We start from the raw sequence: 56,492 nt of genomic DNA on the forward strand, positions 1-56,492 counted from the left end.
GACTGAGGTTGTAGGGCCAGTAACGGATGAAGGAGGCCCAGACTGCGACGCCGTAGGTCCCCACGATGACCCCGGCCACGAGCACCGCGTAGGCGAGCATCAGCCGATCGCGGACCGGGCGTGACTTCGGCTCGTAGGGCACCGAGCGGGCCGAGAGCAGGGACGATTGCCGGCGCTGGATCAGCCGGTCGACGACGAAGGCCAGCACCGCCGGCACCAGCATCAGGAGGCCGACGACGGCCCCCATCGGGAAGTTCTGCTGGCCGACGACCTGTCGATAGGCGTCGGTGGCGAGCACCGCGTACTGACCGCCGATCACCTTCGGAATGCCGAAGTCGGTGACGACGAGGGTGAAGACCACGAAGGCCGCGCTGACGAGACCATAGCGGGCCCCGGGTAGCGTCACGGTCAGGAAGGTTCGCAGGCGGCTCGTTCCCATGGCGGAGGCGGCTTCGTAGAGCCGCCCGTCCGAGAGTCCCAGCGCTGTGACGAGGATGATCACCGCGTGCGGAAACGCGTAGAGGCACTCGGCGATGGAGATGCCGATCGGCCCATAGACGCTCTGGCCGAACAGGATCCCGCGCAGGAACCCCTGGTTGCCTAGGATGTAGGTGAGCGCGATGCCCGACAGCAGGGAGGGCGCGAACAGCGGCAGTAGGGCGAGCGCAAGCAGCAGGCTCTTGAGCCGCATGGCCGTGCGGGTGAGCGCATAGGCGTAGCCAAAGGCCAGCGGCACCACGATCGCGACGACGCTGCCGGCCACGGCGAGGCTGTTGAGTAGCGCATCGACCAGCGTCGGCGTGGCGAAGTAGGTGCGGAAATTGGCCAGGCCAGCCATACCGCCGTCGGGGGCTTCCAAGCTCTTGATCAGCAACGCGCCGAGCGGCAGCGCGATGACGAGCACCAGAACCAGGCACAAGCCCGTGATGAGCGCGATGCCGACCTTGCTTTCGGAAACACCGTGCCGCTTTGCCGGCACGGCCTCCGACAGGGGCATGGCGATGGTCGCGTCGGACATGACCGGCCTCAAGCGCGCGGGGTCGACGGGAAGGGCCGGAGGGCCGCCGGCGGCAGGGAGACGTAAAGGTATTGGCCCTCGCTTAGGGCGAGGTCGCCGTGCAGGTTGGCCGAGAGGTCGGCGACCAGCGTTCCGCCGAGGTCGCGGCTCGGCTCCAGGCGGGCGCGATAGAACGAGCCGAGGAATTCCAGGCTGCGCACCCGCACCTCGATGGCGTTGACGTCGGTGGCGGCGACGTTACCGACACGGATCTCCTCTGGGCGGAAGCCGAGGCGGACGGGGCTGCCGGGAATGAAGCCGCGCCCATCCTCGCATACGAGGTCGACGCTGCCGACGCGGATCTCGCAGACCCCCCCGACCGTGGCGTCGAGGAAGGTCATCGCTCCGATGAAATCGGCCACGAACGCCGAAGCGGGCTGGCGGTAGATGTCCTGGGGCGTGCCGACCTGCTCGATCGCGCCACGGTTCATCACCACGACCCGATCCGCCATGGCGAGCGCCTCCTCCTGGTCGTGCGTGACCATTATGGTCGTGATGCCGAGGCGCTTCTGCAGTTGCCGGATCTCGTCGCGAAGCCGCGTGCGCACCTTGGCATCGAGGGCCGAGAGCGGCTCGTCGAGGAGGAGCAGGGAGGGCGAGGTGGCCAGTGCCCGGGCGAGTGCCACCCGCTGTTGCTGGCCGCCAGAGAGATGGACCGGATACTTGGCTCCCTGTTCGGGCAGGCCGACGAGAGACAGGAGCTCGGCGACCCGCGCGGCGATCCGCGCCTTCGGCATTCGCGTGTTGACGAGGCCGTAGGCGACGTTGGCCGCGACGGTCAGGTTCGGGAACAGCGCATACGATTGGAACACGATACCGAAGTCACGCTCCGAGGGCGGGGCCGACGAGACATCTCGGCAACCGATCTCGATGCGTCCCTCATCCTGCCGGTCGAGCCCGGCGATCATGCGCAGCAAGGTCGTCTTGCCGCAGCCGGAAGGGCCGAGGAAGCAGACGAACTCACCTTTCGCGATCTCCAGGTCGATTCCGTCGAGGGCGGTGAAAGCACCGTAGCGCTTCGACAATCCCGAAACCCTCAGGAACGGCGTCGCATCGCGAAGCGTCATAGCAGCACCCTCGATCTCTTGCGTACTCGTTCGGACGAACCCTACTTCTTGGCGGCCTTGGCCTCGTAGCGACGCGACCATTCGGCAAGCACCCGCTCGCGGTTGTCGGCCATCCAGCCGAGATCGTTCTTGATCATTGCGGCCTCGGCATTGGCGGGGTAGTTCGCGGGCACGTTGGCAACGCTGGGATAGGCGACGACTGCGTAGCTCTTGGCGTAGAGCTCGTTGGCCGCCTTGGTCGCGCCCCAGTCGGCGACCTTGCGGGCGAGTTCCAGATGCCTGGTGGTACCGACGATGGCGTAGGCTTCTTCGTCCCAGCCCGTGCCGTCGGCGGGAACGACGACGGCGAGTGGCGCCCCCTTCGTCTTCTCAGCGGCGCCGCGCATGTCCAGCGACAGACCGGCAGTGCGCTCGCCGCGGGCGGCCTGGACGCAGGGCGCCGAACCCGAATGCAGGTACGCGGCGATGTTCTCGTGGAGCTTGTCCATGAAAGCCCAGCCGGCCTCTTCGCCCATGCCCTGGAGCCAACCGGCGACCAGTAGGTAACCGGTGCCGGAGGAGGCGGGGTGTGGCATCACCACCTTGCCCTTGAGGGACGGCACCAGGAGGTCAGCCCATCGCACGGGGACCTTCGCGCCATCCTTCTCCGCTTCCGCGGTGTTGAAACAGACCACGCCGATCGAGGCGTCGGTGCCGGTCCAGCTGTAGGGGCCGACGGAATCCCGGAAAGCGGGCTTGAGGGCGTCGGCTCCCTTGGGCTCATAGGCGGCAAGCAGACCCTGCTTCTCGAACATGAGGAGGCTGGATGCGGCGAGCCCCATCACCATGTCGGCGCGGGGATTGTCCTTCTCGGCGAGGAACCGGGCGGTGATGACGCCCGTCGAGTCCCGTACCCAGACCACCTCAATCTCGGGCACCGCCCGCTCGATACCAGCCTTGAAGGGGCCAAGCTGGTCGTTTTCCAGGGCTGTGTAGATCGTCAGCTTGGTGCGTTCCGCTGCCGATACTGCGGTTGGAGCCGTCAAAGTCGACGTCATAGCGAGGGTCAGAGCGAGGAGGCCGACGAATTTCATGGACGTTGCTCCGAGGTATTTCGTTCTGACGTTTCTAGCGTCCGATACATGACAGTAGAAAGACAAAACTTTCGACGACCAAGTTCAGGATTTACGCACTCCTTGCCTCTTTAGAAGCCACTACATGGCAAGATTTATATTAATACAGTCAGCCGTGGTTCGTCCACGGCATTTGGCAGCGGATCGATGTCGGAACATTAAAGATTGCGGGTGAAGCCGCGTTCGACCGGGATAAATGGTCCTCCGCCGTCACCCTCAGTAGGCCTGCGGCATGCGTCCGGCGGCCAGGAGCCCGTTGATGTCGTTCACGACGCCTGGCAGGTCGGCGATCGTGTCGATGAGGAAGTGAGGCCTCGAATCGGCAAACAGGGCGGCGATCCGCGTCCTCTCGGAGGCGAGACGATCGGCGGGAAGGGCGCGGAACGCATCGTAGGTCAGCCCGAGCGCGTTGCCGGAGCAGGTGAGCGCCACCGTCCACATCCCGGCCTTGCGCCCTTCGAGGATGCCCGGGACCGTATCGTCGATCTTCACGCAGGCGGCGACATCGTCAATGCCGAGTGCGATCACGTTGGCAAGCGCCTGGGCCGGGAAGGGACGCCCGTTCGGGACCTCATCTGTGGCGACCACGTGGTCGGCGACGTAGCCATTGGTGGCAGCGAGCGCGACCACCCGCTCCATGACGCGGGCGGGGTATCCGGAGCAGGAGCCGATCTTGAGGCCCTTGGCCCGCAGTTCGGCGATGGCGTCCAGCGCACCGGGGATCACGGCTGAATGCTCTGCGATCTTCTCGATCTGCAGCGGCATGAAGCGCTCGTAGATCGCGGTGACGTCGGCATCGGTCGCCTCGCGTCCGCGGGCAGCGGCGTAGCGCGCGGCGATCTCGGGCTGATTGAGAAGCGTGCGGATGTGATCCCACTTGCCCATGCCCATCGGGCCCCGTGCCTCGGGCAGGCTTACGGCGACCCCGAACTCCGCGAACGCCTCGACGAAGATCTGGGTGGGTGCGAAGGAGCCGAAATCGACGACGGTCCCGGCCCAATCGAGGATCGCGGCCTGAAGTTTCTTCGGGTGAGCGTAGGGCATGGGGATGCTTTCCTTTGCGATCAGAGGGTCGTGACGTTCAGTTCGGCGAACACCTCAGCGACGGCCTCGACCGCGCGCTCCATGTCGGCGGATTCAACGTGGCCGATGCAGCCGACCCGGAACGTTTCCAACTGCGTGAGCTTGCCGGGGTAGAGGATGAAGCCCTTCTCACGCACGGCGGCGTAGAAATCGGCGAAGCGGTACTTCGGGTCGCTCGGCGCGTGGAAGGTCACGATGATCGGAGCCTGGATCTCCGACGGCAGGAAAGACTTCAGGCCAAGACGTTCCATGCCACAAATCAGTACCTCGCAGTTGCGGGCGTATTTGGCGTGGCGGGCCGGCAGGCCACCCTCCTCGTCGTATTGCAGCAGCGCCTCGTGGAGCGCCGCGACGACGTGGGTCGGCGGGGTGAAGCGCCACTGCCCAGTGCGCTGCATGTAGAGGTGCTGGTCACTGAGGTTCAGTGCCAACGAAGGCGAGTTGCCCTCGGCCCTGGCCAGGACGTCCGCCCGCGCGATCACGAGACCCATGCCGGGCACGCCTTCCAGGCACTTGCCCGAAGCAGCGATCAGCGCCTCGAACGGTACCACGGCCGCGTCGATTGGGAGTGCGCCGAAGGAACTCATCGCATCGACGATCAGGCCGCGACCGTGACGTGCGACCACGGCGGCGATCTCTGGCAGCGGGTTGAGGATGCCGGTGCTGGTTTCGCAGTGGATCAGCCCGACATGGCTGATGGCGGGATCGGCGGCAAGCAGTCCGTCGACGGCCTCGGGTGTCGTGGGCACGTCGTCGGCGGTTTCGTAGACCGTGTGGTCGCGTCCCAAGGCCTCGCAGATCTTCGCGAGGCGCTTGCCGTAGGCGCCGTTCACGAGGACCAGCACCTTGCCGGAACGCGGGACCAGGGTACCGATCGCGGCCTCGACGGCGAAGGTGCCGCTTCCCTGCAGCGGCACGCAGACATGGCTGCCGGTGCCGTTTGCGATCGCGACGAGTCGCTCGCAGACGTTCGCTGTGAGAGCATTGAAACTTCCGTCCCAGGAGCCCCAGTCGGTCATCATCGCCGCGCGCGTGCGCTCGGACGTCGTCAGCGGACCGGGCGTGAGGAGAATGGGAGCGGCGGCTGTCATGGTGATCCTGCCCGATCTGCCGAGGGATGACCCGGAGCAGCGTGGGCGCTTCGGGGACGGGTCGATCTTGCGTTCAGACAACCCATCAGATCAAATCGTTTCTCGTAATGCTCGTCATAAGTCCCGCCGATAGATCGCCATGAATCTGTTCCAGCTTCGCGCCTTCGACGCCGTCTCGCGGGAAGGCAGCTTCACGCGCGCGGCGCAGCGCCTCTGCATCAGCCAACCCGCGGTGACCGGGCACATCAAGGCGCTGGAGGAGCGGTACGACCTGGTGCTGTTCCGGCGCACGGCGCGGGCCGCGGAACTGACGCCGCAGGGTCAAGCTCTCGCTGAAGTCACCGGCCCGCTCTTCGGGCTCGTGGAGCAAGCCGAGGATCTGCTGGAGGCCAACCGGACGCTCGTTTCGGGGCGGATCGAGATCGCGGTGGATTCGCCCCACATCGTGATGCCGCTCCTCGCGCGCCTCCGAGCGCACCATCCCGGCATCGTCGTCGGATTGATCCTCGGCAACGCTGCCGACACGCGCGAAGCCCTGCTGTCGGAGCGTGCGAGCGTCGCCGTCCTCACGGAGGCCGAGGCGCATCCGGACCTCCACCTCTCGGAAATCGCCGTCTCGCGCATATGCGCCGTTGTCCCGAGGTCCCACCCCCTTGCACATCGCGCGGCGTTGCATACTGCCGAACTCGACGGGGCCGCCATGGTCCTGCGCGAGCCCACCTCCGTGACCCGGCGAACCTTCGACCGGGCCTGTCGGAGCGCTCGCATCGCGCCCACTGTGCTGATGGAACTCGACAGTCGTGAAGCGGTGATCGAGGCTGCCGCCGCCGGCATCGGGATCGGTATCGTCTTGTCATTAGAATGCGGCGAGGACGCCCGGATCGCCGCGATCCCGATCGACGGACCCGATCTTGTCAACCGCCACGCGATCGCCTGCCTGGCGCGGCGGAAGAACCTGCGCCTGATCCGTGCGGTGTTCGGGTTGGCAACGGGGACAGCTTCGGAAGGGGCTCAGCGATGAGCCGGAAGCGCTCGACCCGCGAAACCCGCACCCTCGCGGCTTCCCGCCAGGACGAGATACTCGCGCGACTCGGCCGCGACGGCAGCGTAAGCGTCGAGGGAATGGCGGACCGCTTCGGCGTCTCACGGGAGACAATCCGGCGTGACCTGAAGGCTTTAGCCGAGCGGGGCTATCTTGCCATCGTACATGGCGGCGCGACGCGACGCTCGGACGAGCCCGTCCTGGCCATCCGGGAGCGCGATAACCCGGCGGGCAAGGCGGCGATCGGAAGGGTCGCGGCGGGGCTCGTCGAGGACGGCATGGTGGTGGTGCTCGATTCGGGTGCCACCACCCTGGCGGTGGCCAACGCGCTCGCCGGGCGCGATCCACTCTTCGCGCGTCCCGCGCCGAAGGGCCTGACCATCTGCACCAACAGCCTGCCCGTCGGGCTCCTCCTGTGCCGCGTCGCCGGCGTGCGGGTTCACGTCCTCGGTGGTGAGATCGAGAGCGCCGACGAGGCGGCGTTCGGCACCGACGCCCTGGCGGCGCTGGCGCGCTTTCGTGCCGACGTCGCCTTCGTGGGCGCCGGCGGCATCTCGCCGTCCGGCGAGATCACCGACTTTGCACCACTCCCCACCGAGTTGCGGGTCGGAATGCTGGCGGCGGCCGAGCGCGGCTATATCGTGGCGGACAGCACCAAGTTCGGCCGCCTGACCCCGCTCCGCCTCGCGCCGATCCCAGTAGGGACCGGGCTCATCGTCGATGCGGAGCCCCCACTGCCCATGAGGGATGCCCTCGCGCACCGGGGCCTGACACTGATCGTCGCCCGGTAATGTGGCTTCTTGTGGCTTTTTGATTTTTTTCTCGGCAAGTCCGCCTTAGGAACGGGTGCGGAGCGGTCCGCCCGATGTGGGCCCCGCGCCGGCCGTGCCCAGGATCCGAAACCCCATGATAGCCACCGGCTTGAGCCTGCCCGTGTTCAGCGCCGTACTCGCCGCCGCCTTCATGCATGCAAGCTGGAATGCGGTCGCGAAGCTTCGCCTTGAACCAATCCTCACCATGTCACTCATCTCCGCCTCGGCCGGGCTGTTCGCGCTCCCGGCGTCACTCTGGTTCGGATGGCCGCCCTCGGCCGCCTGGCCATGGCTGGCGGGCTCGATTCTGTTGCATCTCGGCTACTACATCGCCCTGGCCGAAGCCTATCGACACGCGGATATGGGTCAGGTCTACCCGATCGCTCGGGGTAGCGCCCCTCTGCTGACGGCCTGCGCGTCGCTCCTGTTGCTGCAGGAGGCGCTGGCGCCGCTCGCCGCCCTCGGCATCGCGATCCTCTGCGCCGGCGTCGCCCTAATGGCGTTCGCGAAGGCGGGCGGGCAAGGCCTGAGCCGAACCGCCCTGGGCTACGCGCTGCTGACCGGTGCCCTGATCTCCGGCTATACGTTGGTCGACGGGCTCGGCGCGCGGGCGGCGGGAGACCCCCACGCCTATGCGGCCGCGCTCTTCGTGATCGACGCCATTCCGCTGCCGGTTTTCGTCCTCTGGACCCGCGGGCGCGGCATCCTAGGCTCTGTCAGGGGCCTCGCGCTGCCTGGGCTCGGCGGCGGCGGGCTGGCGCTCGGTTCCTACTGGATCGCGATATGGGCCATGACGGTCGCGCCCCTTCCCCTGGTCGCGGCAACGCGCGAGACCAGCGTCTTGTTCGCGATGCTGATCTCCGTCGTTGTCCTAAAAGAGCCGCTCCTCATGTCGCGAACTGCTGCTGTCGTCGTCATTGTGGCAGGCGTGGTGGCAATGCGCCTGGCCTAGCCAATACCGCCGGATTCGACATGCAGCTTATCAATTTAAGCCTTCACCTTCCTCTGCACATCGGGCCGATGAATCCCGGCACTTTGACGTTCAAACATGATTGTATCGATGACCGCATTCTTTCTCACATTGACGTCCACTTCCGGATGTTCGAAAGCGAGCGATGAATGACTAATTCGGGTCATGATCCGCCAGTCTGCCCTTTGCCTGAAATAAATATTTGCCATAGATTTGCCTAACAAATAATTTCTCACAATTAGGGCTTTGACCGATGTCTATGCATTAGCAATAAATTTAGATCATAATATATTTCATCAATAGCATAAGATAACAGCGTTAGTAAGATTTGATAGCAAGCAACGTATCTAAATAGTTATCTATCGAATGCCCGCAAGGTGAACCGAAGCGATGCCAAAGCGCGCTCGGTAGCCTTGATCGCCTGCAGGGCCAATCGAGCAACTCGATGATCGATCTGCCCGCCGGCTACACCGGCGTCAACGAATTCAAGTACGTCCGTCGCATCGATCACAATGCGAGAGGCCTCACGCTGCACAGAAACAACATCCGCGGGAGGCAGCGAATGTATGACGCCTCCTTCGTACCGCGCGACTTGGCGGTGAACAGGGATGAAGTCTGTTGTCTCCAAAAAATACTCGATGAGGCGGATGTCCGGTACCTGCACGATTATTTTCTTGATCTCGTCGGCCGAGAATGATGTCCGATTGATCAAGCGTGCATGGAGGGAGGCGTAGCTCATCCCCATCGCATCGGCGACGTCTTCCACGCGCCTGTGTTTCTCAACGACGAGCAGTGTGTAGACTATATCAGCGAAATCTCGTCCGCGTTCCATGCCCGGTACTTGCAACTGTCAGCGGTGCCCAGCCCCTTCGAGCGTGGGATCGTCAGGAGATACAGCGAACGGCTGCCCTCACCAAACGGGCGGGCATCGGCCGCCCGAAAAGATACCCTTGGCCGGTCGCACATCCAAGTGCGAGCAATTGCCGTCGCTGCTGCTCCGTTTCGACGCCCTCGGCGATTACGTCGACGCCCAGGCTGCTGCCGATGGAGAGAACGGCGCTGACGATGGCCGCGCTACTTGGCATGTCGGCAACGTCGTGAACGAACGACCGGTCGATCTTGAGCCGTGTGACAGGCAACTGCTTCAGTGAAGAAAGGGACGCGAAACCGGTGCCGAAGTCATCAAAGGAGATCTCGACACCCTTTTCGGCTAGTAATTGAAGGTTGGCCTCAGCGTGTCCATCCGAATTAAGGGCAACCTTCTCGGTGATCTCCAGCTCCAGGTCCGTAGGCTCAAGGCCATAGCGAGCCAACGCGTCAAGCACGTCCGTAGCAAGCGATTTCGCGTGGAACTGGACAGTGAAGAGGTTCACGGCAACGCGAGGCACCAGGAACCCGGAGTCGCGCCACGCGCGGAGCTGACGACAGGACTCGTCGAGGATCCAGAGGCCGACACGTTCGGCCCCGAAGTGGCGCTCAAGCACATGTATGAAATCCGCCGGACCGAGGAGACCTCGCTCTGGATGGTTCCACCGAAGCAGCGCTTCCAGGCCTATCAGCAACCCGTCCGTCAGTCGGACTTGCGGCTGATAGTAGAGTTCCCACTCCCGTCCGTGGGTTGCGCGCCGAAGCTGATCGTTTAGCACACGGCGTGCGGCAGCTGTACCCGCAATCTCGGTATCGAAGATCTTGTAACTACTGCCTGCCGGCTTACGGGCTTGCAGAAGCGCCATGTCTGCCCGGGCGAGCAAATGATCCGGTTCCTGATCATCGCTGCTAGCGATGCCAACGCTGACCTCAATGTGCACGCGGTGGACATCTATTTCGTAGGGCAGGGTCAGAACATCAATGACGGATCGTGCTTCCGTTTCCATCTCACGCGGCGACATAGCAGTCGACGCCAGGATCGCGAACTCGTCGTCGGCGTAGCGAGCAATGAAGGTCTGTTTGCTATCGAGACTAGAGAGCCTGAGTGTAATGAGATGTAGCAGGGCGTCGCCGGTATGGGAGCCCATCGTGTCGTTGATCTCTTTCAGGCGACGAATGTCGCAGAGCAGCAGCGTTCCCGGGCATTTCTCTTCCACCTGCTGCTGGAGTTTGGCCTGCAAACTGGACCGGTTGGGTAGCCCGGTGAGCGGGTCAAAGCGGGCCAGGCGGGCTAGGCGACTCTCGCGAACGCGCCTCTCGCTGATATCTTGGATGATTGCGCCGAACTCGACGCCGAGCCGCCTCCGCCATGTGCAGATCGATATTTCCACGGGGAACTCCTCCCCGTTCGCCCGCAATCCGACGAGTTCGACGGTGCGCCCGGCGAGTTTCGACACGCCTCCTGTCCGCATGCGCCGCATACCGGCTTCGTGTTCGGAGCGGAAACGTTCCGGCATGATCGCTTCGATCGAACGCCCTATCATAACTTCGGCGTTGCTCCCGAAAATTCGTGATGCAGCACCGTTCCAGGACGTCACGGTGCCTGCTGCATCGGTGGTCACGATCGCGATTTGGCTGGCGGCAGCAAGGTTGCGCAGACGCGTCGTTTCCACTGTCCAGGCACGTCGTCGTGCCGCCGCTTGCGCTCGACCTTCGCGGGAGCGATGTGAACGGTTTGTCTTAGTTGGATGCACAGCGAGACGTCCGGGCTCAGCAGACGCTCGCGGATGCGGTGTCTTTCTGAACTGTCGTTGTTGCGAACGCTTCGATTTGGCCATCAAAACGAACACGGCATTTTGATCGCAGTCGGTATCCAACGGTGAACCTCGCGAGAGCGAACGGCTGCTTTCAGGCTGGGCATATATTCGGCCCGATGACTACGTTGGGTCGATAGGAGGCCGTCCGCTTTTCCGGCCGACCTACTCCGAAGCGGACCAACTGCTTTTGATGTTGTGGACGGCTCTCCTCCCGCCTGCGGTAGTCATACAGGCTGAGCCGAAGGGAGAGCGTCGATGGCAACGATTGTGACGATTGGGTTGGATATCGCCAAATCCGTGTTCCAGATCCACGGGATCGATGCAGCCGGCGCGGTGGTGGTGCGCCGGAAGCTGTCGCGGGGCCGCGTACTGGCGTACTTCGAGGCTCTGCCGCGCTGCGTGATCGGCTTGGAGGCGTGCAACACTTCGCATCACTGGGCTCGCGAACTGACTGCATTGGGTCATGACGTGCGGCTGATGCCGGCGCAGTACGTGAAGCCCTACGTCAAGCGGGGCAAGACCGACGCTGCCGATGCCGAGGCGATCTGCGAGGCGGTGACGCGGCCGACCATGCGCTTTGTCGCAGTCAAGACGCCCGAGCAGCAGAGCGTGATGATGCTGCATCGGGTGCGGCTGATGCTGAACCGGCAGCGCACTCAGCTCTCGAACGCCCTGCGGGCTCACATGGCGGGGTTCGGCGTGGTAGCTCCGGTCGGGCGCATGGGACTGGAACGCCTGCTTTCGATCGTCGCCGACTGCGCAGATAAGCGCATCCCCACCGACGCGCGAGTGTGCTTGGAGATGCTGGTGCGCCAGCTCGCTGTGGTGAAGACGCAGGTCTTGGAGAATGACCGCCGCATCCGTGAGAGCGCCAGAGCCACTGAGGTCGGCCGCCGGCTGATGGCGATCCCCGGCGTCGGGCCGCTGCTCGCCAGTGCCTTCGTCGCGAGCGTGGCTGATCCGCGTGTGTTCAAGACGGGCCGCGACCTCGCGGCCTGGATCGGGCTCGTGCCGAAGCAGAACTCGAGCGGCGGCAAGGAGCGGCTCGGTGGCATCTCGCGGGCGGGCAACGGCTATCTGCGTCAGATGCTCGTGGTCGGCGCGATGGCGGTCATCCGCCAAGCGCAGCGGCACGGCACCCGGCGCGCGTGGCTGCTTCAGTTGCTGGCCCGGCGCGCCACCAAGGTCGCGGCGGTCGCCTTGGCGAACAAGACCGCGCGGATGGTCTGGGCGCTGATGACGAGCGGAGAAGTCTACCGCGAGCCGGCCGTGGCGGCGGCGTAGAGATCCGGCGGCCGGGGAGCGGCGCCGACGAGGTTGGGAAGGGCGAACAGGAGCTGATGCACGAAGCCGGTCAATACCGCCGGAACAGGAAAACCCAGTCTGGCCGATGCACTTCGAGTGCGTGCTTTTGGTCGGGACCTGATCCGCGCGAAAGGCATCATGGCCAGCGGCGCATGTGAGAGCCGCACCACAGGCCGAACACATGGCCGCACCGACCAGCAGATTGCAGCAGCCTCAAAGAAACCCCTTGCCAACGGAGAGCCGTCCACACACGGCCAGCTCCGGCTGGCCGCTTCGCGCCCATTCTGGTCGTTCTCACAGCTCCGGTCGCGGACCGAAAGCAGATACCCTCTACAACTTGCCGAGCTCTCGCGAGAGCCTGCTCTGGCGAAGCCCAACCTGTGTGGGCGGCCATCGCGCAACCGTCGGCGATGCCGTCTCGGGCGTCCTCCGAGCGCATCTCCGCGCCGTGACCATGTCAGGCCGCACCGAGATAGGCCGCTTCCAGCCCCTTGTCCGCCGACAACTCCACGGCTGTTCCCCGCGCGACGACCCGGCCCTGCTCCAGCACGTAGCCGCGATCGGCGACCGTGAGGGCCAGGGCTGCCATCTGGTCGACGATGAGGATGGTGACGCCATCGTCGCGCAGTTCCGCCACCGTCGCGTAGAGGGCGTTGATCATCGCCGGGGCGAGGCCGAGCGACGGCTCGTCGAGGAGCAGGATGCGCGGGTGCGCCATCAATCCGCGGGCGATCGCCAGCATCTGCTGCTCGCCCCCGGAGAGCAGGCCCGCCCGGCTCCCGGCCCGGTCGCGCAGCCGCGGGAACCGGTCGAGCAGGCGCTCCACCTCGGCCGGGTCGATCGGCGTCCCGCGCCCGAAAGCGCCGAGGCGGATATTCTCCACGACGCTCAGCTCCGGGAAGACCTGGCGGCCCTCCGGCACCAGGACGAGGCCGCTGCGCGCCATCCGGTGCGCCGGCAGAGCCTCGACGCGCCGGTCGTCAAACACGATTGCGCCCGAGACCGGGCGCAGCAGCCCCGCCAGCGCCCGCATGGCTGTGGACTTACCGGCGCCGTTCGCGCCCAGCAGGGCGACAGTCTCGCCCGGCCGCACGTCGAGATGGACGCCGTCGAGGATGGGCGCGGCGCCGTAACCGGCCGTCAGGTCGAGGACGGAGAGGATGGCATCCGCCGGCCCCTGCCACGGTGCGCTCCGCGGCCGGGCCGGCGTGTCGGCGCCGCCGAGATAGGCGCGCAGGACCGCCGGGTCGTGTCGGATCTCGGCGGGTGTGCCCCGCGCGATCGGGCGCCCGGCATCCATGACGAGGATATGGTCGGAGATGCCCATCACCAGCTGCATGTCGTGCTCGACCAGGACCACCGCCACGCCGCTGTCGGCGATCCGACGGATCAGCCCGGCCAGCCGGTCGGTGTCGACCCGAGACAGGCCGGCGGCGGGCTCGTCGAGGAGAAGCACCGCGGGTCCGCCGGCGAGCGCCCGGGCGATCTCCACCAGCCGCCGGTCGACATGGGGTAGCTCGGCGGCCGGGCGGTCGAGGGCGCCCCGGTAGCCGACGAAGGCGAGGAGCGCGGCGGCCATCTCGCGGTCTTGGGCCCGCGCGCGGCGCCATAGTTTGCCCGGCGCGAAGCCGAGGGCGACGTTGTTGACCACCGGGAGCGAGCCGAACAGGCGCGTGGTCTGGTAGGTGCGCGCGATGCCGGCGCGGGCGACGACATGCGCCGGCCGCCCTGCGAGGTCGTGTCCACCCAGCCGGATCGTCCCGGCGCTCGGGCGATAGAAGCCCGAGACCATGTTGAGCACGGTGGTTTTGCCGGCCCCGTTCGGGCCGATCACGCTGGTGACGGCCGTCGGCTGGGCGTTGAGGTCCACCCCCTCCGCCGCCGTGATGCCACCGAAGCGGATGCCGATCCCATCGAGGACGAGGGCCTCACGCGCTGCCGTGCCGGGCAGCGATGCCGCACCGCCATCCGCGGCGACCGGCGCGCCGCGGCCCCGGGGCAGCAGCCGGGCGAGGCTGCCGACCAGACCCGAGGGCACCAGCCACAGCACCGCCAGGGTCGCGATCCCGAAGAACAGCAGGCGGTACTCGGCGAGGCTGGACAGCGCCTCCGGCAGCAGCACGGTGACGAGGGCCCCAAAGAGCGGACCGAGCACCGTGCCGGCGCCGCCGACGATCACCGACAGGACGAACAGGATCGACTGCGAGAACGGAAACGAGCTCGGCGCGATGAACATCATCAGCGACGGCAGGACTGCTCCCGCGAGGCCGGTCAGGGCGGCCGAGATCGCGAAGGCCATGGTCTTCACCCGGACCGGGTCGAAGCCCAGCGCCGCGGCGGCGACGTCGGCGTCGCGCACGGCGCGCATCGCCTGGCCGAAGCGGCTGCGGGCCAAGAGGTCGAACCCGGCGAGGCTCGCCCCGGCCGCGACCACCGCCAGCACCGCGAGCCCGGCCGCACTTACCGGTTCTCCGAGGAGTGTCGGCGCGTCGGTCACGACAAGGCCGTTCTGGCCGCCGGTCAGCTCGCCGCCCTCGATCAGGCCGTGCTCGACGATGAAGCCGAAGGCGATCGTCAGCATGGCGAGGTAAGGGCCCTTCACCCGCATCGCCGGCACCGCCACGAGGCCGCCGACGAGGGCGGCGATCAGGGCCGCCGCCGGGAGCGCCAGCCAGAAGCTGAAGCCGTGGAGCGTCAGGATCGCGCTCGCGTAGGCCCCGATCGCGTAGAAGCCGGCATGGCCGAAGGAGATCAGCCCGGTGAGGCCGAGGAGCACGTTGAGGCCGACCCCCGCCACCGTGGTCAGCGCCACGAGGGCGATGACGAAGTGGCTGTAGCCGGCGGTCAGCGCGACGAGGCCGAGCGCGGCGGCGGTGAGGCCGGCGATGCCGAGCCGCATCGCCGGGGCCGAGCGCAGACTGTGCATCGCGTCAGACCTTGTTGACCGCGGCGCGGCCGAGCAGGCCGTCGGGGCGCAGGGTGAGGGCGAGGATGATCACCGAGAACACCACGAGCTGCGTGTATGTCGAGCCGAGAGTCGCGGTGATGCCGGCCTCGACGAGTCCGTAGAGCAGCCCAGCCAGGATCACCCCGGTGGCGGAGCCGATGCCGCCGAGGATCGCCACCGCGAACGCCTTGATGCCGAACAGCGTGCCGAGCTCGGCCGAGACCGAGAAGAGCGGCGCGATCAGGAGGCCCGCGATGCCGGCCAGCACCGCCGAGAGCGCGAAGGCGCAGGCCACGGTGCGGCGCACGTCGATCCCCATCAGGCGGGCGGCGTCGGCGTTCTGCGCCACGGCCAGCAGAACGCGGCCGAGATCGGTCCGGCGGAACACCGTGCGGATCGCGAAGGCCAGGGCGATCCCGACGACCGGGATCACGAGCTGCAGGGGGTAGATGCCGGTCCCGAGGATCTCCACCGGCTTCGTGGCCAGCGGCGAGGGCAGGCTGCGCGGCTCCTTGCCGAATGTGAACAGCACGGTGTTGTCGAGGACGATGCCGCCCGCAACCGTCGCCAAGAGCCACGCGTCCGAGCCGCGCGCCACGAACGGGCGAACCAGCGCTAGCTCGACCACGAGGCCGAACAAGGCGCAGCCGACGAGCACTAGGACGATCGCGGCCGGCATCGGCCAGCCGAGGGTGACGCCGAGCGCGTAGGCTAGGACCGCGCCGAGGGTGACGACGCTCCCCTGCGCGAAGTTTACGGTCCCCGACAACGCGTAGGTCACGTGGAAGCCCAGGGCCACGAGGCCGTACATGCTGCCGAGGCCGAGGCCGCTGACGAGGATGGAGGTCAGCATCGCCGAGCTCAGTTGGTCACCGCGACGATCTCACCGTCCTTGAAGCGGGTGAACACGTAGTCCGCCGGGCCCAATGCGTCGTGCTGGCCGGGGACGAAGGGCTTGTCGTAGGTTTTGATCAGGCCCGGATAGGCGCCGATCTTGTAGAAGCCGTCGCGGACCTTCGGGCCCTCGGTGGAGCCGGCGGCCTGGATGGCGAGCGCCAGTAGATGCGTCGCGTCGTAGGCGTTGGCGATGCCGACGGCGGGGGTGACGTCGGCCATCGACTTGATCGCCGGGTACTTGGCCTTCAGCGCGTCGAGCACCGCGCCCGCCTTCGGCGAGGTATTGCCCGCGAAGGTGAAGGTCTGGATGAAGTGCACCTTGCCGGCGCTCGGGCCGGCGAGCTCGTCGAAGCGACCGCCCGCCGGGCCCCAGTGCGACACGACCGGCACCGACCAGCCCATCCGGTCGAGGGACTTCACCACCTGGGCCGAGGGGCCGACATTGCCGACGAGGAACAGCGCGTCGGCGCCGGCCTCCTTCAGCCGGGACAGCTGGGGCACCATGTCGACGTCGTTGGCCTCGTACTTCTCGATGCCCGCCGCCGGGAGGTTGGCCGCCTGCAGGGCGTCCTTGAGACCCTTCTGGTTCGACTCGCCCCAGGCATTGTTGACGAGGATCATGCCGGGCTTCTTCGCCCCATAGGTCTTCACCGCGTAGGCGACCAGCGCCTCGTCGACGAGGGCATCGACCGCGGAGACCCGGAAGGCGTAATTGTCGGCGGCGCCGTTGCGGGTGATGCCGGTGCCGGCCGCCCAGGGACCGATGAACGGCACCTTCATCTGGTTGGCGATGGGCACGATCGCCATCGAGACCGGCGTGTCGAGGCCGCCGACGACCGCGACGACGCCGACCCGCTGGATCAGCTCGCGGCTCGCTAGCACGCCCTTGGACGGGTTGGCCTCGTCGTCGCGGGCCACGAGTTCGAGGGGGCGCCCGAGGACGCCGCCCTTGGCGTTGATCTCGTCGATGGCAAGACCGATCCCGCGGGAGATCGCCTCGCCGGATTTCGCGGACTGACCGCTCAGGGCCGTCACGAGGCCAATCTTGACGGTGTCGGCCGCCTGCACGGTCGAGACCGCGAGGCCGAGCAGCGCGCTCGTCGTCACCGCGAAGCGGCGCAGGATCGGGGGCAGGAAGGAGGCCATGGCGTGTCTCCGGAAGCGGGGCGCGCCACCCAACCGCAACCTCCATGCCATCGCGGATCCGGCGCATCGGCGCGCGCTGGCCCGTGCGTGCAGCTGGGGAGGCGTTCTGTGCTCAATCTGGTGCCAAAGTGCATACACTTCCTGCATGCACGGACCGGGCTTTTGCGGCACGTTAGGGTCACAGGAGAGCTGCAATGACCAACGTGAACCACGGCCCGGAGACTGCCCGCGACGCCGCCAGCGTCACCATCTACCTCGAGGCCTCGATGGTCCCGGATCCCGAGACGGCCGCTCGCTACATGGCACCGGGCACCCGCATCGTGTTCACCGGCGCGCGGGTCTTCAATCACCCGTCCGAGGTCACGGCCTTCAATGCCGGGCGCTACGCCTGGGTGAAGAAGCGGATGGAGCGGCTGGACGTGGTGCCGGGCGACGGCGTCACCACGGTCTACAGCCTCGGCACCCTGTACGGCGCGTGGCCGGACGGCACGCCGTTCGAGGGCAATCGCTACGTCGACCGCTTCACCGTGCGGGACGGGCTGATCGTCGGCATGGAAGTCTGGAACGACAGCGCCGAGCGCCTGCTGACCAAGCACGGCCTCACGGCCTGATGCCGAGGCTCAGGCGCCCGCCACGTAGGGGGCCAGCAGGCGTCTGAGGTCGCGCTCGCGGGGGGCTGGGGGCACGATGCGCGCCCGCTCGGCAACTGCGTCGAGGTGGTGGTCCATGAGCGTGGCGGCGCGCTCGGCATCACCCGCGACCAGGGCCGCGACGATGTCGCGGTGCTCGCTCACGGCGCAGTCCGAGGAATGCGGGCGGCTGTAGAGGGACAGGATCAGGGCGCAGCGGTAGCCGAGTTCCGCAACGTAGCGGGTCAGCACGGCGCTGCCGGTCATCTCGGCGAGCATCAGGTGGAATTCCGTGGCGAGCCGGATCGACAGCGCCTCCGGCCCGTTCCGGGCGGCCTCCTCGCGCGCGATCTGGTCCAGCAGCGCCTGACTCTGCGCCGGGCTGAGCTGCCCGGCGAGGCGGCGTATCACGAGCCGCTCCAGGCCGAGGCGCACGTCGAAGGTGTCCTGCGCCTCCTCCCAGCTCGGCGTCGCCACGACGGCGATGCGGTTGCGGCGCAGGTCGATCAAGCCTTCCCCGGCCAGCCGCAGCAGGGCCTGCCGGGCGATCGTGCGGCTCACTCCGAACCGCTCACCGAGGGCGTCCTCCGGCAGGCGGTCGCCAGGGGTGAGTGCCCGCTCCACGATGGCCTGGCGCAGGGTCTGGCAGATCGTACCCACGCGATCACCCTCGTCCGCCGCCTTCATCGACGTCGCAGACCTGGGGCCACCGCCCCTGCGGACTGGTCCGTCATGATCCTCTCCCGTTCGCGATCCGCTCCGTCAGCGCGGACAGATGTCCAGTGCGCTGTCTGCCGAAGCGGACATCCCGGTGCAACGGTCACGCCACCGGTTTCAGATAAGCTCGAAGCCCGTCCCCTCTCCTGGTGGACCGATCCGGAGCTGATCTACTGGAGCAGACTTACTGCTTTGGGTCGACAGTGTTGAAAAACACGGGATCGATTCGAAGCAATGCCGCAAAGGGCGTCGGCCGGAGAAGGCTCCACTACTGCTTTGCTCGGAATACGCCGCGACAGTGGGGTTGCATCGGCGGCGAGAAACAATTTTTCTCCCGGGCTTCGCCTCAGATAACGCTTGAGGCGCTGCCACCGGGTTTTCAACCAAATCGACCCTATCCGGTCGGTCGCTGGACGCCCTTTGCTGCTGTTAAGCGCGACCGCCACCGATGGCCGGAGCAATCACCGCTTGGTAAGGGACGCATCGTGGCCCAGCCCTCAAGAGCGGTCTAGGGAAGCGCATGACGTTTCTTCGCAAGATGCTGCCCTCAACAGGGGCGCTGTTCGTCTTCGAGGCCGCCGCGCGCCATGGCAGTTTCACACACGCGGCGGCGGAACTGAACGTCACCCAGCCGGCCGTCAGCAAGACACTGGCGCAACTCGAGCGCCATCTCGGCGTCAAGCTCTTCGAGCGCGTAGCAGACGGCGTGGTGCTCAGCGAGGCGGGCGTTCTGCTCTATCGGCGCATCAAGGGCGGATTTCGCGGCATCGAGGATGCCCTGCGTGAGATCGACGTCCGGCGCACCGGACGCGAGACGATCACACTGTCGCTCTCCACGGCGTTCACGACGCACTGGCTGATGCCACGGATCGACAAACTACAGGAGGCCTTTCCCGCCGTCGACTTTCGGTTTCAGCTCATTCCCGGTGCGATCCGCGGCCCCGTGGACGAGGTCGATCTCGGCATGCGGTTCGTCGACGGACCAGATCTCGACCACGAGGCGGTCTTCCTGATGCGCGAGCTGATGCTGCCGGTCTGCAGCACGGGTTACCAGACGAAACGCGACCGCACGCACGACGACATCTTCATCAATCTGAGCGAGTCCTCGCCGAGCTGGGTCGAGCGGATGGACGCGCCTGCGGCGGATTGGCCGGGACGGCGCGCCTTCCTGCACTTCTCCGACTACGCCATCGTCCTTCAGGCGGCTCTGCTCGGCCAAGGGGTGGCCCTAGGGTGGATCACCGTCGCTTCCCATTGGCTGCGCGTCGGCGACCTCATCCCGGCCTCCCGCCATCTGATCCGCACGGAGCGGCGCTGTCAGCTGGTCTGGCTGCGCGCTCGTCCCCTGCGCGCATCGGCGGCGGCGGTTAGGGATTGGATCGTCACAGAACTCCGGGGCGATCTGGCGACGATCGACGCGCTCTACCCCGATCTGGGTCTCGCCGAAGCCAGCGGCGTCTCCGGCCTCATAACCTGAAGGAATGGTGCGGCAGAGAATTTGTCGTTTGCAGCCTCTCCCGTCGCGTGGTCCGATGAATTGCAGCTGCCGCTGAACGGTCGGATCATCCAGAGCGGCTGTCATCCGCTCACACGCTCCGGAAAGGCATGTGTCGCGCGTCATGGCCGAAGCGAAGTCCATAATGCAATCGGGTCGTCCCCGAGACATGTCAGATGGCAGCGTCGGCGTCTCGATCCGCAACGCGAGCCGGCGCTACGGCACCTTCCTGGCGCTCGACGACGTATCCCTTGACATCAACCCGGGTGAATTCGTCTCTCTTCTCGGGCCGTCGGGCTCGGGCAAGACGACGTTGCTCGGGGTGCTCGGCGGCTTCGTCATGCCGTCCTCTGGCAGCATTCGTTTCGGCGCGCGCGACGTCACGTACCTGCCGCCTCACAAACGCGACATCGGCGTCGTCTTCCAGAACTACGCTCTCTTCCCGCATCTGACCGTCGGCGAGAACGTCGCCTTCCCGCTTCGCGCCCGTCACGAGCCGAAATCAACGTGGCCGGAACGGGTGGCGCGGGCGCTCGAGATGGTCGAACTCGGCGGCTATCAGGACCGCTCGATCGCTCAGCTGTCGGGCGGCCAGCGCCAGCGCGTCGCCCTGGCCCGCGCCTTCGTGTTCCGCCCCAAGTTGATCCTCATGGACGAGCCGCTTTCGGCCCTCGACAAGCAGCTTCGGGAGTCGATGCAGATCGAGTTGCGGCACCTGCATCGCCGACTCGAGGCAACGATCGTCTACGTTACGCACGATCAGCGTGAGGCGCTCACCATGAGCGACCGGATCGCGATCTTGCGCGGCGGTCGCCTCGTCCAGGTCGATACGCCCGAGGGTATGCACGACCGGCCTGCCACTGCTTTCGTCGCGAGCTTCATCGGAGAGGCGACTCTCCTGCCCGCACTGCGGGCCGGCGGCGACGGCGTCTCCGTCGGGGGGACGACCCTACGATGCGCCAAGCCGCTGCCGGCTGCCGCGCGCCTCCTCTTGGCGGTCCAGACCGAGAAGCTGATGGTCGCGGGCCCGGCCGAGGGACCGCAGGACCCCGCCCTGAACCGCCTCTCGGGGCGCGTCGCCGACGTCATCTACCAGGGTGAGAGCTTACGCGTCTTCGTGACCCTCGACGGCGGCGCGCGCGTCAGCCTGCGACAGCCAGCCCATTACCTCGGTCGCCTCGCGATTCCGGCGATCGGTGACCCAATCACCGTGCTCCTCCACCCCCGGGACACGATTGTCGTGGCCGAAGACGAGGCTTGATCCCTTTCTCCCGCACACAGAAGGACCAACCGATGTCCCTAACCGACTTCAAGCTCCTGACGTTCGACGTGGTCGGCACCCTGATTGACTTCGAGACGGGCGTGCTGAATGCGATGCGCACCCTCTCCGGCAAGAACGCCGACGAGGTGAGCGACGATCAGATCTTCCAATCCTACCTGCGCGGCCGCGAGCTGAACTACGAGCGGTCGAGCGTCGTCTTCGCCGACGTCTACCGTCACGTCGCCCACGACCTCGGCTTCCCGGTCACCGATCAGGCTGCTGACGCCTTCCAACTGTCCGTCCTGCGGTGGCCGGCGTTCAAGGATTCCGCTGCCGCGCTGAAGCGCTTGCGGCGCCACTACCGCCTCGTCGCCATGACGAATGCCGATCGGGTCGCTTTCTCCTTCTACGCGCACACGCTCGGCAATCCGTTCGACGACAGTGCGACCTACGACGATACCGGTGTCGCCAAGCCCAATCCGCAATTCTTCGCCTACAATCGCGGCCGTCAATCGGCATTTGGCTACAAGCAGGCCGACATCCTGCATGTCGCCCAGAGCCAGTATCACGACATCGGCGTCGCGCGAGAGCTCGGCTACACGACTTGCTGGATCGAGCGGCGGCAGGGCCTGTCGGGCTGGGGGGCAACGCCGGAGCCGCCTGTCGTCACCCAGCCAGACTATCATTTCGCGACCCTGGGGGCGTTGGCCGATGCGGTCGACGTCGCTTTCGGCGGGGCACAGGCCACCACCGCAAAGGCGGCCTGACCGTGCAGCCCTTCCCCAGGCCTGGGGTCGATTCGCTCTGGGCCGCGACCGCCGCTCCGATGGCTGGCTTCGGCCCTCTCGACCGGGACACAAGCGCGGACGTGGCGGTGATCGGAGCCGGGTACACCGGTCTCTCGGCCGCGCTCCGTCTCGCCGCCGCGGGCGAACAGCCGGTCGTCATCGATGCGAACGCGGTCGGATGGGGGGCGAGCGGCCGCAACGGCGGGGTCGTGTCGGCCAAGTTTCGGGTCTCCTACCGAGACATGGCAACCGCTCACGGCCGGGACGTAGCGCGCAGCATGCACAGACTGGCCGACGAGGCGGTCGACCTCGTGGAGGAGTTGCTGGAAGCACACGGCATCGAGGCCGGATACAGTCGTGTCGGGCAGCTGAAATGCGCCCATAATCCGCACACGCTCGCAGCAGCCGCGGCCGATATGGAATGGATGCAGCGGGAGATGGGCGATTGCTCGGCCAGCGTGCTCTCGCGTGACGCGATCCGCGCCGAGACCGGCTCCGAGGATTTCGTCGGAGGCATCCTGTCCACGAAAGGGGGCGGGATCCAGCCGCTCGACTACGTGCGCGGCCTCGCGCGAGCGGCTGCCGGCTCGGGTATCGCGATTCACGGGGAAACCCCGGCGCTGCGGCTCGGTCACGACCGCAGCGGCATCCTAGTCGAGACCCCCGGCGGCGTTATCCGCGCCCGTCAGGCGATCATCGCCACCAACGCCTACTCGGACCTGACGCCGGCAACGGCCCGCCTCCGCTCACGGCTCATCCCCTTCCGCAGCGCGATGGTGGCGACTGAACGACTCACGGGCAATCTGCTGGCCTCCATTGTCCCCGGGCGCCGGATCTGCGCCGAGACTCGCCGGATGATGCGCTGGTTCCGGGTCACGGATGACAGGCTGATCTTCGGAGGCCGCGGCGCCTTCGGGAAGACCGATTCTGAAGTGGCGTTTACCACTCTGCGCGCCGCGATGGTCCGGGTGTTCCCGTCGCTCGCCGCGACGCCGATCGCCTATCGCTGGTCCGGCCTCGTGGGCATGACCCTCGACGCGCTGCCCCATGTCGGGCGTCTCGACGATCGCGTCAGCTTCGCCGTGGGCTACAACGGCGCGGGCGTAGCGATGTCGACCCTGCTCGGCCGGTACGCCGCCGACTTCGCCCGGGGGGAGACACCGGACGTGGCGCTGCTCGGTGCGCATCACTTTCGTCCGGTGCCGTTCTACGCGCTGCGCGAGCCCGCCGTGCGTGTCGTTGCGGGCTGGTATCAGTTCCTCGACACCATCGGACGCTGATTCGATCGACCGGAGAGAAGGGGAAGCTCGACGATGACTTCGCTACGCAAAGCCATGCTGCGACCGGGATTGCTGGCCGCGGCCGCGCTCGCCCCCTTCGCGACCGCGCGAGCACAGGACCAAATCACTTTCGTGTCGCAGGGGGGCGCCTACCAGCAGGCGCAAACCGTCGCCATCCTCGACCCAGCGGCTAAGACTCTCGGGATCCGTATCAATCAGGACAGCGCACCCGACGCGTGGCCGCTGGTCCGGACCCAGGCGGGGACCGGCAAGCCGACCTGGGACGTGATCGACACACCCACACAGGACTGTTTGCGCGGCGGCAAAGCCGGCTTTATCGAACCCCTCGATTTCAGCAAGATCCCGAACGCGGCCACGATCCCGTCCGCGTACAAGACGCCCTACTCTGTGCCCTACGAGTTTTACTCAAGCGTCCTGGCCTATTCGACGGAGAGATACGGCAAGAACCCGCCACGGAGCTGGGTAGATTTCTGGGATGTGAAACGATTTCCCGGCGCTCGCGCCCTACGGAACCATCCATTCGCGACGCTGGAGGCGGCGCTGATGGCCGACGGGGTCGCACCTGACAAGCTCTACCCGCTCGATGTCGATCGCGCCTTCAAGAAGCTCGAGGAAATCAAGCCCGCCATCGTGGTGTGGTGGACGTCGGGAGGGCAGTCGGCCCAGTTGCTGCAGAGCGGCGAGGTCGACATGGAGATGGCCTGGAATGGGCGTGTCACGGCGGTTGTGGAGGCCGGGGCGCCGGTGGACTACACTTTCAACCAGGGAATCCTGCAGTCAACCTCGCTGTGCATTCTGAAGAACGCGCCGAATGCCGCGACGGCCATTAGGTTCGTGAACGAGGCAATATCGCCCAAGCTCCAAGCCGCGCTTCCGCTGCAGATCCCCTACGGTCCGGGCAACCCCACCGCCTTCGACACGGGCGTCATCACGGCGAGCCTCGCGGCCAAACTGCCGAGCGCACCTGACAACGCCGCGAAGCAGGCCCTGCTCTCGGCCGAGTGGTGGACCTCGGAGGCCGGCGATGCCACGCTGCGGCGCTGGGCCGACTTCGTGCAGAGGAAGTGAGTGCGCCCGTACCGATTGATCACGGTCGCCGTGCAGTCCAGCGTTTCCACTTGCGCTACGCGGCCTGAGACCGGTGCGGCGTCTCCTGAGTGTCCCCCATCCTGGCGGGTAGCCGCCCACCGGTCCCACGTGGGCATGTCTTGAGAGATACCCACAGAGGGGCGACCATGGCCGATCAGGCAGCATTCCTTCGATATGAGCGCGGCGAACAACGGCTCGTTCTTCTGCTGCTCGCCCCGGCGCTACTCCTGGTCAGCCTTCTGCTGCTTGTGCCCCTGGCATGGCTCATCTTCCAGTCGGTCTGGCACGACGGGCTGACGCTGGAGAACTATCGGCGGATCTTCACCGAGGAGATCTATGCCCGCTCGTTCCTTCTGACCTTCCGCATCGCCGCGACTGTGACCGCGCTCACGCTGCTGCTCGGCTACCCGGTCGCCTACGCGGCGGCCATCATGCACCCGCGCTGGCGCCCGCTGGTGCTTGCCCTCGTGGTCCTGCCGTTCTGGGTCAGCGTGCTCGTGCGGGCCTATGCCTGGATGGTGCTGCTGCAGCGCCGCGGACTGGTGAACGCCCTGCTGCAAGGGAGCGGACTGATCGACACGCCGCTGACGCTGATCAACAATGAGTTCGGCACGGTGTTGGCCACGGTGCACATCCTGCTGCCATTCATGGTGCTGCCACTCTACGCCACGATGCAGCGCATCCCGCCCGAGCTGATGCTCGCGGGGGCCACCCTCGGCGGCAGCCCCGCGCACGTCTTCAGGCACGTGTTTCTACCGTTGTCGATGCCGGGCGTCGTCGCGGGCGGAGTCCTCGTCTTCGTGCTCGCGCTCGGTTTCTACATCACGCCGGAGTTGCTGGGTGGCGGGCGGACCTTCATGATTTCGATGCTGGTCGGCCGCAACGTCGAACTCTACGATCAGTGGGGTGCGGCGAGCTCGATTAGTGTTATCCTCCTCGCCTGCGTCGGCCTGCTGTTCTGGGTCGCCTCACGCCTCGTCCCGCTCGAGCGGATCATGGGTGCGCGATGAAGACCGCGCTCCTTCCCCGCATCCTGCTCGGTACGGCCGTCGTACTAATTCTCGCCTTCCTGGTCGTGCCGGTCCTGATCGTCGTGCCGATGTCCTTCTCGGACTCGCGCTTTTTGACCTTTCCGCCCCCAGCCTACTCGCTGCGCTGGTACCAGGCGTTCTTCGGCAACCCCGGCTGGATCCAGGCCGCGCAGGTGAGCCTGATCCTGGCAGTCTCGACCGCGCTCGGTTCCACCGTGATCGGCACGGCGGCCGCCTACGCGCTCAACGCAACGCGATCAAAGCTCCTGAGGCGTCTCTCGGTCCTGCTGCTGCTGCCGCTCGTCGTGCCGGTGATCATCGTCGCGGTCGGCGTCTTCTTCGTGTTCGCCAAGATTGGGCTCGTGGCTTCGATGCCGGGGTTGATCCTGGCCAACATCATGCTCGGGACGCCCTACGTCGTCACCTCGGTGCTGGCAGGTCTGCGCGGTTTTGACCCGGCCCAGGAGATGGCTGCGCGCAGCCTCGGGATGAACCGGCTCCGCGCCTTCCTGACGGTTACTCTCCCGCAGATCCGCCCAAGCGTCATCTCAGGGGCGCTTTTTGCCTTCATCTCAGCGCTCGACGAGACGGTGGTGGCCATTTTTATCTCGGGTGGCGAGAACCAAACATTGACTAAGCGAATGTTTACTTCGCTGCGTGACGAAATTGATCCGACCATCGCGGCCATCTCGACTCTCCTAACCGCCGCCTCGTTCCTGCTCCTCCTGCTCGCCAGTGCCAGCCGTCGCTCGGTATCTTGAAGGGGGTTACTACCGCACAGAGGACATAGTGGCCTGCAAATCCCGCAGGCTGCCGACGACAGGGCCGCCGGACGTTCGTGCAGGCGGCCCTGCAGCCAACCCGCGAGGAGAATCGTGGGTTGGCCGCATCGAAGATGACGAAGTTCAATCCCGAACTCACTCTACTCAGGTGTTCCGCGACGTTCTCACCGAGCACCTGAAGGCGTAGGGCTAACTGAAATGATCCGTATTGTGCTGATTACGCTGCTGCTGACTGCCGCAGCTCCCGTATCCCTCGCTCAGGCTCAGCAGGATATCCCGATCCAACGCGATCTCCAGCGCATGGATCGCCTCGACCAGCGCCTCGGCCGTGACGACGCCGGCCAGAGGATCGATCCGAACGTGACGCCTGACAACCCAGATGGCGTCGTCGGCTTCGACGGACCTCCCTTCAACTACGGCGATCCTGGTGTGATCGGTGATGGACCTCTGCCGCCCGGGTCGCCGGCCGATGACGACGACTGGTACTGATCGACCTTCACGAGCCTCCGTGGAAAGGAGGGCCCTTCGGACTGGCTCGCCGACCAGGGGTTATATCTGGCACCGCAAGGATCCTGAGGGAGCGCGATGATACGAATTACGACCGCGACCGAAGGCTTTGCCCTCCAGAACAGAGAAGCTGGCACACCGATGGCAAATGACGACACGCTCGCGAAGGCTCTGGCCAGCGTGAGGCATCAGCGCGCAACCCTTGAGGCTGAGTACGAGCGGGTCAGCGCCGAGTTGACGAAGCTCCGCCAAGCCGAGCGATCGCTCGCATCGATCGTTGAGGGCACGCCGCTGGAGGAGCCGGCCGACGACCAACCAAAGCGCCGCCGCGCTGCCGCGGGCGAGGATCAACCGCGTGCGAGCCGCGGACCGCGAGGACCGCGGGCCAACTCAGCCAAGGGGCGGCTGAAGGCGCTGCTTGAGGAGGCTGGCTCTGAGGGCCTGACGCACGCCCAGATCGCCGAGCACCTGACAGATGTGGCCGCCAACACCCTGAACACGTATCTCAGCGTGATGTCCAACAGCGGCGAGTTGGAGCGACACGGAGATAAGTACCGCGCTGGTGCTCCGGCGGGCGCGTCGGACGAAGTCGCCACAGAGGATGATCAGGACGACCGCGAAAAGGCTGAGGCAGCCGAGTAGGACGGCCTAACCCTATGAGCCTGCCGCCGATGGATGACGACCGCGACTTCGAGCATTCTTCGTTATCCGGCTCCTTCAGCCGCGGTGGCGAGACCGTCGATGTCGAGATCTACCGCTATGCCGGCACACAGGATCCCTGGCAGCTCGTCGTGGTCGACCTGTCGTCTGGTCGCCCCACAGCCTGGGCTCAAACCTTCGCGACGGACCAAGAGGCCTATGCGGCCTTCACCGCGATGGTCGAAGCGGACGGCATGGCGCCCTTCACAGGCGTCGCGCCGCCTCTGCGGCACTGATCCCGATCTGCCGACTTATGGAAGAGGCGCCGAAGGCGGGAAGATCACGAAGAGTGTGGGACTTCGATGTCGCCTAAGCTGACGAAGAGTGTGGGGCTTCGATGTCGCCTAAGCTGACGAAGACGATCATCGGCGCGGTCGTCGCCATCGCGCTCGCGGCAGCCGTCTCCTACGGCCTCGTCAGCCAGCAAACGGCCGACCAGATCCAGAGCAAGGCGAACCAGACCCTGCAGAACGATCAAGGATCGCTGGGCCCGGGGCAGAGCCAGCCTCCGGTTGCTCCGTCGAACTCGATCCCGCAAGCGCCTGGCCAGCCGGGGGCATCGCCGCAGCCGCCTGCCCCTGCTCCTAAGCAGTAGTGCTCTCTATCGATGACCTGACCGGCTGGCTTTGGACCGGGCTGATTGCGAGGATCAGCCAGGACTAGAGGACTCGGACATGCGGCGAGGTCACAAGCCGAGTGCAGAGCAGGTCGTGCTGAAGCTGCGCCAGAGTGAGATGCAGACGGCCCAGGGCAAGAATTTGGCGCTAGCCTGTAAGAAGGGCGTATGTCTCCGAGCAAAGCTACCGACGAGTACCTGCGCCAGGAGATCTCTACTCGCTGAAAGAAGCGCAAATCGTGATCGGTCTTTGGTAGACCACGTACAACCGCGTCCGACCGCATTCGGCGGTGGGTGACCTCCCGCCCGCGCCTGTCAGCTCCCCGAATCTGGCCTTCCGGCTACCCATAGCCGCTACCATGCAGTAACCTCGCAATTGGCTCGCCCCAAAATACCGAACAGGTCACTCTTGTGGCACTGTCCCCCCAGGCGCCGAACCTCGACCGGTGGCAACTTCAACGATGACGCCGCGGCGCGCGCCACAGCCAGGGCCGCGCGAAAGGTCGAAAAGCTGCGCGCGTCGACCGTGCAGGCCGGCGCGTGACTGCGCTGCAGGGTGAGTTCGGCGGGCTTGTCGAGATCGGTGAGCGTCATGAGAGCGCTTCGGCTGTTGGCTTGGAGCAACGCTATGCCGACGGGCTGTTGCAGCCGATGGACAGCGGCGCGTCTGGCTCATGGCTGGGCCATGCAAGCTCGCCTCTTGCTGGAATTGGGGTTGGGCCCAGCCCAGGCTCAGGCGAGCCGGGGGTTTGGCCGCGGCACACGCACGTCCACCATTTGTCCGGTGAGAGGGTGAAGATCAGCATGGCGGCCGTTTCCAGTGAATGCGCCAGTAGAACGCCGGCCGATAGCGGCGGGATCACAGCAATCCGTGCACTTGTGCACAGTTAGCGAACAGTTTGCTTACCCTGGTCTTCACTGAAATCAGCGTCTGAGCGCCTCAATCTACGCCTTTACCGGATCGAACACGAGGCCACGTACGCCGCCCAGGTCCGCGCCCAGCCGTGCACGGGCATGTCGGGATCGCAGGCCGCGCCGCCATCAAAGCCGCCCCGTAGGCGTCCTCGCGAAGCTTACACTCCCCCGCCTGGGCAGTTCGATCAACCATATGCCCTTCGCTCATAGAACGCTGGCAGCAGCGTCGACTGTGAGGGCAGCCCCATTCACGTGCGCGGCTTCGTCGGACAGGAGGAACGCGACGACGTTCGCGACATCGGCGGGCTTGCCGTAGGTCGGCTGTCCCGCCCTCCTGATCGCCACACCGGAGCCGTGAGCCTGCGCATCGAGCGAGTGGATCATGCGAGTGTCAATCGGGCCGGGTAAGACAGCGTTCACCCGGACCCCCGTTCCCTCGGCGTCAAGTGCCGCCACACGGGTCAGCCCGAGGATAGCATGCTTGGCCGCCACGTATCCCGATAGACCGGCCCGGCCCCGGATCGCGGAGGTGGAGGCGATGGTGACGATCGACCCGGTGCCACGCTGGCGCATCCGGCCGAGAACATGCTTCAGGCCCAAGAACGTACCCTTGGCGTTGACGGCGAGGACCCGGTCGAAGACGTCGTCCGGATATTCATCAATCGGTAAGACGACGCCCTCGATGCCCGCATTGCTGACAAAGGCTGTGATCGGTCCGAGATCGCGTTCGACGACAGCGACGCAGGCGGCGACTCCGGCGCCGTCAGATACGTCCGTTCGAACGAATAGAGCGCGCCGACCCGTGGCCTCGACCAGCCGTGCGGTCTCCGCGCCCGAGCTGGGATCATGGTCGGCCAGCCCAATATCGGCGCCCCCTTGAGCGAGCCGAAGGGCGATGGCACGGCCGAGGCCGCCCCCGCCGCCGGTGATGAGCGCGACGCTCACGCCTTGACCAGCGAGCAGCCGCCGTCACTGAGCGGACGCCACACGACGTCGGCCGGGATCGATTGCACCACCTTGTAGTAGTCCCACGGGTACCTCGAATCGGCCGGGCCCTTCACTTCGAACAGATACATCGGATGGAGCTTCCGGCCGTCGGCTCGAATCGAGCCGTTGCCAAACAGCGGATCCTCGGTCGGCATCTCCTTCATCCGAGTGACGACAGCTCGGCCGTCGAGCGCACTGCCGAGTGACTGAACGGCGCGCAGGTAGTGGAGGACCGAGGCATAGGCGCCGGCATGCAGCGCGCTCGGGTAGCGATCGCGGTTTTTCGGGACGAAGCGCTTCGTCCAGCCACGGGTCCCCTCGTTCAGGTCCCAGTAGAAGGCCTCGGTGAATTGCAGCCCCTTCGCAGTCTCAAGGCCGAGGGAGTGGACGTCGGTGATGTAGAGGACCGTCGCCACGAGTTTCTGACCGCCCGCCGGGATGCCGAACTCGACGGCCTGCTTGATCGAGTTGATCGTATCACCCCCGGCATTGATGAGGCCGACAACCTGAGCCCCCGATCCTTGCGCCTGGAGCAGGAAGGAGGAGAAATCGGGCGTATTGATCGGCGTCCGCACGCCGCCGATGACCTTGCCTCCGCTCCGCTCGACCACGCGCCTGACATCGCCCTCCATCGCGTGGCCGAAGGCGTAGTCGGCCGTCAAGGTGAACCACGAACGCGCGCCGGACGCGACCACCGCCGTCGCGGCGCCGGTCGCGAGTGCGTAGGTGTCGTAGGTCCAGTGGATCGTGTTCGGCGAGCAGGCTTTGCCGGTCAAGTCAGAGGAGGAGGGGCCCGAGGCCAGCATCACCTTGTTCTTGTCGCGCACCACGCTGCCGACCGCCAGGGCGACGGCCGAGTTCGGGACATCGGTAATGACGTCGACCCCGTCCTGATCGATCCACTTGCGAGCGATCGCCGCGGCAACGTCGGCCTTGTTCTGGTGATCGGCGCTGAGGATTTCGATGGGAAGCGAACGGTCGGCACCGAGATCTTCCGCGGCCATCTGCGTGGCGAGGACCGAGCCTTGGCCCGTGCAATCCGCGTAGAGGCTGGACATGTCGGTCAGGACGCCGATCCTCACTGGTCTCACCGGGTCAGCCCTGAGGCGGGTCGGTCCCAGGACTGCGGCGCCGACGCCACCGGCCAGGAATGTCCGGCGGCCAATCAGGCGCGCGCTAAAGGCCGTCGATGGCATCGTATCCTCTACCGTGATGATCGATTCCGGTGCGGGGGACGGCGCGGGCGCTACGGAATCAGCCGCTTGAGCAGGCGCCTGTCCTCGACCGCGAAGCCGCCGCCATAGACGTCGGACACCATAAACTGCGCCGACAGGATCTCGGGCTCCAGCGCCGCGATCGGATCGAACGCGGATGGGATCAGCGTCATGGTGGCCCGCCCGGGGCGCGGCTCGGAATAGGCGAGGGGCGTGCGCCGATAGACGATGTCGGCATAGGCCGTCTCGAGGCGCTCCGGATGCGGGAGGCGGCGGACGTGGATCTCGCCGCCCGGCTGCTCGTCGGCGTCGACGAGGCGCACCACCGGTGCATCCGGGTCGGGTGTAAATTGGAACTGCGCGAGCGGACCGCCACGGCGGTCGACCCGGCCAGAGATCGATCCGTCCTGCGGCTCGTCGAACGCGTAGGTGCAATCCTTCTTGGTATAGCCGAAGAGTTCGCGCCCGGCCGCGATCCCCATCGGATCGCTGCAATACATGTAGAGATGCGTCTGGGTAAACAATCCTTCGTAGTGGACCGCGACCGTCACCATGAGGTCGAACATGCGCCCTTGATGAAGCGATAAGGTATGTCCTGGCGAGGCCATGAAGCGGAAGGCGACCCGGTCATTGATGAGTTCGAACGGGGTGTCGGCGAGCAGGGCAGTAACCTTCGCCTGATCGACCCGGGTCATGACCTCGACGGTCCGCAACGCGCACTCCCATTCGACTGGATAGGCCGGCGCGTATTGCGGATTGACCCCGCTGTTCGGATGCATCTCGTAATCGCCGAACATCTTCTTGACGTCGTACACGGTGATCTCCTGGATGACGCTGCGGCCTCGGCAGCGATGCTCATCGGGCTCCGCTGCGCAAAGGAACAATGGAGATGGCAGTCGCGCCGCTGATCGGCCCGTTGTTTCACGTCGCCGGCCGGCAAACGACGGCATCGACAGCACTCACCGGCCCGTGTGGTGAGTCATGCTTGGGAGCATCCCATGCCTCGTCGGACCAGTCTCCGACGACGAGCAGCCCCGACGTTTCGCCCCTCTCTAGCTGGTTCAAGTCGGGAGGCCAGCAGGACAGCATCACCGATCGCCCTTGTTGGAACGTACACTGCATCCAGTGTACATCAGTGTCAATCGCCGGTACCGGGTGCAGATTCCATCCCGCCGCCCCACGGCCGTTCCCGGGAGAAGGGTATGACGATGGACCGGAGGCCGCCGCGGGGCGGCGGGGTAGGGGACGAGGCCGACCGGCGAGTGCCGCTCGCCTCATCGCCCGCGGTCTCGCTGCAGGACCGGATCTATGCCCACCTCAAGGCGGGGATTGCGGAGGGGCGCATCGAGCCGGGTACCCGGCTACTCGAGTCGCAGCTTGCCCGAACGTTTAGCGTCAGCCGCTCACCGGCCCGCGGCGCCCTGAATGCCCTGGCGGCGGAGCGACTCGTCTTCGAGGACGGGGCGCGTGGCTACAAGGTTGCCGGCACTGCTGCAGCCGGGCAGGGGAATGCGGCACCGCTGCTCGATCCGGCGCCGATGCCCCATCAGCGCCGATGGGAAACCCTGTACGGGGTGGTGGAGCAGGAACTCTACGCGCAGATTCTGTTTCACTCGCTCCGCATCAATGACTTGCGGCTCGCGCAGCACTACGGCGTGAGCCGGACGGTGACGCGCGACCTTCTTGCCCGCATGGACGGCGTGGGCCTCGTCACCAAGGACGTCGGTGGGCACTGGGTGGCCCGCCGGGTGACGCCGCAGCGGATCCGCAATCTCTACGAGCTACGGCGGCTGCTCGAACCGGCCTTGCTGGCCGAGGCCGCGCCGCGCGTTCCGACGGCCCTGCTCCGGCAGGCGAGGGCGCATATCCAGGCGACGCTGGCCCGGCCCGCGATCGACGGGGGGGATTTCGATCGGGCTGAGACCGACCTGCATCGCGATCTTCTCGGCTATTCGGGGAACGAGGAGTTGATTCAAGCCCTCAAACCCACGCATTTCCTGTTCGGCCCGACGCGGCACCTGATCGACCCGATCCTCGGGATCCCGATGCACAAGATCGAGCGTGCCCTGCAGGAGCACCTCGCCGTCCTAAATCATGTGCTCGACGGCGATGCGCGTGGGGCGGCCTCGCTTCTGGAGGAGCATCTCGCCGAGGCTGTCGGTCGGTGGCTCGGCCGGTTCGAGATCGCAGAAAACCTCGGCAGCGTCGCCTGCCCGAATTACCTGACCCCGTTCGATTAGGGCCGAAATCGCCTTTGAAGCCGCGAGGCTTCCCGCCGAATCACACGCCTTGATCCCGGCGCTTACCGACGTCGGGCAAGGCCATCGCGATTGGATGACGAGGCAGCCGTACTCCTCCGCCGTCTCGAAGCCCAGGGCTCTTAACGGATGAGCGCTTCGGGTGCTGGTGACGGCGATGGCGACGACTCGAAATGGGCGGTTGTCACGGCGGGGCTGAGCTGCAGCTCGCTGATCTTGGATTAGGCCGCTTTTGTGTAGAACCGAGACGGCGACAACTCTCAAGTTTCAAATACTTGCACCGCTCACGAACCGCGCAGAACCAGAGATGTGCCTGCGTGGGCAGGCTGACGTCACCCAAGCATGCGCGACGGCGCGAGTGTGCGTCAGAACAGGGTCGAGCCGGTAGCATATAATTGCCGCCGGCTCGGATCGTGGCTTGTATATTGTCCTGTCAAGCAGCGGTGAGGGTCCGGGTCGCGGGCCGAGTGCGCTGCGGTCGTGAACGGTTGAACGGCTTGGTCGCGCTGGTGGTGTCAACGGTCGGCAGGCGCGCGGGCGCTGCCAATGCCTCAGCAGCGGGGGCGTCTGCGGCGGCCCCGGCCGCGAGTTCGAGCTCACCGTCGAGGAGCCACCAGTCGGTGTAGCGGCGATGAAGCGCGGCCGCGTGCGCGGGTAGGCCGGTAGCTGCCAGCGCGGTGAACGCGTGCTCCAGTGTGAGCGGGACGAACGGGATCGGGCCGGCGGCCGGGTCCGTTAGCTGGCAGTTGTAAGTTGCGGCGGCCGCGTGTGCGAGTTGGTTGTGCGCGGGGGCGATGAACGCGAGCGTGACTGTGTCGGCGAGGCCGGTGGCGAGCATCGCACTCGCGAGGCAGTGCTGGCGGTAGAGTTGCTGGCAGGCCGGGCCGGTCATCGTGGGGTCGTCTGGATCCACGAACAGGGCGGGCGTCGTGCGCGCGATCTCGGCGTAGCGCGGGTGGGGTGGCGGCGCGGGCTCGTGGCCGGCTTCGCTGTACTTCATCTCGATGCAGATCAACGCCCGGGCGCCGGTCGCGGTGGTGCCCCGAATGACGACGTCGAAGGCGGTGCGGTCGGCGGTGAAGCGCGGGTCACCGCGGCCGGGGCTGTGTTCGAACAAGATGTTGGTGACCTGGGCCAGCGTGCCGGGCAGCAATTCGGCGACGAAACGGGTGGCGAGCGTGGAGTCGGCGACGAGCGGGCCGAACAGGTTGAAGGCCAGCGGCTGGGAGGACAGTAGGTTGGTGCGCAGGCGGCCGACGTCGTAGGCGGCGCCGGGCTCGCGGTAGGCCAGCGCGCGAGCGGCCACCGCGGCGATGTCGGGCGTCATGAAGTTGGCCCCAGTGCGGCCGGCAGCGATCGAGATGCGCGAGCCGAGGCGGCGGACCCGGTGTGGGTTGGCTTGGTCGATTTGCGTGCCGATCGGCAGGTCGCGGTCTTCGCGCCACAGGCCTTGAAGGAAGCGGGCGGCGGCCTTGAAGCGGTGATCGGCAGGGACGAACACGTGCCGGCGGCGGCGGGCGGCCTCGGGGATCAGCGGCAAATGGGGCGGGGGTGCGCCGAGGCCGGACGGGTCGAGGATCACGCGGGCGGTGGGGCTAAGCGCGGCGGGGATGCCGTAGGCATCATTGAGGTTGGTGGTGTCGGTGCGCGATGGCGGAAGGGGAATAGTGACGTGCATGTTCGGGGTACCCTGTGGCGGTCGCGGGGGTGCGGCCGGGACGGGGTTCCCGGAACGAGCGAAGGGATGAACGGCGGCCGGCGCGGAGCGGGGGGCCGGCTACTGGACGGCGATTCGCCACTGGGGAGGCCGGCGGAGGCGTACGGCCGGGGGCGAAAGGGAGCGGCGGTGCGGATGGTAGGTGCGCCTGGGGCAGGCACAGGTAGAGGGGGGTGGTTGAGATGTAGCTGGCGTCACACCTGTGGGACTGTCAGGAATTCCGTGTGCGGGCGGCGGGTTGAACATCAGGCCGCCATGGCCCGGGTGAAGCGCTCGCCGAAGATGACGGCGAACTGCGCTTTGGCCATGACCCATTCACGCGGGCCCATCTTCCACGCCTTCTCGGAGCGGTTCAAGACCAGGTAGAGCAGCTTCAGCGCGGCCTCGTCGCTCGGGAAGTGCCCGCGGGCGCGCACAGCCCGGCGCAGCGTGGCGTTCAGAGCCTCGATGGCGTTCGTCGTGTACAGGATCCGGCGCACCTCGCCGGGGAAGCCGTAGAACGGGATCACCTCGCCCCAGGCCCGTCGCCAGCTCTGGGCGATGGCCGGGTAGCGCCGACCCCATTCGCCCGCCTCGAAGGCCGCCAAAGCTGCCTCGCCAGCCGCGGCATCGAGTGCGCGGTAGATGTCCTTCAGCGCCCCCGCCACGGCCTTGCGATCCTTGTAGGAGACGAAGTCGAGGCTGTGGCGAAGCAGATGGACGATGCAGGTCTGGACCAGCGCCTCGGGGAACACCGCCCGGATCGCATCGGGGAAGCCCTTCAGGCCATCGACCACGGCCAGCAGCACGTCCTCGACGCCGCGGTTCCGGAGCTCGTTCATGACCCGCAACCAGAACTTGGCGCCCTCGTTCTGCTCCAGCCACAGGCCGAGGATCTCCTTGGAGCCGTCGGCGCGCACGCCCAGCGCGATGTGCACGGCCTTGTTGCGGACCACGCCCTCGTCACGCACCTTGATCCGCAGGGCGTCGAAGAACACGATCGGATAGACCGGCTCCAGCGGCCGGGCTTGCCAGGCGGCGACCTCCTCCAGCACCGCGTCGGTCACGGCGCTGATCAAGTCGGGTGAGACCTCGATGCCGTAGAGCTCGCGCAGGTGCCCGACGATCTCTCGGGTGCTCATGCCGCGCGCGTACATCGACACAATCTTGTCGTCGAAGCCGGGAAAACGGCGCTGATACCGGGCGATCAGTTGCGGGTCGAACGTCGCCTGCCGGTCGCGGGGGATCGCCAGCTCGATCCGGCCAGTCTCGGTCGTGACCGTCTTGCGACCGTAGCCGTTGCGCGTGTTACCAGCGTCCTCGCCCGCCAGATGGTGGTCCATCTCGGCGTTGAGCGCCCGCTCGGCCAGGGCCTTCTTCAACTCGTCCAGCAGGCCATCGGCCTCGAACGCCGTCTTCGGATCAGCCCCGGCCAGCAGCTGGTCCAGGAGCGCATCAGGGATACGGGGTGCTTTGCGTCGTGCCATCGGAACCTCCGTCGGGTCCACTATGGCCGCCCGCACACGAAATTCCTGACAGTCCCCACACCTGTTCGACACACCCGGCCGTGCGTCAAAGCGCCGTCCCGTCGCCCAGGTCCGAAACGCGCCACCAGCCGATCGCAGATTGCTGCCGGACTCCGGAAATTCCTGAATGTAATGAGAGGGGCCCCAACTTATTCCATGCCGCCATAGGACGCCTGAACCAAATACTTCCGTGATATTCGCCCCCACGTATGCTATTGTCCCTTAAATGTCATGTATCGATGACACAATCCTGCAGGCGTTCTAGTGAGGCGCTCATGGCCACTGGATTTCGTGTGACCGGCGGCAAAGAAGCTGCGCCCTTCTCTCTCACCATTCACCGCGGCGACGGCATGGTCCTGCTCGGCATGGACTGGAAGGCGCGCAAGCCGCCCGCCGATTTCGTCGGCTTCGCCATCCAATACCGCGAACCTGGCTCCCAGCTCTTTAAGACCGTACACAATCGGATCGGATTTCCGGGACAGCCGGTTCCCGACGACGGCATCCGCTCGACCGAAGCCCCCATCCAGAAGTTTCGCTGGGTCCACTTCCCTTTCGACGCGGCACTCGAAGGGTCGTTCCTCTATCGTGTCATACCGATGTTCATGGATGCCGCTGGCGCCCTGCGGCGCGGCGAGGCGCAGGAAGCAGAGCTGGCGCTGATGCGCCAGACAATTCCGGGCAAGATCAATGTCGCCTTCACGCGCGGCTTCGTCTCCTCGCAAGCCTTTGTCCGTAATTTCTCAGCCGGCGGGCCGATGACGACGCTGGTGCCGCCCGACGGCGATCAGGGGTTGGACTTCGTTCCGACCCATGCCGAAGCCGAGCGGGCGCTCGCCTGGATGGGCTTCGAGGCGCGGTCCGAAACCCTCGCCCTGCTCGATCGAGCTCGCGAGGCGGGCGCCGAGGTCCGTGTCATCGCCTACGACCTGAACCTGCCGGAGGTGGTCGAGCGGCTTGAGGCACTCGGCTCCAACCTGAAGATCATCATCGACGATAGCGCTCGGACCAAGGGCCACGGCCGCCCGAACTCGCCGGAGACAAGAGCCGCCGAGCGGCTGATCGCATCGGCCGGCGCAAAGAACGTCAAACGCCAGCATATGGCCAATCTGCAGCATCAGAAATCCATCGCGGTGCGAGGCGACGGCATCGAAACCGTCCTCTACGGTTCGACCAACCTGTCCTGGCGCGGCCTCTACGTTCAGTCGAACAACAGCCTCGCCGTTCATAGTGCACGCGCGATCGAGGACTACTTTTCGGCGTTCGACGCCTACTTTAACGCGACGAACGCCGACGGTTTCCGCTCCTCGGCAAGCTCGGCGGGATGGATCGACCTCGGGCTAACGGGCGTCGATGCGAAGGTCGCCTTCTCCCCTCATAGCGAGGAGAACGGCCTGCTCGACGAGATCGGCGCTGATATCGACCGAGCCGAATCGAGCGTGCTCTTCTCACTTGCCTTTCTCGGCCAGACGACCAAGGGCGCCATCGGCCCAGCCTTGGGACGAGCCTTGAAACGCCGAGATGTCCACGTCATGGGCATCGCCGACGCGCCTGTTAGAGCAGGCAATCTGGGCCTGACGGTGCTCACCCCGAACAATCGTCGCAAGTTGGTGCGTGCCGCCGCCCTCACCGGCAACGTGCCCCCGCCGTTTCTGACCGAGCCGTCGGGACTTTCTGGCGTCGATGGCAAACAGCGCGGAACGCGAATGCACCACAAGTTCGTGGTGCTCGATTTCGACAAGCCGACGGCCCGCGTCTATCTCGGCTCCTACAATTTCTCTGAACCTGCCGATGACGAGAACGGCGAGAACCTCGTGCTTGTGCGCGACCGGACGGTGGCGACGAGCTATATGATTGAGGCCGTACGGATCTACGACCACTATGTGTTCCGCGTGGCGAACGAGGAAAGGAGCGGCGACGCCGATTTGCTGGAACTTAAGCGGCTCCCTGGAGATGGTGAGCATGCCTGGTTCGAGCGCGATTGGACAGATCCCGTTCGCGCTCGGGACCGAGAGCTCTTCTCGCGCGCCAGATAAGAGTGGTGGTTGCTGTCGACCGTCGGCGTGTTCGGCAGGTGCGCTTAGCGTTCGGGGCTGGAGCAGTCCGTTCTTGGGATACGCCAAATTTACAATATTTTGATAAGGAAGCGGCATGCCTCAAATTGAGACAGGCCTGCTCGTCGCCGATATTCAATTTAACCACAACCTGTCTGAATATCCCAATATCGGCTTGAAATTCCTGGAATAGAATTTGGAACTACGCACCTGACCCCGGCCACTTGTATCAAGCCGGGAGAGAGGTGCGTGGTCATGAGTTCGGCTGTTGGGGTCCTGATCCTGGATGAACCTCAAGATTTGAGCGGGACCGTTCGCGCCATACTAGAGCACGGGCCCGAGCTCCACACGATTGGCGAGGCCGACCTGAAGGGGGCTGACGCCGGCCCCCCCGTTGCACTGATCTTCCTCGACGAGACTCGGCTAGCAGACGGGATTGCCCGCATAGTCGACCTCAAGGAACGTCAGCCGAACCTGCGCACCCTGATCGCCTTTGGCGCGCTGACTGCCGACGATCTCCGTACTCTCCTAGCCGCGGGTGCCGACGCTTTCGTGGCTCGATCGAGTTCGCCGCGGGAACTCGGCGGCGCCCTGCTCGCCGTCGCGGAGGGGCCGGATCGCCTCGTGTTTCTTGACCGGACGATCGCCGAGACACCAGACAAGAGCGACAGCCCGGCGCTCACGGCGCGCGAGGCAGAGATCCTTCGCTACTTGAGCTCCGGCTTCAGCAACAAGGATGTGGCTCGCTGCCTGGCTCTGAGCGTGCGCACGGTCGAGACCCACAGGCTCAACTTGCGCCGCAAGACGCAGACCGGCCGCCTGAAGGATCTGGTCTCCCTGGCCCGGCAGCTCAGCCTTCCTCCGGTAACCGATGCAGAGATTAAGCGCGGCATCCATCAGCACAGGCACTGATTGATGCCCCTCGCACCGCGACGATCCGACTTGCTTCGATGCAGGATTCAGCGCGAGGCAGCGGCGCGAGGCTTAGTACCTCACGTGTAATTTGTTTGCCGGAACAGACGCATGCCGTTCTACGATTTTACGTTGGGCCAACTCAGTGGCCCAACCTCGTTCAAGCGCTTCCACGTCGATGCCTCTGATCTGGAGAGCGCCATTCGCGAGGCGACAACGTGGGCGAAGCACACGCGCCGCCATTCGGGTCGCCCCAACGACATGTCAGATTGGCCATTGGTCATCCTGGCCGGCGAGGGATCAAGTGATTTGAGGCCTGGCACGATGCTGTTCGAGTTGAAGGACGTGCTTCCGGATTGACCGCCCGGCTTCTACGCAGCCCGCTGAGGGGTAGATTCAGGGCTACGGTACGGTCGAGCTGCATACGAGAGCGCCGTCCCTACATGGCTCGTTGAAGGCTCGATCATTTTGGGAAGCGGCATCCAGAGCCATTATCTGGATCAAAATGCTCAACGATGAACACGTTCCTGATGCAGGGGCGGCCCTGTGGTGGCGAACCTTGTCGAGAGTGCAGGCCTCCTAACTGGATGCGTAAATCCAGTCAGAAGGGAAGGCTTCTGCAATGCGACTTCAACATACAGTTGCAGCTTGGCGGATTTGAAACGGCGCAGGCAACCTCATCGTCGGTCGGCTGTAGCCGGTGGAAACGAAGCGTGGTGAAACCGTCGCTCAGATTTAGCACGGCGACCGGTCGCGATAGATGCTTCGAGCGTGATGGCGGTCAGCGAAGAGCCAACACTTGGTCCTTCGGGTAGAGGCCTCCTACCCGAGATCCATGCCGCTGCAATCCCAACTCGGATTCTAAGTCTTATCCCTGGAGAGCGGCTGGTCCTCACTGGCGTCGACAGTGACAGCATCGTTGCCGCGCTACGAGCCCAGGACGATGCCGCTGGCAGCGCGCTGATGATGGTGACCGAAGGCTTGGGCACCCTCGACGCCATCCTCGATCATCTGCTGGACGATCTGGCGCAGCTCGCCCTCGCGCGTTGGCCGCATTGGTTGGCAGCCGCCGAGTCGCCCCCGGATGGGCAGGAAGCCGAGGGACGCGGCCTGTCCGATCCGTGGCGGAAGGCGGCCGGCAAGCATGCCGCGGCCGGACGGACGCCGCGGTTCAGGCGCATGGTTCGATCGGTGGAATTCGTTCAGCTGGCACGTGCGGTCGATCCCTCCGGCCTGATGCTGATCGCCGAGGTGGATCCGGCGTCCCCAGCTCGGGCAGCGCCGGTGATCCAAGCGATCGAGTGGTGCGCCAGCCGGGGTGCCGCCGTGGTGACGATCCTGCCGGTGGTTCCGGCTTACACGCCGCCATTCGACCGGATCCTCTTTGGAGCTCACCGGATCGTGCGGGAACCGACGCCGGTCCGGGCGCGCTTCATCGCACCCCGCTCTCGGGCGCATCATGCCAGCGCCGTCGAACAGCGGCTGGAGACCGCGCTTCGGAATGACGACGAACTTGGCCCCCTGTTCACGTGCAACGTCCTCGTACCCCTGGGACTGGAGCGCACCGCGCCGCGCGTTGACTTCCTGTGGCTGGAAGGACGAGTCGTCGTCGAGCTTGACGGGCCCGAGCATCGCGGCGAGCCAAAATTTGGCGCCGACCGCCACCGCGACTACGAGCTTCTGATCGCCGGCTACCTCGTCCTGCGCATCACCAACGAGCAGGCCGAGACCGACCTGCCGCGCGCCGTCGAGAAGATCCGGGACGTTGTGCGGCTGCGCAGGGGCCGAGAAGGGAAGCCGATCGGATGAGCGTGACGCCGACGCAGACCTTGATCGTCTGGGCCCTCCTGGCCCGGCATGGCCATGCCTCGCAGGCGGACCTCGTGCCGGCCGTGAAGAAGGCCGACCGCGAGGCCCTGGCGGCGCAGGGTCTGGTCGCTGTGGAGAAGCGCGGCCGGTCCTTTGTCCTCACCGTCACCGACAAAGGTTGGCACTGGGCGAGCGGTCATATGCGCGAGCCACTGCCACCAGGCCACCGAGCGTTCCAGGACTGGTTGGAACGGACCGAGCAGTACATCGCGCGGACCGGGGCAACGCTCGCGGACTTCATCGGACCCGCCCCCGAATTGGCAGCACCGGAGGCTGCGCCGAAACTGCAGGCAAAGCGGGCCTCCAAGACCTCGACAGCTACCCGGCCGCCCGGCCCGCGTCAGCTCCGTGCCCGTATCGAGGTGGCCTACCTCACCCTGACCGGCGGCGCCCGGGCCCAGGGCGTGCGCCTGAGCCAGTTGCGAGCCGAGCTCGCCGATATCGACCGCGCCACCCTCGATGCCGGCCTCGCTCGCATCCTGAAGGGCGACCGGTCGGCGATCCTGAGCCAGCTGAGCGATCCGAAGGCCCTGACGCCGGCGGAGCGAGAGGCCGCCTACAGCCCCGCCGGCGAGCCGTTCCACCTGATCTGGATCCAGTCATGACTGATGCCCTCGACGCCCTGCGCCGGGTCGATTTCGACTGGGTCCGCACCCTCGACAGCATCTGGACCGACGCGGAGCCAACCGGCGGGCCCAACGAGGCCCTGGTCCCGAAGATCGTCGCCGAACTGCACGCGAAAGCCCGCGCCCCGGCCGATCGGGCGCCTGGCCGGGTGCTCGTCGGCCAATCCGGGGTTGGCAAGACCCACCTCGTGGGCCAGTTCCGGCGGGAGGTCTGGCGCAGCGGCGGCTGGTTCGTGCCCCTCGATGTGCTGGGCCTCACCGATTTCTGGCGTAGCGCGGCGCTGAGCTTCGTCACGGCGCTGCTGCAGGCGATGCCGGACGGGCGGCGCCAGTCCGACGCGGTGCTGGCCGGGGTCGCCCGACGGTTCAAGGTCGAAGCGCAGGTGGAAGCGGCGTTCAACACCCCGAACGTCGACGCGCGCCGGATCGTGGACCTGCTGGTCATGGCGCTGATGAAGGTCGATCCAGGGCGCGCCCTCAAGCACCAGGACGTGTTCCGTGCACTGTGCCTGCTGCGCTCGCAAGACCTCGCCACGATCGGCCTAGCCCATGCGTGGCTGCAGGGCTACGAGGCCGATCCGGCCGAGCGCGCGGCCCTGGGCTTCCGCACCCCGCCGCCCGCACCGGTCGAACTCGTGCGCGGCATGTCGTGGATCATGGCGCTGAGCGGGCCGACCCTCGTGGCGCTGGACCAGATCGACGGCGTGATCGACGCGAGTCGGCTCCCGGGCGCTGACGAGTTCGAGCCAGGCCCAGGCCTCGCCGAGGTGTTGTCCGCGGGGCTTCTAGAGTTTCACACCGTCTGCGACCGCAGCATGACCCTGATCACCTGCCTTCAGGATTCCTGGGAGCGCCTCCAGGGGCGGGCGCTGACGCCGCTGCTGCAGCGCTTCGAGCAGCCGGTCGGCCTCGTGGGCGTGAGCGACCGCGCCGCCGCCGCAGCCCTGATCGCAGGACGCCTCACGCCGGCCTACGCAGCGGCCGGCTTCAAGCCGCCGAGCCGCACGTGGCCGTTCAGCGAGACCGCGATCGCCGGGGCGGCCGAGCACGGCATGATGCCGCGGACCATCCTGATGCGCTGCGACGCGTTCCGCCGAGCCTGCTTGGCGGACGAAGCCGTGGCACTCTGCGAAGATCTCACCGGATCGGGGATTGCCGCCCAGCCCGAGCCGATCCGGGGAACGGAATTCGACCTCGATGCCGCCCGTCAGGACGCCGATATCGCCGCCGTGCTCGACGACGAGGATGGCGGCCTCGGCGAGCTGCTGCGCGCGACTTTCGACCTCTTCGCCCTGGAGGATGACCCTGAGGACGCCCTCGACGTGGCCAGTAAGGGTGAGCCGGAGCAGAGGATCCCGCCGCTCCACGGCCGCCTGATCTTCATCCACCGCGATCAGAACGACCGCGAGCGGCACGTCTGCTACCGAGGGCTCCAGCACCAGAACGCCATCGCGTTCCAGGCGCGCTTGCGAGCCGCGCTGACGGCCTCGGGCATCTCGTCCCGCATCGCCGATCGGACTCTGCTGATCGTGCGCCGGGGTGCCTTGCCGGGCGGCGCGAAGACCCGGCAGCTGTTCGACGCCTTCCTGGCGGCCGGCGGCACGCTGATCGACCCGTCGGATGCGGACTTGCGCACCTTCGCGGCCCTGCACGACCTCCGGGCCCGCGCCGTCGCCGCGGGGCGGCAGGACCGATTCGAGGCGTGGCTGCGCGCCGGCAAGCCGACCCGGACAACCGCCTTCTTCGCGCAGGCGGGACTCATCCACCCCGAGCCTCCGCCCGCAGCCGAATCCCCTCCTGCGTCCGATCCACCCCCCACAGCTCCCGCCAGGCCGGTGGCGCCTCCCGCCGAGCCGCCCGCCGCAAAGCCTGTCCGGCCGCCGCTGGATCTTGCCGCCGCCGAGGCGATCCCGGTGGGTCGGCGCATCGGCGCCGACGTCACGCCGGTGACCCTGCCGATCCGGCTGCTTCCGAGGCACACCGCCATCATCGCGGGGTCTGGGTCCGGCAAGACGGTCCTGCTCCGACGTCTCGTCGAGGAGGCGGCGCTGGCCGGCGTCCCGGCCGTGGTGATCGATCCGAACAACGACCTGTCTCGGCTGGGCGACTCATGGCCGGAGCGTCCCGAGCGGTTCACGGACGACGATGCCGCTAAAGCGCAGGCTTACCTGGACCGCGTTGAAGTCGTCATCTGGACACCTGGGGTGCATGCCGGCAATCCGCTGTTCCTGGCCGCGATGCCGGACTTCTCCGGCCTAGGCACCGACCGCGACGAGCGCCAGCAGGCGGTCGAGATGGCAGCCGAGACCCTTGGTCCCCTGGCGGGTGCGAAGAAGGATCTCCAACGCGGCGTCTTGGCCGACGCCCTGCGGCTGTTCGCGTCGCGCGGCGGCGGCGATCTCGCGGATTTCACCGCGCTGTTGTCCGACCTTCCGGAGGATGTCAGCCGGATCCGCGAGGCCGGCAAGCTTGCCGCCGGCATGGCCGACCAGCTCCACGCCGCGGTGGCGACAAACCCGCTTTTGAAAGCCGAGGGGCCGGTACTAGACCCGGCGCTCCTGTTCTTCGGGCGGGAGCCCGGCCGCACCCGTATCTCGGTAATCAACCTCTCAGGCCTCGCCTCCGATGCCGCTCGGGAGGATTTCGTGAACCGCCTGCAGATGGCCCTGTTCGGCTGGATCAAGCGGAACCCGTCCCCGCACGGCCTGCTCTACGTGATCGACGAGGCGCAGAACTTCCTGCCGGCTCAGAAGCAGGCGCTCAGCCTCGGCAGCGGGCTCAAGCTGGTGGCTCAGGCGCGCAAGTACGGTCTCGGCATGGTGGTGGCGACGCAGGTGCCCCGCGGCATCCACAATCAGGTCGTGTCGAACTGCACGACCCAGTTCTTCGGGCGTCAGAGCGCGCCGGCGACCATCGCGGCGGCTCAGGAGATCATCGCGGCGGGCGGCGGGGCGGCGGCCGACATCGGCAAGCTCGGCGCGGGCGAATTCTACTTCGCCACCGAGGGCTCGGGCCGGCCGGCGAAGCTGCGCACACCCCTCTGCCTGAGCTACCATCCGGCGAACCCGCCCACGCCAGATGAAGTCATCACGATGGCAAGGCGCTCTGCGACATGAGGCTTTCAGCCGGGAAGCTTACCGTCGAGAGGCCACCGTCAATACCTCTCGACGGCCGCTACCGCTTCCACACGAGCCGATCCCGAGCGGGCCTCGAAGCAGACTCGCTGCAGCCGGCCAACGCATGACCGCCCTCGCCGCCAATCAAAGGTCGCGCAATTGTTCTGCCGTTATGGCTTGGCTTGGATGGCAGCCGATCAGTCGCTTGATTGCAATAGGCACGATCGCTGTATAATTTACAGCACCGCAATACTGAATGGCCCAGACGAAACATTGCCGAGAGCCAGTTGACACGCTCTCACCTATCTGACCTCAGCCGAGGCATTCGCTGCGTGAATATGTACATGTAAACTTTAAATTTGGGCGTTGCACCGCGGGCTGCTTCCCTACACGGCAAGAAGAACCGGCTCGAGGAACGTCCATGTCTCTCAACTTAGCAGTCGCACGCCGCGACCTCCTGCGCTCCGCGCTCGCGGCCCCGGCGATCCTGACCCTAGGCATCGCGCCAGCACGCTCAGCCACCGTGCTCAAGCTGTCGCATCAGTTCCCAAGTAGCAACGGTGAGCAGGGCGATTTTCGGGATCGGATGTGCCGACGGTTCGCCAAGAAGGTGGGCGAGCGGACGAACGGCGCACTGGAGGTGCAGGTCTACGCCGGATCATCGCTTATGAAGACGAATGCGCAGTTCGGCGCAATGCGGAAGGGGGCGCTCGACATGAGTCTCTGGCCGCTCGCCTACGCCAGCGGGGAACTCGCCGAGACTAGTATAGGATTGATGCCAGCCTTGGTCGGATCTTATGAGCAGGCCTCCGCCTGGAAGAATGCGCCAATCGGACGCAAACTCACCGAACTGTTGGCGGCGAAGGGGCTGATCTTCGTCAGCTGGGTCTGGCAGTCGGGCAACGCTGCGAGCCGCGACCGGCCGTTGTACCTACCGGCAGACGCGAAGGGCCTCAAGATCCGCGGAGGCTCGCGCGAGGTCGACCTGCTCATGAAGGCAGCCGGCGCTGCAACTCTAAATCTGCCGTCTAATGAAATTTACGTGGCGATGCAGACAGGTGCCTGCGACGCAACGATAACCTCCTCGACGAGCATGATCTCGTTCCGCGTCGAGGAGCTCGCTCGCAACCTGACCTCCGGTCGCGGCCGCTTCTACTGGTTCATGCTTGAGCCGATCATGATGTCGAAGACGATCTTCGACGCACTGCCAAATGACCAGCGCGAAGCGATCATGTCGATCGGTGCCGAAATGGAGCCGTTCGGGCTCGCGGGGGCCAAGGCCGACGACGAAGACGTCGAGAAAATCTTCGCCAAGGCTGGCGCCAAGGTTCAGCCCTTAGACGACGCCGGCCTCGCAAAGTGGCGGGATCTCGCGCGCGATCATGTCTGGAAGGAATTTGGCAACCGCTCGGAAACCTGTGCCGAACTTCTTAGACTCGCTGAGGCAGTAACCTGATGCCCAAGCACCATTGGCCTTGACGAGCGCTGAAGTCGGCCGAGGCAGATGAGTCGCTCGATGTCCTGCTCAAGGCGGATGGAAGTGATAGGCTCGTTACGTCCAGACCGACTTCAACCACTTCCTTCTGGCTTGCGGAGGAGCTTCCACGTCGCCGTAGCGTACGCCGCGAGCGTACCGTCTGAACAATACGCTCGCGCTTCCAGGAACGAGACGCTGCGTCCACGTCGGAGGAAACCGGCCTCGCACCGCACGCCTCCGGATTGTACGGGCGCCATATACTGCACCTTCATCTCCAACGTAGTGCCAGGCCCGTCCACGTGCCGGAGAAGGTGGCCCATCGAGATGTCGAGCGCAGTGGCGATGACGCCGCCGTGCAAGGTTCCCTGCGGGTTGAACAGCGGCGGGATGGCCTCGAAGCGCACGATGCAGCGCTCGTCCTCGTAAGTAATCTCGAAGCCGAGCAGCCGCGAGAGAAAGAACGAACCGAATTCCTGTCGTGCATCGCCGGTCGCACGCGACAGCATGGCCGCGCCATCTGCGGCAAAATCAGGAGAGCGCTGACTCATCCGCGCGTAGCCTCCAGCTTCGGGTGAGCTCCGAACGCACCGCGTTCGGCAAATTCCTCGATCTCACCGTCGGCAAGCCCCAGCCATCTCCCGAGGACGTCGCGCGTGTGCTCGCCGAGAAGAGGAGCCGGTCGAACGTTTGGGGGGGCGTGATCGTCGAACCGGATGGCGCTCGCAAGATAGCGCACGTCGCCGGCCGCCGGATGGGCGACGGTGCGCGAAACCCCGCGCTCGGCAAGTTGCGGTGCCTCACAGACCTCGCCCACCGTGCGGATCGCGCCGCACGGAATGCCTGCGTCACCGAGCAGCGTGATCCAGGAGTCTCGATCCTTGTCCAGAAAGATCGGGACCAGGATCGCGTGGAGATCCGCGCGACGAGCCGCACGCTGGGATGCGCTCGCAAAACGCCCGTCTTCGAGCAGATCGGGCCTAGCGATCGCACCGCAGAAGGAAGCCCAGAACTTGTCGTTGGCCACCCCGATGTTGATCCAACCGTCTGCGGCCTGAAAGGTCTCGTAGGGCGAGATGGTCGGATGGGCGTTGCCGCGCCTGGGAGGACTCATACCGGTAGCGAAGTACATCCCGGCATTGAACGTCAGCAGCGAGGCCATGGCGTCCAGCATCGACACGTCGACGCGCCCGCCCTCGCCAGTGCGGTCACGCTGGGCAAGGGCCGCCAGCACTGCCTGTGCCGCATACAGTCCAGTCACGAGGTCGGCGATCGAGGTGCCGACCTTGGTCGGCGGCCCATCGGGATCACCGGTGATGTCCATGATCCCGGCCTCGCCCTGCAAGATCAGGTCGTAGCCCGGCCGCCCAGCGCCCGACCCAGTTCGGCCGAAACCTGAGATCCCGCAATAGATCAGCCGCACGTTCTCGCGGCGCAACTCGTCGAACCCCAGTCCGAGCCGCTCCATGGTCCCGGGCCGGAAATTCTCGATGATGACGTCGGCGTGGGTCGCGAGGCGTCGCAGAACGTCCCGCCCGCCCTCGCTTTTCAAGTCGAGGGCGCAACTGAGTTTGTTGCGATTGACCGAGAGGAAATACGCGCTCTCCCCTCCGACGAAGGGCGGCCCGTAGGTTCGCGCTTCGTCACCGAGGCGTGGCTCCTCGACCTTCACGACGTCGGCGCCGAGATCGCCCAGCTGCATGGTAGCGAACGGCCCGGACACGACCCGGCATAGATCGAGGATGCGCAACCCGTCGAGCGGGGCCGCGTCAGACCATGGCATCGGCCAAGTCCTGCATCGTGCGAACGCGGATGTCGGGCTGGTGTGGCGTTTGGCCGAAGGGTCGCTGCCGCCGGTCGATGAACGCGGTGTGCATCCCCGCCGCCTTTGCGCCGATGCAGTCGAAGGCGTGGTTTGCGACGAACAGAACCTCGTCCATCGCGACGCCCACAAGCTCGGCCGCTTTGGTGTAGGTTGCCACGTGCGGCTTGAACGCGTTCGCCTCCGCGACTGAGATGACCTGATCGAAGGGGATGCCATGGTAGCGCTTGGCCGCCTCCAGCATATCGGGGTCGCCGTTCGAGAGCACGACGAGCTTGTAGCGGGTGTGTAGCTTCTCGAGTGCCGCAGGGACCTCGGGAAAACAGCGCAACTTCTCGATCTCAGCGACGAGGCCGCGGACCTCCTCGGCCGTGTAAGTGATCCCGCATCGATCCATGACGAAGGACACTGCGCGCTGTCCGATCTCGCGATAAGGCGTGTGCTCTCTGTGCAGGAGTGCATCGATCATCGAGTTCTCAAAATGGGTGCGCCGCCACCACGTGACGAAGGAGTTGGGATTGCCACCCCAGCCCTTCTCCTTGAGGAACGGCGTCGCGATCGTGACTAGACCGCCTTGCATGTCGACGACCGTCCCGTACTGGTCGAACATGCATACTTTGATCTTGCGCTTGAGCGCGTCGTGTTCGGACATCATTGCCTCTCGTCGGTGCCGAACCGTCAGGGGGATGGGTCGACGACGCTATGAAGCGGTGCTAGCGCCATTTGTGAAATGGATTTCTCTACTTGCTGCATTCGCCACATGAATGCCGCTGGCGGTGCGGCACGGCGATGAACCTGCGGACAGTCGATCTCAACCTGCTCGTTGCCCTCGACGCGCTGTTGAGCGAGTTGCATGTAACTCGCGCCGCTGATCGCGTCGGCGTAAGCCAGCCGGCGATGAGCAACGCCCTGTCCCGGCTGCGTCACGTGTTCAAGGACGAACTGCTCGTCCGCACCGCCGCAGGCATGCAGGCGACACCGCGCGCTCTGGAGCTCGCTGGCCCGACGAAGCTAATCCTTCGGCAGATCGAGCGCGTGCTCGAGAGCGAGACCGAATTTGATCCCACCCGCGCTGAGCGATCCTTCACGCTGCGACTGTCCGATCTCCTGAGTTTACTGCTCCTGCCCGAGTTGCTCCGTCGGCTCGGCGAACGCGCGCCGGGCATCACCCTCGACGTCCTCCATCTGTCGCCGGTCCGGACCGTCGAGGCACTCGAGAACGACGAGATCGATCTGGCGGTCAGCATGGGCCTGAAGCCGTCGAACGCGATCCGGACGCAGGTCGTCCTACCGGACCGAATGGTGAGCGTGATGCGCGCTGGCCATCCCCTGGCCGGCGCGCCGCTGACGCTGGAGGCGTTCCTCAGAGCGCGGCATCTGAAAGTCTCCATGTCGCCCACCGACCTTCGCTTCATCGACGATGTGCTCGCGGGCGATCAGCTCAAGCGCGATGTCGCGCTCAACGTGCCGCACTGGCTGACCGTCCCGCATGTGCTGGCGAGTACGGATCTCCTGTCGGTCATGCCGGGCAGGCTGGCCGCAGCCCTATCGACGCACGGCCTAACCGTGCGCGAACTGCCCTTCGTGTCAGCCCCATTCGATTGGACGCTGTACTGGCACCGGCGCCACGAGGGAAACCGGGCCATTCGTTGGCTGAGGGAGCTCATCACTGAGACCTTTCAAGCAGTTCACGACGGATAGACCCGATCTAAGCCTCAGCCTGGTGCGTTAATATTCGCTCTCCGCCAAAATAATTCCCGTTAGATCCGGGCATTGGTTGCAAAATTGGCATGCGCAAAGGGGCCAGAATAAACGAGCGATGTAGAGGCCCCTGCAGGTTGAGGCGTCGGCGCGAAGGGCGTCTGTCGCCTCGAGGTCGAGCTACAGCTCGCCGGTCCCGGATGAGCCCGCTTGTTGGTAGAACTGCGGTGGCGGGAGCACTCTAGTTTCAAATATTTGGGAAAGTCCTGAACAGGGCAGAACTGTTGGATGGCTGGTCGTGGGTGGGTCGGCGCCGCAGCGTGTCAGCAATCACGCAGATGAACAGAAGAATTGGTCCGGGCCGGCGGCATGAGGTTGCCACGAGAACGAATTCTTGCCGGCGGCGGTGGGCGAACTCGGGGATGATAGGCAAGTGAGGCGGGGGTGCGCCGAGGCCGGACGAGTCGAGGATCACGCGGGCGGTGGGGCTAAGCGCGGCGGGGAAGTGTGGGGGCTTGACGAGGTCCGTAGGCGGCAGTGCGCGGCGGCAGGGGGCTGGCGGCGTTCATGGGCTCGGGGTGGCGCCTCATAGCGGCCGCGGAGGTGCGGCCGGAACCACCCGAGACAGGCCGGGGGCTGAAGGGCAGCTGGGTCGGTCGTGAGCGCACCACCTTAGGGGACGGCGGTGGCTGGCGTACGGACGGGAAAACAGGGGTGCTGGGGGCGCCGCTGGTGCGGTCGGTGGATGCACTTGGGGCAGGCGCAGGTAGAAAGGGGTTGGATGCGATGTAGCCGGTGGGACACGCGCTCGACACGCGCACTCGTGCGTCAAAGCGCCGTCCGTTCATCTGGGTCGGTGTCAGGCGGCGAAGCGCGCGGCGTCGAACAGGTCGCCGGCCATCCGTTCGATCCGTCCGCGCCATGCAAGTTGGTCGAGCCATTCGGCCGGGATACCCGCAGCGCCGTACAGGGCGCCGGCGATCTGTCCGGCAACCGCCGCCGTCGTGTCGGCGTCCTCACCGAGATTGGCGGCCAGCAGCACGGCGTCCCGGAAAGTCGAGGTGCGCGAGACCGCCCAGAGCGCGGCTTGCAGCGAGGCGACCACGTGACCGGTACCGCGCACCTCGCCGCGGAACTGGCCGGTCCGGAAGCCCCGGATCCGGCGCGCGGCGTCCGAGACGACGAGATCGGGCAGTGTGGCACCACCGATGGCCGCCGCGAGGAGGTCAGCGAGGAGTTCGCAACCCTCGACAGCCTCAAGGGCAGCGTGGGTGGTTCGGGACTGGTCTCGAGCGACTCGCAGCATCGTCGTCCGGTCGCTCCAGTGCCGGACGGCGACCGGGGCGAGCCGCATGATCGAGCCATTGCCCGCCGTGCCCGGGTCAGCCGAGCCGGCCATCGGGTCGCCGGTCCGCTCATACCGGCGCAGGGCCGCCGCGGTGGTCATGCCGATGTCGAAGCAGGCGCCCGTGCAGGAATAGAGCCCCTCCCGGTACCAGGACACGAACCTGCGGGCGAGGTCGTCGCAGTTGAGGTCGGGGTGAGCGAGCAGGCTGTCAGCGAGGGCGACGGCCATGGCGGTGTCGTCGGTCCACTGTCCCGGCTTCAAGCGAAACGGGCCGCCGCCGACCATGTCGGATAGGACCGCTCGGCGGGGCTTGGCCGAGAACTCGATGGTGGTGCCGACGGCGTCGCCGACGGCGAGGCCGAGCATGGCGCCGACGGCCCGGTCGCGGGCGCCGCCCGCCTCGGGACGGCCGACCGGCTGCGGGCGGCCCGTCCGAACCCAATCCTCCTGAGCGCGGGTCTCGATGGCCCGGGGGTCGCGGGCGCGGCGGACGGCGGCGATGGCCTCGGCTGAAGCCGCGCCCATCTCGACGAGAAGGCGAGCGGCGACCATGCCGGCCCGGCCCAGGCCGCCCCGGCAGTGGATGAGGACGCGATTGCCGGCGGCCACCAGCGAACGCAGACGGGCCGAGTGCTGGGGCCAAGCCGCCTCGAACGCGGCGGCCGGGACGTCGACGTCGCGGATGGGCAGGTGGTGCCACTCCATGAAGCGGGCGCGCACCTCGGCGCCGATCTCGGGGATGCGGTAGCGCTCGAGCTCGGCGGCCTCCATCAGGGTGACGACCGCGGCGGCGCCCCACGCCGCCACCGCGTCGAGGTCGGCGGCGAGGTCGCGCTCGTGGCGGCCCGTCAGTCCACCCATCTGCTGCTTGCCGGGGGCGAAGGTGACGCCGACCAGACCGCCAAGGGCCCCGGCGGGCAGTTCGGCGATGCGGATGGCGGCGGCGGTTTCACGGTGGCTCGTCATGGCGCGCTCCTGTTTGGCTGATGACGAGGTCACGGTACTATCGCCTGGACGGCCGGACGGGTCGCGTCGGAATTTTCCGGGTCGGGTGGACAGGGAAACGGTATGGGTTCGTTCGTCGGTTTCTACTGGACGTTCCCGGTGCGGTGGGCAGGCTTCCTCGACCTGCCGGACGACGTAGCCCGAGCAACGCAGGCGAGCCGCACGGTGGCCTACCAGCGCGCGCTGGTCCGTCGCTTCGTCGACTGGGAGAACGGCAGGCTCGCGCACGAAGTGGTGGCCATGGAGGTCAGCCCGGACCGGGGCACGGCAGCCATCGCGGGCGACACCGCGCGGGCCGGCCACCTCTGCCGCGAGGCGGGGGCCACGCTAGTGCACGTCGATTTCCACCGAAATGGCGGCTGGCGCCCCCACCCGGTCCTCGCCGATGCGCTGGCGACGCTGCGGCGGTCGGGGGTGCCGACCGTGGGCCTCGACGCCGAGGAGATCGTGCTGGACGGGCAGCGCTTCGACCCGGCCGCGCACTTCTCGATGTGGCGGGTGCGGGACGCGGAGGAGCGGGCTCGCAGGCGGCAGGACGTGCCGGCTGCGTTGGCCGCAGCGCTCGCCGAGGTGCCGGAGGGGCGCGGCCGTTGGAAGGCCGTGGCGGAGCTGCTGAATGCGCGGAAGGTGCCGACGTTCGGGGGCGGTGCGACTTGGACGCCCGACAACGTGCGCAAGGCGGCCCGCGATGTGACGTCAGGGGCAGTCGAGCGCGGTTCGGCCGAAACCGTGCGGACATCCCTGGGGCTATCAGAGGCCGGTTAGCCTTACCCGCCGCGTGCCCCGAACGGTCGAGCGGTCAGCGCATAGACGGTGACCTCGATCGCCCGGTCCTCGGAGACGGTCGACGGCGAGGCCGGCCAGCGGTCCGGGGATCGGCGGTCGGCGGCGACTGTTTCTTTCCCTGTCACCCCGTTCGATAGCATCGGCCAAGCGACGGTCCGCACCGGGTCGATCCACGGCCAGGCCCGCAGCCGATCCTGGATGGCGCCGGGTGAGCGTAGACGGTCCGTGGCAGCGCCGCGACGGGGCAAACGAAGGCTCTCGATAGGGGCAGCGCGCTCCTGAGCCGGGCCGGAGATTACCGGCGTAGCCCCGGGGAGGCACTTCGGCATCACTGGGTGAGGGGAGGGGCCGCCGTAGGGGCGGACACGGGCCGCCGCACCACTGGAGCTGGGGACGGCCTACGGGTCCTGCCGGCCCCGGGGTGTGTTTAGATGGATGTAGTCGGTTGACCACGCTGCGCGCAGTCGGTCGGTCGCTCGGCCTCCGCGGCGAGTCCGCCGCACCTCTCCACCCGGTCAGTCCCCCTCCGCCTCGTCGCGGTCATCGCGGACTCGCCGCCAGATCGGCCTGTGAAACGGATCGAGCCGGGCACGCCGCTCCGCCATGTACCGACTAAACGAGGACATCGTTGACAGGACCGCGTCCCCGATCGCCAGCCGCCGCCGCCTCTGGCCAGCCTCTTCGACGTCGTCCGTCTCGCGCAGAAGGTCCTGTACGCGATAGAGGTCGACGGTACCTCCCGCGATCAGCGCGGACGCGTCAGCTGGCTGCTCGACGCCGTCCGAGTGGCACCAGAGCCAAAGCAGGTGCTCCGCGCTGGCCAGTCGCGTTGGCACATCGAACCATGGGCGGGTGATCGTCTCCGCCAGAAGTCCCGCCTCGGTCGCGCAAATGCAGGGTCTCAGCATCAGTTCGATGGGCCGCCGACACAGCCTCGGGTCCATGTGCGCCGCGAACCGCCCGCGCGTCGCCTGCACGAGGCCCGCGGCACACTCGCGCCCGTCCGCGCTGAGATCGGCGACGATCTCGATCGCGCCGACGTACCGGGCCTGATCGTGCAGGGTCAGGGCGATGCGCCCGACCACGGCGTAGGCATAGCCCTCGGCCTCGAGCCCCCCGACGATGTCGCGAAAGTTCGCCGGCAGCATCCCCGGGGTCGGGTTGGCCAGATCGTTGACGTCGACCAAAAGCGCCTCGATGTCGGTCGAGCTGCCGCCCACGCTGCGGGACCTCCGGATCAGGTGCGGGTGCGATAGTGCGCGTCCGAGCGCACTGCGTGGCGCTCTCCAGCGAGGCCGAACAACTGCACGAGTTCGGCGATCGTCTCCGGCCTCTGCAGGCGCCGGTCGGCGTACAGCGTGAACAGTGCGGGCTCACGCATGTAGACCACCCGCCCGCGTGGGAACGCCTCATACTCGTGGCCCGCGATCGCCGGCGGCAGGCCGCGGCGGCGCAGCGCGGTGGCGCCGAGCCTGCGCCAAGCCTCCCAGACCTCGTGGTGGCCACGTGGATGGGTGAGGCAGTCGCCGTAAACCTCCGCTTCTGCCAAGACCGTGCGGTCCGTGACCAGCACGGTGCGGCCGCCCTCCGGCACGCTCCAGAAGATGCCGACGCTCGGCAAAGGCTTTGGGATTTGAGGATGACTGTGGCTCGGGCCGGCGGTGTCGCCCGTGGTCATGGCGCGCCCAGCCCATGGACGGACCAAGCTGAAGTCGGGGTGGCGTCGACGACGATTGCGGTGAGCATGGAACCCGGTTTCGGAGGCTCACGCCGAGCCGATGGAAGGGTTTCCCGCGAGGTGCGCGAAAATTTACGGCTGTAAGCTGATTTAAGCGCGGCGGACCGACGCACGACCCGCGAAGACCGGGGGTGAAAGGCTAAGACGCAGCGGTCGCAAAGGCCCCACATTGGCCAGGCAGTGTCTCAGCTGCGCCCGCAGGGCGATAAGGCCAGAACCTGAACAGCGACCGATGCCACCTTTGCCTCGTACCCGGCGTGCGTAGAGACAGAGGACGTCGTCGCCTGATGCCGGGACGTTTAGCCGAGGCGGCGCGCGCCGAACTTCAACAGGTCGCGTCGGTCGGCATCGAAGCCCGGCAGAGAGGGAGGTTGAATTCAGCAGGCGTGGCAGACGGTCGGCCGCAACCCGGGCGATCAGCAATGGCCGGGCGTGGGCGGGGCTAAAGAACCGTGGGTTCTCGACGGCCGACATACAGAGGCTGAGACGGCCACGGATCTCCACGAACAGTCACGGATGCCGGCAGATTTTCCGTATATTTTCCGTACGCGCGGACGATGCGTCAACAAGTTCGATGCTAAGTGGTTGATTTTGCTGGCGCGCCCTACGGGAATCGAACCCGTGTTTTCGCCGTGAAAGGGCGACGTCCTGGACCGCTAGACGAAGGGCGCTTTGGCTAGGCTGGGGTTCTATAGTCGGAGCGGGGGCGGCCGGCAACCGTCGAAGCGTCGCGGAATCGAGGTTTGACCGCGGGCCGGCTTGCGGCGATGGAGGAGGCATGCCTCAGCCCCCCCCACGCATGACCCTCGTCCTCGGCGGGGCGCGGTCCGGCAAGAGCGCCTACGCCGAGGGGCTGATCGAGGCCTGCCCCGGCCCCTGGCTCTACCTCGCCACCGCGCAGGCCTTCGATGACGAGATGGTCGCTCGCATCGCACAGCACCGCGCCCGGCGGAGCGAAGCGTGGCGCACCCGGGACGTGCCGCGCGCCCTGCCGGAGGCGATCACCGCGTCCGAAGGACCCGTCCTGGTCGATTGCCTGACGCTCTGGCTCACCAACCTGATCCTGGCGGAGTCCGACGTGGCGGCTGCCGCGGAGCAACTGCTCGCCGCCTGCGCGGGCGCCCCGGGGCCGCTGGTGCTGGTGGGCAACGAGGTCGGGCTCGGGATCGTGCCCGACAACGCCCTCGCCCGCCGCTTCCGCGACGCGGCCGGCCGCCTGCACCAGCAGCTCGCCGCCCAGGCCGACCGGGTCGTGCTCACCGTGGCCGGCCTGCCGCTGATCGTCAAACCCGGAGCCTCCGCGTGAGCGACGACAGGAGC

50 protein-coding genes, 1 tRNA gene and 1 pseudogene (1 of these 52 cut by a window edge) are annotated in these 56,492 nt (G+C 66.5%); 28 read left to right on the plus strand and 24 right to left on the minus strand.

The features are described from left to right. The 5 genes from MKK82_RS30090 to MKK82_RS30110 form a co-directional block, all read right to left on the minus strand. Nucleotides 1-1,018 carry the 5' portion of a putative 2-aminoethylphosphonate ABC transporter permease subunit gene (locus MKK82_RS30090; protein WP_243987757.1) on the minus strand. It extends 707 nt beyond the left edge of the window, so only the first 1,018 of its 1,725 coding nucleotides appear in the window; its start codon is at nt 1,016-1,018; the stop codon falls past the left edge of the window. Nucleotides 1,019-1,026: 8 nt separating this feature from the next. Further along, nucleotides 1,027-2,124 (minus strand): putative 2-aminoethylphosphonate ABC transporter ATP-binding protein, encoded by a 1,098-nt coding sequence (locus MKK82_RS30095; protein WP_243987758.1) that lies wholly within the window; start codon nt 2,122-2,124, stop codon nt 1,027-1,029. Between the two features lie 41 nt (nt 2,125-2,165). Next, nucleotides 2,166-3,197, minus strand: coding sequence for a putative 2-aminoethylphosphonate ABC transporter substrate-binding protein (locus tag MKK82_RS30100; RefSeq protein WP_243987759.1), 1,032 nt, complete (start codon nt 3,195-3,197; stop codon nt 2,166-2,168). Between the two features lie 255 nt (nt 3,198-3,452). Further along, nucleotides 3,453-4,280, minus strand: a complete 828-nt coding sequence (phnX, locus tag MKK82_RS30105) for a phosphonoacetaldehyde hydrolase (RefSeq protein ID WP_243987760.1) — start codon at nt 4,278-4,280, stop codon at nt 3,453-3,455. 20 nt (nt 4,281-4,300) lie between these two features. Continuing rightward, complete coding sequence (locus tag MKK82_RS30110; protein ID WP_243987761.1) at nt 4,301-5,410, minus strand: 2-aminoethylphosphonate--pyruvate transaminase; 1,110 nt, start codon at nt 5,408-5,410, stop codon at nt 4,301-4,303. A 139-nt stretch (nt 5,411-5,549) separates the two neighbouring features. Between MKK82_RS30110 and MKK82_RS30115 the strand changes: the two genes are divergently transcribed. From MKK82_RS30115 to MKK82_RS30125, 3 genes are all read left to right on the plus strand, one after another. Continuing rightward, nucleotides 5,550-6,431, plus strand: a complete 882-nt coding sequence (locus MKK82_RS30115) for a LysR substrate-binding domain-containing protein (protein ID WP_243987762.1) — start codon at nt 5,550-5,552, stop codon at nt 6,429-6,431. After that, the gene (locus tag MKK82_RS30120) at nt 6,428-7,243 is read left to right on the plus strand and encodes a DeoR/GlpR family DNA-binding transcription regulator (protein ID WP_243987763.1); all 816 of its coding nucleotides are present in this window, start codon (nt 6,428-6,430) and stop codon (nt 7,241-7,243) included. Before MKK82_RS30115 ends, MKK82_RS30120 begins: the two co-directional genes overlap by 4 nt. Nucleotides 7,244-7,358: 115 nt before the next feature. Continuing rightward, nucleotides 7,359-8,216 (plus strand): EamA family transporter, encoded by an 858-nt coding sequence (locus MKK82_RS30125; RefSeq protein ID WP_243987765.1) that lies wholly within the window; start codon nt 7,359-7,361, stop codon nt 8,214-8,216. A gap of 373 nt (nt 8,217-8,589) precedes the next feature. Here the strand turns inward: MKK82_RS30125 and MKK82_RS30130 are convergent, their stop codons facing one another. Both MKK82_RS30130 and MKK82_RS30135 read right to left on the minus strand, forming a co-directional pair. Beyond that, entirely contained in the window at nt 8,590-9,000 is a 411-nt protein-coding gene (locus MKK82_RS30130; RefSeq protein ID WP_243987766.1) for a hypothetical protein, read from the minus strand. Nucleotides 9,001-9,118: 118 nt separating this feature from the next. After that, nucleotides 9,119-10,774, minus strand: coding sequence for a putative bifunctional diguanylate cyclase/phosphodiesterase (locus MKK82_RS30135; RefSeq protein ID WP_243987768.1), 1,656 nt, complete (start codon nt 10,772-10,774; stop codon nt 9,119-9,121). A 399-nt stretch (nt 10,775-11,173) separates the two neighbouring features. Between MKK82_RS30135 and MKK82_RS30140 the strand changes: the two genes are divergently transcribed. Continuing rightward, nucleotides 11,174-12,202, plus strand: a complete 1,029-nt coding sequence (locus MKK82_RS30140) for an IS110 family transposase (protein ID WP_243987769.1) — start codon at nt 11,174-11,176, stop codon at nt 12,200-12,202. A 478-nt stretch (nt 12,203-12,680) separates the two neighbouring features. On the opposite strand, the gene MKK82_RS30145 is transcribed toward MKK82_RS30140, so the two are convergent. The 3 genes from MKK82_RS30145 to MKK82_RS30155 are packed head-to-tail and all read right to left on the minus strand — an operon-like array spanning nt 12,681 to nt 17,213. Continuing rightward, nucleotides 12,681-15,149: a branched-chain amino acid ABC transporter ATP-binding protein/permease gene (locus tag MKK82_RS30145; RefSeq protein WP_243987770.1), complete on the minus strand. Its 2,469-nt coding sequence runs from the start codon at nt 15,147-15,149 to the stop codon at nt 12,681-12,683. 4 nt (nt 15,150-15,153) lie between these two features. Beyond that, nucleotides 15,154-16,023: a branched-chain amino acid ABC transporter permease gene (locus tag MKK82_RS30150; RefSeq protein WP_243987771.1), complete on the minus strand. Its 870-nt coding sequence runs from the start codon at nt 16,021-16,023 to the stop codon at nt 15,154-15,156. 8 nt (nt 16,024-16,031) lie between these two features. Continuing rightward, nucleotides 16,032-17,213 (minus strand): ABC transporter substrate-binding protein, encoded by a 1,182-nt coding sequence (locus tag MKK82_RS30155; protein WP_243987772.1) that lies wholly within the window; start codon nt 17,211-17,213, stop codon nt 16,032-16,034. A gap of 194 nt (nt 17,214-17,407) precedes the next feature. Between MKK82_RS30155 and MKK82_RS30160 the strand changes: the two genes are divergently transcribed. After that, the gene (locus MKK82_RS30160; protein WP_243987773.1) at nt 17,408-17,824 is read left to right on the plus strand and encodes a nuclear transport factor 2 family protein; all 417 of its coding nucleotides are present in this window, start codon (nt 17,408-17,410) and stop codon (nt 17,822-17,824) included. 9 nt (nt 17,825-17,833) lie between these two features. Here MKK82_RS30160 and MKK82_RS30165 read toward each other — a convergent pair whose 3' ends face one another. Beyond that, nucleotides 17,834-18,529 carry a GntR family transcriptional regulator gene (locus MKK82_RS30165; RefSeq protein ID WP_243987774.1) on the minus strand — a complete coding sequence of 232 codons (696 nt, stop codon included), beginning with the start codon at nt 18,527-18,529 and terminating at the stop codon, nt 17,834-17,836. Nucleotides 18,530-19,079: 550 nt separating this feature from the next. Here MKK82_RS30165 and MKK82_RS30170 point away from each other — a divergent pair. The 12 genes and pseudogenes from MKK82_RS30170 to MKK82_RS34495 all read left to right on the plus strand — a co-directional run. Further along, nucleotides 19,080-20,036 carry a LysR family transcriptional regulator gene (locus MKK82_RS30170; protein ID WP_243987775.1) on the plus strand — a complete coding sequence of 319 codons (957 nt, stop codon included), beginning with the start codon at nt 19,080-19,082 and terminating at the stop codon, nt 20,034-20,036. Nucleotides 20,037-20,223: 187 nt separating this feature from the next. Beyond that, nucleotides 20,224-21,315 carry an ABC transporter ATP-binding protein gene (locus MKK82_RS30175; protein ID WP_243987776.1) on the plus strand — a complete coding sequence of 364 codons (1,092 nt, stop codon included), beginning with the start codon at nt 20,224-20,226 and terminating at the stop codon, nt 21,313-21,315. Between the two features lie 32 nt (nt 21,316-21,347). Continuing rightward, nucleotides 21,348-22,082 (plus strand): HAD-IA family hydrolase, encoded by a 735-nt coding sequence (locus tag MKK82_RS30180; protein ID WP_243987777.1) that lies wholly within the window; start codon nt 21,348-21,350, stop codon nt 22,080-22,082. 59 nt (nt 22,083-22,141) lie between these two features. After that, nucleotides 22,142-23,383, plus strand: coding sequence for an NAD(P)/FAD-dependent oxidoreductase (locus MKK82_RS30185; RefSeq protein WP_243987778.1), 1,242 nt, complete (start codon nt 22,142-22,144; stop codon nt 23,381-23,383). 33 nt (nt 23,384-23,416) lie between these two features. Continuing rightward, nucleotides 23,417-24,472, plus strand: a complete 1,056-nt coding sequence (locus MKK82_RS30190; RefSeq protein WP_243987779.1) for an ABC transporter substrate-binding protein — start codon at nt 23,417-23,419, stop codon at nt 24,470-24,472. 167 nt (nt 24,473-24,639) lie between these two features. After that, the gene (locus MKK82_RS30195) at nt 24,640-25,503 is read left to right on the plus strand and encodes an ABC transporter permease (RefSeq protein ID WP_243987780.1); all 864 of its coding nucleotides are present in this window, start codon (nt 24,640-24,642) and stop codon (nt 25,501-25,503) included. Then, on the plus strand, nt 25,500-26,285 hold the full coding sequence (locus MKK82_RS30200; protein ID WP_243987782.1) for an ABC transporter permease: 786 nt from the start codon (nt 25,500-25,502) through the stop codon (nt 26,283-26,285). The genes MKK82_RS30195 and MKK82_RS30200 overlap by 4 nt, the downstream gene beginning before the upstream one ends. A gap of 219 nt (nt 26,286-26,504) precedes the next feature. Next, a complete protein-coding gene (locus MKK82_RS30205; protein WP_243987783.1) occupies nt 26,505-26,795 on the plus strand; it encodes a hypothetical protein in 291 nt (96 codons plus the stop codon). Between the two features lie 159 nt (nt 26,796-26,954). Continuing rightward, complete coding sequence (locus MKK82_RS30210; RefSeq protein ID WP_243987826.1) at nt 26,955-27,455, plus strand: hypothetical protein; 501 nt, start codon at nt 26,955-26,957, stop codon at nt 27,453-27,455. A 14-nt stretch (nt 27,456-27,469) separates the two neighbouring features. Next, nucleotides 27,470-27,748 (plus strand): hypothetical protein, encoded by a 279-nt coding sequence (locus tag MKK82_RS30215; RefSeq protein WP_243987784.1) that lies wholly within the window; start codon nt 27,470-27,472, stop codon nt 27,746-27,748. Nucleotides 27,749-27,849: 101 nt separating this feature from the next. Further along, entirely contained in the window at nt 27,850-28,107 is a 258-nt protein-coding gene (locus MKK82_RS30220) for a hypothetical protein (RefSeq protein WP_243987785.1), read from the plus strand. Nucleotides 28,108-28,186: 79 nt separating this feature from the next. Further along, nucleotides 28,187-28,322 (plus strand): annotated as a pseudogene (locus MKK82_RS34495) (IS3 family transposase); the annotation flags it as partial. Between the two features lie 160 nt (nt 28,323-28,482). Here the strand turns inward: MKK82_RS34495 and MKK82_RS30230 are convergent. The 4 genes from MKK82_RS30230 to MKK82_RS30245 form a co-directional block, all read right to left on the minus strand. Beyond that, complete coding sequence (locus tag MKK82_RS30230; RefSeq protein WP_243987786.1) at nt 28,483-28,722, minus strand: hypothetical protein; 240 nt, start codon at nt 28,720-28,722, stop codon at nt 28,483-28,485. A gap of 525 nt (nt 28,723-29,247) precedes the next feature. Continuing rightward, a complete protein-coding gene (locus tag MKK82_RS30235; protein ID WP_243987787.1) occupies nt 29,248-29,988 on the minus strand; it encodes an SDR family NAD(P)-dependent oxidoreductase in 741 nt (246 codons plus the stop codon). Then, nucleotides 29,985-31,226, minus strand: a complete 1,242-nt coding sequence (locus MKK82_RS30240) for an ABC transporter substrate-binding protein (protein WP_243987788.1) — start codon at nt 31,224-31,226, stop codon at nt 29,985-29,987. The genes MKK82_RS30235 and MKK82_RS30240 overlap by 4 nt, the downstream gene beginning before the upstream one ends. Before the next feature lie 50 nt (nt 31,227-31,276). Beyond that, nucleotides 31,277-32,194, minus strand: coding sequence for an acetoacetate decarboxylase family protein (locus tag MKK82_RS30245; RefSeq protein ID WP_243987828.1), 918 nt, complete (start codon nt 32,192-32,194; stop codon nt 31,277-31,279). A 252-nt stretch (nt 32,195-32,446) separates the two neighbouring features. On the opposite strand from MKK82_RS30245, the gene MKK82_RS30250 reads away from it, so the two are divergent. Next, a complete protein-coding gene (locus tag MKK82_RS30250) occupies nt 32,447-33,484 on the plus strand; it encodes a GntR family transcriptional regulator (protein WP_243987789.1) in 1,038 nt (345 codons plus the stop codon). A 451-nt stretch (nt 33,485-33,935) separates the two neighbouring features. Here MKK82_RS30250 and MKK82_RS30255 read toward each other — a convergent pair whose 3' ends face one another. After that, nucleotides 33,936-35,084 (minus strand): PGN_0703 family putative restriction endonuclease, encoded by a 1,149-nt coding sequence (locus MKK82_RS30255; protein WP_243987790.1) that lies wholly within the window; start codon nt 35,082-35,084, stop codon nt 33,936-33,938. 380 nt (nt 35,085-35,464) lie between these two features. Continuing rightward, complete coding sequence (locus MKK82_RS30260) at nt 35,465-36,685, minus strand: IS256 family transposase (RefSeq protein WP_243987792.1); 1,221 nt, start codon at nt 36,683-36,685, stop codon at nt 35,465-35,467. A gap of 314 nt (nt 36,686-36,999) precedes the next feature. Here MKK82_RS30260 and MKK82_RS30265 point away from each other — a divergent pair, with 314 nt between their 5' ends. From MKK82_RS30265 to dctP, 7 genes are all read left to right on the plus strand, one after another. After that, complete coding sequence (locus MKK82_RS30265) at nt 37,000-38,757, plus strand: phospholipase D-like domain-containing protein (protein WP_243987794.1); 1,758 nt, start codon at nt 37,000-37,002, stop codon at nt 38,755-38,757. A gap of 273 nt (nt 38,758-39,030) precedes the next feature. Further along, entirely contained in the window at nt 39,031-39,687 is a 657-nt protein-coding gene (locus tag MKK82_RS30270) for a LuxR C-terminal-related transcriptional regulator (protein ID WP_243987796.1), read from the plus strand. 111 nt (nt 39,688-39,798) lie between these two features. After that, a complete protein-coding gene (locus tag MKK82_RS30275) occupies nt 39,799-40,047 on the plus strand; it encodes a hypothetical protein (protein ID WP_243987797.1) in 249 nt (82 codons plus the stop codon). Nucleotides 40,048-40,461: 414 nt separating this feature from the next. Then, a complete protein-coding gene (locus tag MKK82_RS30280) occupies nt 40,462-41,496 on the plus strand; it encodes an endonuclease domain-containing protein (protein ID WP_243987798.1) in 1,035 nt (344 codons plus the stop codon). Further along, nucleotides 41,493-42,161: a hypothetical protein gene (locus MKK82_RS30285; protein ID WP_243987799.1), complete on the plus strand. Its 669-nt coding sequence runs from the start codon at nt 41,493-41,495 to the stop codon at nt 42,159-42,161. Before MKK82_RS30280 ends, MKK82_RS30285 begins: the two co-directional genes overlap by 4 nt. Next, nucleotides 42,158-45,298: a helicase HerA domain-containing protein gene (locus MKK82_RS30290; RefSeq protein WP_243987800.1), complete on the plus strand. Its 3,141-nt coding sequence runs from the start codon at nt 42,158-42,160 to the stop codon at nt 45,296-45,298. The genes MKK82_RS30285 and MKK82_RS30290 overlap by 4 nt, the downstream gene beginning before the upstream one ends. Nucleotides 45,299-45,719: 421 nt before the next feature. Then, nucleotides 45,720-46,754, plus strand: coding sequence for a TRAP transporter substrate-binding protein DctP (gene dctP, locus MKK82_RS30295; RefSeq protein ID WP_243987801.1), 1,035 nt, complete (start codon nt 45,720-45,722; stop codon nt 46,752-46,754). A gap of 113 nt (nt 46,755-46,867) precedes the next feature. Here dctP and MKK82_RS30300 read toward each other — a convergent pair whose 3' ends face one another. The 3 genes from MKK82_RS30300 to MKK82_RS30310 are packed head-to-tail and all read right to left on the minus strand — an operon-like array spanning nt 46,868 to nt 49,246. Next, entirely contained in the window at nt 46,868-47,323 is a 456-nt protein-coding gene (locus tag MKK82_RS30300; RefSeq protein WP_243987802.1) for a PaaI family thioesterase, read from the minus strand. Continuing rightward, complete coding sequence (locus MKK82_RS30305) at nt 47,320-48,555, minus strand: CaiB/BaiF CoA transferase family protein (protein WP_243987803.1); 1,236 nt, start codon at nt 48,553-48,555, stop codon at nt 47,320-47,322. Before MKK82_RS30305 ends, MKK82_RS30300 begins: the two co-directional genes overlap by 4 nt. Then, nucleotides 48,542-49,246: a haloacid dehalogenase type II gene (locus MKK82_RS30310; protein ID WP_243987804.1), complete on the minus strand. Its 705-nt coding sequence runs from the start codon at nt 49,244-49,246 to the stop codon at nt 48,542-48,544. The genes MKK82_RS30305 and MKK82_RS30310 overlap by 14 nt, the downstream gene beginning before the upstream one ends. A gap of 92 nt (nt 49,247-49,338) precedes the next feature. Here MKK82_RS30310 and MKK82_RS30315 point away from each other — a divergent pair, with 92 nt between their 5' ends. Then, nucleotides 49,339-50,295, plus strand: coding sequence for a LysR family transcriptional regulator (locus MKK82_RS30315; RefSeq protein ID WP_243987805.1), 957 nt, complete (start codon nt 49,339-49,341; stop codon nt 50,293-50,295). Between the two features lie 859 nt (nt 50,296-51,154). Here MKK82_RS30315 and MKK82_RS30320 read toward each other — a convergent pair. Then, on the minus strand, nt 51,155-52,609 hold the full coding sequence (locus MKK82_RS30320) for an ADP-ribosylglycohydrolase family protein (RefSeq protein WP_243987806.1): 1,455 nt from the start codon (nt 52,607-52,609) through the stop codon (nt 51,155-51,157). Between the two features lie 102 nt (nt 52,610-52,711). Here MKK82_RS30320 and MKK82_RS30325 point away from each other — a divergent pair, with 102 nt between their 5' ends. Continuing rightward, nucleotides 52,712-53,413 (plus strand): hypothetical protein, encoded by a 702-nt coding sequence (locus tag MKK82_RS30325; RefSeq protein ID WP_243987807.1) that lies wholly within the window; start codon nt 52,712-52,714, stop codon nt 53,411-53,413. 536 nt (nt 53,414-53,949) lie between these two features. Here MKK82_RS30325 and MKK82_RS30330 read toward each other — a convergent pair. The 3 genes from MKK82_RS30330 to MKK82_RS30340 form a co-directional block, all read right to left on the minus strand. After that, nucleotides 53,950-54,654: a hypothetical protein gene (locus tag MKK82_RS30330; protein ID WP_243987808.1), complete on the minus strand. Its 705-nt coding sequence runs from the start codon at nt 54,652-54,654 to the stop codon at nt 53,950-53,952. A gap of 17 nt (nt 54,655-54,671) precedes the next feature. Further along, nucleotides 54,672-55,112: a hypothetical protein gene (locus MKK82_RS30335; protein WP_243987810.1), complete on the minus strand. Its 441-nt coding sequence runs from the start codon at nt 55,110-55,112 to the stop codon at nt 54,672-54,674. 655 nt (nt 55,113-55,767) lie between these two features. Then, nucleotides 55,768-55,843, minus strand: a tRNA-Glu gene (locus MKK82_RS30340). Nucleotides 55,844-55,950: 107 nt separating this feature from the next. On the opposite strand from MKK82_RS30340, the gene cobU reads away from it, so the two are divergent. Continuing rightward, nucleotides 55,951-56,478 (plus strand): bifunctional adenosylcobinamide kinase/adenosylcobinamide-phosphate guanylyltransferase, encoded by a 528-nt coding sequence (gene cobU, locus MKK82_RS30345; protein ID WP_238289596.1) that lies wholly within the window; start codon nt 55,951-55,953, stop codon nt 56,476-56,478. Nucleotides 56,479-56,492 lie beyond the last annotated feature (14 nt).

The organism is Methylobacterium sp. E-046, assembly GCF_022829625.1.
In the GTDB taxonomy this organism is placed as follows: domain Bacteria; phylum Pseudomonadota; class Alphaproteobacteria; order Rhizobiales; family Beijerinckiaceae; genus Methylobacterium; species Methylobacterium longum.

Coding starts and splice junctions, on each gene's coding strand:
- MKK82_RS30275 (WP_243987797.1), top strand. CDS start 39,799: ATGCCGTTCTACGATTTTACGTTGGGCCAACTCAGTGGCCCAACCTCG.
- MKK82_RS30200 (WP_243987782.1), top strand. CDS start 25,500: ATGAAGACCGCGCTCCTTCCCCGCATCCTGCTCGGTACGGCCGTCGTA.
- MKK82_RS30170 (WP_243987775.1), top strand. CDS start 19,080: ATGACGTTTCTTCGCAAGATGCTGCCCTCAACAGGGGCGCTGTTCGTC.
- MKK82_RS30185 (WP_243987778.1), top strand. CDS start 22,142: ATGGCTGGCTTCGGCCCTCTCGACCGGGACACAAGCGCGGACGTGGCG.
- MKK82_RS30305 (WP_243987803.1), bottom strand. CDS start 48,555: ATGCCATGGTCTGACGCGGCCCCGCTCGACGGGTTGCGCATCCTCGAT.
- MKK82_RS30120 (WP_243987763.1), top strand. CDS start 6,428: ATGAGCCGGAAGCGCTCGACCCGCGAAACCCGCACCCTCGCGGCTTCC.
- MKK82_RS30190 (WP_243987779.1), top strand. CDS start 23,417: ATGACTTCGCTACGCAAAGCCATGCTGCGACCGGGATTGCTGGCCGCG.
- MKK82_RS30165 (WP_243987774.1), bottom strand. CDS start 18,529: ATGAAGGCGGCGGACGAGGGTGATCGCGTGGGTACGATCTGCCAGACC.
- MKK82_RS30155 (WP_243987772.1), bottom strand. CDS start 17,213: ATGGCCTCCTTCCTGCCCCCGATCCTGCGCCGCTTCGCGGTGACGACG.
- MKK82_RS30215 (WP_243987784.1), top strand. CDS start 27,470: ATGAGCCTGCCGCCGATGGATGACGACCGCGACTTCGAGCATTCTTCG.
- MKK82_RS30210 (WP_243987826.1), top strand. CDS start 26,955: ATGGCAAATGACGACACGCTCGCGAAGGCTCTGGCCAGCGTGAGGCAT.
- MKK82_RS30180 (WP_243987777.1), top strand. CDS start 21,348: ATGTCCCTAACCGACTTCAAGCTCCTGACGTTCGACGTGGTCGGCACC.
- MKK82_RS30240 (WP_243987788.1), bottom strand. CDS start 31,226: ATGCCATCGACGGCCTTTAGCGCGCGCCTGATTGGCCGCCGGACATTC.
- MKK82_RS30320 (WP_243987806.1), bottom strand. CDS start 52,609: ATGACGAGCCACCGTGAAACCGCCGCCGCCATCCGCATCGCCGAACTG.
- MKK82_RS30110 (WP_243987761.1), bottom strand. CDS start 5,410: ATGACAGCCGCCGCTCCCATTCTCCTCACGCCCGGTCCGCTGACGACG.
- MKK82_RS30175 (WP_243987776.1), top strand. CDS start 20,224: ATGTCAGATGGCAGCGTCGGCGTCTCGATCCGCAACGCGAGCCGGCGC.
- MKK82_RS30095 (WP_243987758.1), bottom strand. CDS start 2,124: ATGACGCTTCGCGATGCGACGCCGTTCCTGAGGGTTTCGGGATTGTCG.
- MKK82_RS30160 (WP_243987773.1), top strand. CDS start 17,408: ATGACCAACGTGAACCACGGCCCGGAGACTGCCCGCGACGCCGCCAGC.
- MKK82_RS30115 (WP_243987762.1), top strand. CDS start 5,550: ATGAATCTGTTCCAGCTTCGCGCCTTCGACGCCGTCTCGCGGGAAGGC.
- MKK82_RS30270 (WP_243987796.1), top strand. CDS start 39,031: ATGAGTTCGGCTGTTGGGGTCCTGATCCTGGATGAACCTCAAGATTTG.
- MKK82_RS30335 (WP_243987810.1), bottom strand. CDS start 55,112: ATGACCACGGGCGACACCGCCGGCCCGAGCCACAGTCATCCTCAAATC.
- dctP (WP_243987801.1), top strand. CDS start 45,720: ATGTCTCTCAACTTAGCAGTCGCACGCCGCGACCTCCTGCGCTCCGCG.
- MKK82_RS30220 (WP_243987785.1), top strand. CDS start 27,850: ATGTCGCCTAAGCTGACGAAGACGATCATCGGCGCGGTCGTCGCCATC.
- cobU (WP_238289596.1), top strand. CDS start 55,951: ATGCCTCAGCCCCCCCCACGCATGACCCTCGTCCTCGGCGGGGCGCGG.
- MKK82_RS30205 (WP_243987783.1), top strand. CDS start 26,505: ATGATCCGTATTGTGCTGATTACGCTGCTGCTGACTGCCGCAGCTCCC.
- MKK82_RS30195 (WP_243987780.1), top strand. CDS start 24,640: ATGGCCGATCAGGCAGCATTCCTTCGATATGAGCGCGGCGAACAACGG.
- MKK82_RS30300 (WP_243987802.1), bottom strand. CDS start 47,323: ATGAGTCAGCGCTCTCCTGATTTTGCCGCAGATGGCGCGGCCATGCTG.
- MKK82_RS30140 (WP_243987769.1), top strand. CDS start 11,174: ATGGCAACGATTGTGACGATTGGGTTGGATATCGCCAAATCCGTGTTC.
- MKK82_RS30260 (WP_243987792.1), bottom strand. CDS start 36,685: ATGGCACGACGCAAAGCACCCCGTATCCCTGATGCGCTCCTGGACCAG.
- MKK82_RS30125 (WP_243987765.1), top strand. CDS start 7,359: ATGATAGCCACCGGCTTGAGCCTGCCCGTGTTCAGCGCCGTACTCGCC.
- MKK82_RS30285 (WP_243987799.1), top strand. CDS start 41,493: ATGAGCGTGACGCCGACGCAGACCTTGATCGTCTGGGCCCTCCTGGCC.
- MKK82_RS30100 (WP_243987759.1), bottom strand. CDS start 3,197: ATGAAATTCGTCGGCCTCCTCGCTCTGACCCTCGCTATGACGTCGACT.
- MKK82_RS30265 (WP_243987794.1), top strand. CDS start 37,000: ATGGCCACTGGATTTCGTGTGACCGGCGGCAAAGAAGCTGCGCCCTTC.
- MKK82_RS30325 (WP_243987807.1), top strand. CDS start 52,712: ATGGGTTCGTTCGTCGGTTTCTACTGGACGTTCCCGGTGCGGTGGGCA.
- MKK82_RS30290 (WP_243987800.1), top strand. CDS start 42,158: ATGACTGATGCCCTCGACGCCCTGCGCCGGGTCGATTTCGACTGGGTC.
- MKK82_RS30310 (WP_243987804.1), bottom strand. CDS start 49,246: ATGTCCGAACACGACGCGCTCAAGCGCAAGATCAAAGTATGCATGTTC.
- MKK82_RS30150 (WP_243987771.1), bottom strand. CDS start 16,023: ATGCTGACCTCCATCCTCGTCAGCGGCCTCGGCCTCGGCAGCATGTAC.
- MKK82_RS30250 (WP_243987789.1), top strand. CDS start 32,447: ATGACGATGGACCGGAGGCCGCCGCGGGGCGGCGGGGTAGGGGACGAG.
- MKK82_RS30245 (WP_243987828.1), bottom strand. CDS start 32,194: ATGCCGTCGTTTGCCGGCCGGCGACGTGAAACAACGGGCCGATCAGCG.
- MKK82_RS30145 (WP_243987770.1), bottom strand. CDS start 15,149: ATGCACAGTCTGCGCTCGGCCCCGGCGATGCGGCTCGGCATCGCCGGC.
- phnX (WP_243987760.1), bottom strand. CDS start 4,280: ATGCCCTACGCTCACCCGAAGAAACTTCAGGCCGCGATCCTCGATTGG.
- MKK82_RS30280 (WP_243987798.1), top strand. CDS start 40,462: ATGGCGGTCAGCGAAGAGCCAACACTTGGTCCTTCGGGTAGAGGCCTC.
- MKK82_RS30230 (WP_243987786.1), bottom strand. CDS start 28,722: ATGACGCTCACCGATCTCGACAAGCCCGCCGAACTCACCCTGCAGCGC.